This window comes from Gilliamella sp. CG22, from assembly GCF_046635725.1.
GTDB lineage: Bacteria > Pseudomonadota > Gammaproteobacteria > Enterobacterales > Orbaceae > Gilliamella > Gilliamella apicola_I.
In genome coordinates this window covers 226,286-283,956 of record NZ_JBIDFK010000002.1, presented here as the reverse complement: position 1 = coordinate 283,956, position 57,671 = coordinate 226,286, and the positions used below count along the sequence as shown (strand labels likewise).

The following is a 57,671-nucleotide window of genomic DNA, read 5'->3' as shown; positions in this document are numbered from 1 at the left end:
ATATGGAATGCTTCAGACGACCCAAATAATAGTAGCATCAAGTCAGATGTTTTAAATATAAGTGGAACAGCTAAAGGCACAACGACCATCGTTCCATTATCTGCTGATGGTACAGAACGCATTATTGATGGTGATATAAAGCAAATTGAAAAAAGTTTGAATAGTGTTTTAGTTGTCAATGTTGCTAATAGCGGATCAGAAGTTGCCTTTACGGGTAAAGCTCAAACGACCGGATTGACAGAAGTTCAGTTAGCTAAACGTACCGTCGATAATCGAGATGAATACTATTGGACAATGAAAGCAAGAACCAAATCACTTGTCGAAACCAATAAAACTATTTATGCCGATCCAATTGCGGCTTATGCACTTATGCCGAGTGTCAACTTTGAACAAGGATACACAACGTTAGCTAATTTAAGGGAACGTCGTGGAGATATCTATTGCTTGGACTGTGCTACTGACGATAGTCAAAATACTTGGGCTCGAATTTTTGGTAGACATCAAAAACAAGATGGTGAACATCGCCTTAATTTTGAAACCAATATCTATGGTTTCCAAATTGGGCACGACTTCGCCATCACATCGTTGGAAAATAATGGTCTGAATTTATTTGGTGGTTATCTGTCTTACAACAGAGCTAAAACTGATTTTTCTGATAAATATCGTACTAAAGACGGTATCCTCATCAGTAACAAAAAAACAGGGAAAGGCGAATCAGATAACTTTAGCTTGGGTATCACTAATACCTACTATACCGGTACTGGCACTTATGTTGACTTAGTGGGTCAATTATCTTATCTACGCAACAAATATAATGCTCGCACAGGTAAAAATCCATCCACTCAAGATGGTTGGGGTGTAGCGCTATCGGCTGAAGCAGGTCATTCAATTCCATTAAGTGGAACGAATTGGTCTATTGAACCTCAAGCACAACTGACATATCAGTATTTGAAACTTGACAGTTTTAATGATCATATTCGCCATGTCGATCAGAATAATCCTGATACATTACGTGGTCGTGTTGGTGTCATGTTTGCGTATAATGCAACAGATACAGAAGACCAAAAAACGTCAGTATATGGTATTGTAAATATCTTGCATGATTTCTTTAGCCCTGATGATGTAAAAATTGGACGTGATAAACTTAGCGAGAAGTTCAATAAAACTTGGGGAGAAATTGGTTTAGGTTTAAATATTCCAATTACTACCCAAAGTGAACTATATGGTGATGTCCGCTACGAACACAATTTTGGTGGCAGTAAACATCAAAGTTTTCGTGGTAACATCGGTTTAAAAATAAACTGGTAATTATCATCAATCTATTCTGCCACATGAAAGTAATGTTGAATTTATGTGGCAGAATATTCAACGCTTAATTTTCTAGAATTAATTGAACTAAGATTAGCCTTAAAAAATGGCTTATTGACGTCATCAAAATTGGTTAACAATGACCAATAATGACAGACAAAACGATGTAATATTAAAAATTGTCAATTTAACCTAAGTTATAGGCTATGCAATCGGTAAGAGTAATCTATTTATACTGTTGTTTAGGATATGAAGGATAGAAGACAAATTTAGCGGTGTTAAATCGTTTTAAATTTTACTTTACTGGATCGTACAACATTATAAAACCAATGATGTACGATCCTTTTTATTATTAATTATTAATCGTTAATATTCCATACTACCAACGGATCATCATTCCAACATTCCCTGATAGACCTTGACGATGAGTACTACCAAAGTTATGTTCATATCGAACATCACTATACAGATTCATGTTGGTCACTATAGGTAACTGCATACCGATACCCATTTCTCCCCAAGTTCGTGCAAACTTTTCGTTGATATGATTACGACCGATATTGGTTTTTTCTGGATTCACGAAATCATGCCATAAATTTCCAATAACATAAAAAGATTTGCGTTGACTAAATTGGTTATCATCATGATAGGATAACTTTAAGCCTAAACGACTACGTAAACCGTCTTGTCCATTTTGATCAACATGACGAATACCATCTTTAAAGTGACTTAAATTGATATGTTGGTAAATCAATTGTGCTTGTGGTTCTATTGACCAATTTTTATCAAACACTGAAATAGCGTGCCCAACTTCAGCAGAAACGGCAGCAGCCCAACCATGTTGACTATCTGGATTATGGCTATTTTTAGCATGATATTTGTTAGTTAAATAAGATAATTGACCTACTAAATCTAAGTAACTCCCACCTTGGGTATAGTAAGTGTTCGTTAAGCCAAAACTAAAGCTTTCTGATTTACCATTACCTGTTTTTTTATCATGTGTGATAACGCCATCTTTTGCATGATATTTATCTGAAAAATCAGTATTGGCATTACTATAGGCAAAATAAGCACCTAACATCATAACATCTTGACTATCTGTCTGTTTAACAAAAAAATCATGACCAATTTGTAAACCATAAATATTTGTATCAAGATTTAAACGTTGTTTACCATCTTGTTTATGATGTTTCCCAAAAAAACGTCCCCAAGAATGATTTCCATTAATTTCACTACAATCATAACAAGTTATGTCACCTCGACGTTCTCTGAAGCTGGCTATACTAGAATACCCTTGTTCTAAATTGACACGAGGCATCAATGTATAACCTGACACTGGATTTGCGTAAATTAACTTATCAAATTTAGCATTTTGAGCATCTTTGCCTGATTTCGAATTAGCTGCCATAGTCCAAAAGTATTCATCGCCACTCTCTGTTGTGCGTTTGGCTAACTGAAACTCAACAACGCCATTCGTTTTTGCTGTGCCACTAAAGGCTTTTTCGTTATTACTTTCGGCAACATAAATGACAGGCGTTGTATTTATCGCTTTAGTGATTGATTTTATATCACCATCAATAATATTCTCTTTACCATCATTAGAAACAGGAACAACAACGGTATGCCCTTTAGCTGAACCGGCAATTTTTATTGTATCAGATTGAATATTTTTATCGCTTTCATTATCAGCAGCTCCCCATACAGTACGCATTTTCACGATACCTTTTTTTCCAACATAATCACCCTTCACATCCATAATATGAAATTCAGTTGGCGATTTATGAGCAAATGAAATGAGACCTGAATTTATGACATTATTTAAATTTGAGTCGCCATTAATATACCATTGACCACTATTATCAAGATTTATAATACCTACATTAGCATCCATTGTTCCGCTAAGTTTACCTGCATTATTAATATTAATTGTACCTGGTGTGATATTTTTAAATAATGAACCTTTTTCAAAAGAAAGATCCCCATTATTGCTATTATTCACAATAAACGTTCCTGTTCCTTCATGAATAAACATATGTTCAATTGATGTCGAAGCGGGATCAGCTCTAAGTGTTCCATTATTGTTAAATGTTGTCGTATCATCACCCATGACAGCTGCATGGACTATTGATACATCATTATTTGAATTTAAGGTGATAATTCCATTATTCGTTAAGGTTCCGTACCATAAATGGATACCCTTTCCTGCAGTAGTAATTGTCGTATTTTTATTTAATGTTAGATTACCAGAATATTTTTCATTTCCATCTTTGTTGCCTAGGCTGATTCCAATACCACTGACTTGACTGTTATTAATGATTAAATCATTATTAAAGGTAATGTTTCCACCATTACGTATCGCATCTGCTCCATCAGTGTTAAACGTTGCAACACCATTGACCGTTACCACATTGTTATCTTTTACAACTTCCAGTGGTGCACCAGTAGGGGTTTTTTTAGTTATCGTTAAATCACCTTTAATTAAAAGGGTACCCTTATTGTACATATAAATACCACGAGAAACTTTATTACCGGTAATAATTTCCAAATCACCATTAAATATTGTTGTCCCGCCTTCTACTTGAGGTCCGCCATTACCGCCACCTATCGCTAGCGTGTGATTACTTGAATAAGAAGGGCTTATCATTTTTACCTTGTCAGCGGTAAATATTGCTGTTGTATTTTCACCTTCAATGCGTGATAAATTAGTTCCGTAGTAATCACCGTTTGAAAATTCACATGTTGAGTCTTGGTTAGCATACGCTTTGTTACCGGCATAACAATCAGCATAAGAAATATAGGGAGCGCCCATTAATGCTGTTAATACTAATATTTTTTTAAATTTTGATTTTCCATGTCGTAATACTTCCGAAGTCATAATCCAACGTTGTAGTGCAACATTCCACTTTAATCTATATTTTTGATCCATATTTAAAACAACTCTCATTTAATCCCATCAATTAATTTTGTGTAAAACACAAAATTTCCATCTTGCCTTAAGCTTATTTATATATCGGTCATAACACTTAAATTCTTTATGTTTTTTTTCAACTTACCTCTTAAAACTATAACCAACTGATTGATATTTATTTTTTACTTTGCACTGAATACTACATTACCTATTTTTATTTACATGATATTTTTAACTCAAATAAAAAAATTTTATTGATATTGAGAAAAATGAATCAGTAATGACAACTTAATATCCAAATTTTATATGCTATAAAAAAATATTTACTTTTTTTATAAATAGAATTTAATATCAAACCCTAATGATTGTAAATAATTATTTATTTATGTATAGATTATGTTAATTCATTAACAATTATTTAATTTAGATAATCACAATAATTCCCAAAAATCATTTTAGAAAAGATAAGTTGTTTATATTGACGCATGTCAAAATGAGGTTGCAATTGAGTTTATAATAAAAATTACAGTCATTTTTTTAACTAAATGATGAACGCAAAAAAAGGCATTTTTTAAAAGCATCAACTAAATTAACATGAATATTTTAACCTTTTAACTTTTAACTATTTCATCAATAACTGTTTTAAATTGACAGCGAATTTACCCCAGCATCCATCAATATACATTAGCAAATTTTTATTTAAATGCGTAATAGCTCATCCTGCTTGAGGCTTTAAATAAAACGTCTGGTTAAGTTCAAATATGTTTTCTTAATCCATGCAAAAACGATCATTTTATTACTCATAATAAAGCGAATAAACAATAAGGCTTCAGTTTTGGTTTTAGTTCGTTTTATACTTTCATAATAATTATTGTTATAATGACCTATTTTTACAATAATTTGAGAGTGACTTATGTTAAATCAGCTTAAAGCAATTATTCAGTATCTTCTTCCAAAACAGTTTTTAACAATTATCTTTGGATGGTTAGCCAAAAAACAGTTGGGAAAAGTCACAACATGGATGATTAAAGGCTTTTGTAAGTTATATCGAGTCGACTTAAGTGAAGCAAAGTTCACTAATGCCGCAGACTATAAAACATTTAATGACTTTTTTGCGCGGGAATTAAAAGAAGATGCTCGCGAAATTGATACGGCTGAAAATTCAATTATCATGCCCGCTGACGGCGTGTTAAGCCAATTTGGTACAATTCAAGATAGCCAATTATTACAAGCAAAAGGACATTTTTATTCACTCGAATCTTTGGTTGCTTGTCATCCAGATATGATTAAGTACTTCCAAAATGGATCTTATGCCACCACCTATCTATCGCCCAAAAATTACCACCGTTTCCATATGCCATGTGACGGTACATTACGCGAGATGATCTATGTGCCTGGTTCACTTTTTTCAGTCAGTAAAGCCACAACAGAAAGCATTCCGAATATTTTTGCGCGTAATGAACGTGTTATATGCCTTTTTGAAACAGAATTGGGGCCAATGGCACAAATATTAGTCGGGGCTACGATCGTCGGAAGTATTGAAGTAGATTGGGCTGGAATAATCACACCACCACGTGAAGGAATCATGAAACGTTGGACATATTCTGATGAAATTAAACTCAGCAAAGGTCAAGACATGGGATGTTTCAAATTAGGTTCAACCGTTATTACATTATTTGCTTCAAATGCGATTGAATTTTCAAACAATCTTAAAGTTGGGGATGTAACACGTGTAGGTCAAAAATTAGCTGAAAGGATTTAACAATATGTGGATGCGTGGATTGTTATGTTTTTTATTAATGGTTTTTTCTTCAACCCTATTCGCTGAAGAAAAAATAACGACTATTGATGATGTTCAACAACTTACTGAAATCGTTGATAAACTCAACGAGACTAATGAAGATCTTCGCCAAAATATGGAAAGCCAAAAGATTCATTTAACCAGTATAATTAACGAACAGACAAATATATCAACGCAAATCTCTCATGTTCAAAATACCCTAGCTACTCTCGATGAACAAGGAGAGTGGCTAAGCTTTTCAACGGCATTAGGTGAAACATTACGTCAACAATTATTACGTTTACCTGAAAAACCAAAATCTTTAGCGCTCGACGCAGAAATAGCCAAAGCCAAAGTTCAACAACTTAATTACAGTAATGTTCTTAAAAATTTGGATAATTATCCAAATTTATCTAATCAAATTAACGCTGGAAAACAAGGCTCGCAATATCGCCGTCTATTACGTGAACAAAGCGAGTTACTTAAGACGTTAATCGCAGGTACAGATACCACGATTTTAGAATTAACCAAATTAAAAATTGCCAATAAGCAATTAATTAATGCTATTGACGAAGTGAATGATGCTGCTCATCGATATTTCTTCTGGGTTGCTGATGTAAATCCCGTATCATTGAGTTTTCCGTTACAATTAGCTAAAGACGTCAATTATGTTATTTTTTCGATCGACTCGCTTTCACAATTATATAAAGCGGGAATCCAAATACTGACGACCCCGAAAACACTTTTTTTACTGATTTTATCGATATTATTTGTCGTTGTGCATTTTAAAATGCGTAAAAAATATTACGCATTTTTGAATAAATCTGCCTCCCGTGTGGGTAAAGTAACGCAAGATAACTTTTCATTAACTTTAGAAGTCGTCATATATTCTTTAATCATGGCTTTACCGATTCCTATTTTATGGGCAGTCTTTGGCTATGCATTACAACTCAACTGGGATTATCCTGTTGCCGTTGCGTTAGGATACGGTGTTAATGCTGCTGCTCCAATTTTATGGGTATTTATCATCACGGCACATCTGGCATCACAAAACGGCTTGTTTATTAGTCATTTTGGTTGGTCATCTAAAAAAGTCCGTGCAGCCATGAAATATTATCAATTATCGGTATGGCTTGTCATACCATTGGTTATGGTTGTCATGAGCTTTGATCAGTTCAGTAATCGTCAATTTGCCGCAACCATTGGGCGTATTGCGTTTATCATTCTTTGCTTTGCGTTAGTGTTTATGACTAACTCTATCCACCGAGCAGGCGTTCCACTTTATATTGATAAAAAAGGATCGGGCGAAAATTTATTAAGCCGTATCGTTTGGCTAATACTTCTTAGTGCGCCATGGCTTGCCATTATTGCTGCTTGTTTGGGTTATCTATCAACGGCACAAGTTTTATTAGGTCGTCTTGAAGCATCGGTCGTGATTTGGTGTGGACTTCTCGTTATCTATTTTATGATTCGTCGCTGGATGTGGATACAAAAACGGCGTATCGAATTTGAACGAACTAAACAACGCCGTCTTGAACGTCTGCAACGCGCTAAAACACCCGAAGAAGATCTGGCTGACAACGTCGATGAGCCTGTTATCGATTTAGATGTGATTAGTGCACAATCTTTACAACTTGTACGTTCTATCATCATGTTAATTGCTTTAATTAGTATGATTTTACTTTGGTCTGAATTACATTCAGCATTCGCATTTATGAATAATATCAAACTTTGGGGAACTACCACGATCATCAATGGTACCGAAGTTGAACAATATATTACTTTAGGCGCGGTATGTATTGCTATTTTGGTGATGACAATTACCGTCCAATTAGTTAAAAATCTACCTGCATTACTGGAATTGGGAATATTGCAACACTTAGATTTAGCACCGGGCACCAGTTATGCAATATCAACCTTATCAAAATATATCATTTTAATGATTGGCTCCATGATGGCCTTTTCATTTATTGGGATAGATTGGTCGAAAATACAATGGCTTATAGCGGCACTTGGTGTTGGTTTAGGTTTTGGTTTACAAGAAATATTTGCAAATTTCATTTCGGGATTAATCATTCTTTTCGAAAAACCAGTCCGAATAGGCGATACCGTAACAATCAGGGATCTGACTGGTAATATCACCAAAATTAACACTCGAGCCATCACTATTGTTGATTGGGATCGAAAAGAAATTGTGATGCCGAATAAAGCATTTATTACCGAACAACTCGTTAACTGGTCATTGTCAGATTCTATTACACGAATTGTACTCACTATCCCGGCTACAATTGATGCCAATAGTGATCTGGTTATTGAATTACTTCAAAAAGCCTCGGATAAATGTGAATATGTGCTTAAAGACCCTGAACCGCAAGTTTTTTTAGTGGATATTCAAGAAGGTATTCAATTATTTGAACTGCGTGTTTTTGCTGCTGAAATGGGACATCGCATGGTGTTACGAAGTGCAATCCATAAATTAATCCTAGAAGCCTACCGTGAAAACGGTCTGACACTCCCTTTTCCACCATTACAAACCAATTTAGAGGCACTGGGTCGCAAAAGTGGGCGTCGTAGTTATACTGTAGGAACCATTTAACCAAAAAGTGTCTCTAACCAAGGCACGCCAAAGGCGCCTGGCGCTAACAGAACAAATGCCCATATCGGTGCTGAGGTGATGTTAGCTAAATTAAACTTAGTTGTTGGCATATGCATTGCGCCAGCAACTAACGGCACTACGGCTCTTAACGGACCAAAAAAACGCCCGATAAAAACCCCTAACGCGCCATAACGTTGAAAAAATTGCTCTGCTCGAAAAACCAATTTAGGATACTTTTTAAGTGGCCAAGAATGGATAACTTGATGATGATAATGTTTACCTAACCAATATGAAATTAAATCACCCAAAATGGCTCCTAGCGAAGCAGCAATCAATACCGGTAAAAAAGAGAGTGTACCTGTTCCAATTAATGCACCTACACCTAATAATATAGCCGTTGCTGGAACCACTAAAGAAATAATGGCAAGCGATTCACCAAATGCTAATAAAAATATAATGGGCAAAGCCCAGATTTGATGATTTTCAATAAATTGCATTATGGTGTGTGTAATTTCATTTAATGACATAATTGCATCACAAATTTTCAATTGATTATGGTGACCTATTTTATCATAATAAGTAAGTATTAGCGTTAAGTTATAAGTGCATTATGAATTATCTTACAACTATTTTTAAGTATGCTAATACCCTATTTTCAACAAATCCAGATAGCGTATAATAGCTAATCACTTAGCCATAACGTTTTATAAAAGACAGATAGCCAGAGAAAGTCTATGACAATCGGTTTAGAACATATTACCGTTGAAAAATTTAACAGTAATCAACCCATCCATTCAGAACATGATGTTTTAGCTATAGAAACCCCTGTTGCATTGGTATATAACGGTATTTCACATGTTGTCATGATGGCAACCCCTAAAGACCTTGACTATTTTGCTATCGGCTTTTCATTAACAGAAGGAATTATTCAATCCCTAGATGACATCTACAGCATTGACATTATCAAAGTGACAAATGGTTTTGAAGTGCACATTGAGCTATCATCACGGCGATTTTTTGAGCTTAAACAAAAGCGCCGGAACTTAACAGGTCGAACAGGTTGCGGTATTTGTGGCACGGAACAGATTGAACAAGTCTGTAACATCTTACCTACCTTGTCATCCACTCATTTCATTGAGTTATCCTATTTTAATCAAGCATTGTCAGCATTAAAACGTGTTCAAACTGTTGGTGAACAAACGGGTTGTACGCATGCTGCAATATTACTTGATTTAGCAGGTAATTTTATTGCTGGTTTCGAAGATATAGGTCGACATGTCGCATTGGATAAATTGTTAGGCTTTCGAGCGACACAACTTAAAAAAAATCCGAATTTTCCTCAAGGTGTTATTGTTGTTTCAAGTCGAGCCAGTTATGAAATGGTACAAAAAACCATTCATTGTGGAATTGAAATATTGATGGCAGTATCCGCTGCAACCTCGATGGCAGTCGATATGGCCAAGAAAAGTAATCTTACCTTAATCGGTTTTTTCAAAAATGATAAAGGTGTGATTTATTCAGCTAGTCACCGAATACGTTAAAAGGTGAACAATGCGAGTTTAACGATAAATTTTTATGTGATCTTTTTCGCGTTTTAAAAAAAAGATGATTAATTATTTTTTTAGATATGACATACTACGGCGATTTTAAGAATGTGCCAAAAATAACAACGCCATCACACATTCTCAAAATGAATTTATTAATAATACATTAATCTTGAAAAGATGAATTAGCTTCATCAAAATTTATTCTTACAAACATCTACAGACAATTTAAGGATACATCCATGCATCAAACATCTGATATTCAACAAGCGGTCAGCTATATTCAACAAAAAACCAATAAAAAACCAACTATCGGTATTATATTAGGTTCAGGATTAGGCCCTTTTGCCGATACGCTTGAAGATGCAATCCATATTCCTTATGACACAATCCCTCATTTTGCAAAATCAGCTGCTGTGGGACATTCTAATGAGTTAGTTATTGGTCAAAGCGGCGATAAAACAGTAGTTGCCATGAAAGGACGTTTTCATTACTACGAAGGATTTTCGTTAGATCAAGTGACCTTTCCGGTGCGAGTCATGAAAATGCTGGGCGTTGAAAAACTGATTATTACCAATGCTTGTGGTGCAGTGAATACCAGTTTTAATCCTGGTGATTTGATGCTGATTACTGATCATATTAATTTGACGGCAAATAATCCTTTAATTGGTCCGAACAACGATGAACTAGGTGTACGTTTTTTAGATGTCAGTGAACTTTATAATAAACAATTACGTGCAACCGTTTTAGACGTTGCCAAAGAACTTAATATTACCTTACGCCAAGGCGTTTATGCTTGGTGGACAGGGCCAACTTATGAAACACCAGCAGAAATTAGAATGATTCGGGTATTAGGTGCAGATGCAGTCGGTATGTCCACTGTGCCTGAAGCCATTATTGCTCATCATTCGGGAATTAAAACGATAGGCATATCCTGTTTAACGAATATGGCTTGTGGTATTTTGGATCAACCATTAGGGCATGAAGAAGTGATTGAAACAGCAGAACGTGTAAAATCAACGTTTTTACAATTAATTACTAAAACGATAGCACGCTTTTAATTACTGTTTTATTGTGTTGATGTTGTATTAAGGGTTTACTTTGTAGGTATCTGTAATGAACATAAGCAATAGATTGAAAATAATGTTGTTTTTCCAATACTTTATTTGGGGAAGCTGGCTGGTTACCTTTGGCTCTTATATGAGTCATACTCTCCATTTTTCAGGGACTGAAATAGGATTAGTGTTTAGTTCAAAGGGACTTGCCGCATTAATCATGCCATGCATTATCGGCATTATTGCAGATAAATTTTTACAACCTAAATACCTTTTCATGCTATGTCATACAATCTGTGCCATTGCACTTTTTTATGCAGCATCAATCACTCAACCTAATCCATTATTTTGGGTAATGTTAGCGAATGCTTTAGCATTTATGCCCACTATCGCTTTATCGAATTCGATCAGTTATCACTGTTTAGACAACAATAATATTGATTCATTAAAAGCTTTTCCTAAAATAAGGGTTTTTGGTACCGTAGGCTTTATTATTGCAATGTGGATAATAAGCCTACTTAAATTAGAACAGAGTCATGCACAACTCTATGTAGCCAGTATCGCATCAATCATACTTGTCATTTACAGTTCGACACTACCTAAAATAACGATTCATAAAAAAATAAAACAGTCATGGCATTCTCGATTAGGATTAGACGCATTTGTACTTTTTAAAAAACCGACAATGGCGGTGTTTTTTTTATTTTCGGTATTAGTAGGCGCTATTTTGCAAATAACCAATACTTTTGGTACCACCTTTTTGCGTGATTTTAATAAGATTCCGCAATTTGAAAATAGTCTAATTACACAGTACCCGGCTATTTTATCTTCAGTTTCACAAATGGCAGAGGTTGCCTTTATCTTAACTATCCCATTTTTTCTCAAAAAATTGGGGATAAAAAAGGTCATAATGATAAGCTTAATCGCTTGGACTTTAAGATTCGGACTATTTGCATTTGGTGATCCAACACCATTTGGTTTTGTTTTACTCATGTTATCCATGATTGTTTATGGTTGTGCATTTGATTTCTTTAATATTTCCGGTTCAATTTTTCTTGAAAAAGAGGTTAATGCAAGTATACGAGCCAGCGCACAAGGTTTATTTATGACTATGGTAAACGGTGTCGGGGCTTATTTAGGTTCAATTATCAGTGGTTTAGTTGTCGATATGTGTACCCATAATAATGTAAAAGATTGGCAAGTTATATGGTTAATTTTTGCGTCTTATGCACTCATTTTAGCTATCGTGTTTTACTTTAGTTTTCATGATGACCATACAAGCAATAAACAGATTAAACAATAGGATAGTCAACTCATATAATGGATTATAACAACATGTTTATCTTCTAAATCGAATCAATTCGTATTCATTATCATCACTCATTTAATGAACTTGAATAAACGGCAGGGCTAATCCCCCTGTGATTATGTTTTACATCGAAAATTATCGATGAAGTTTTTTGTTACAAAAGTATTGAGATTCAAATATGAAAGAAAAATTTTTAGGCAGTTTTCTAGTTTTTTTAGGGGCATGTAGTTTTGGTGTCCTCTCTTCTATTGTAAAAACCGCTTATCAAGCTGGATATACATTAGGTGAAGTTACCGGTGTGCAATGTTTTTTGGGTATGCTGATACTATGGGGCAGTCACCTAATCGTTAAAAGCTTAAATAAACCCAAAGCAGCCCCTGTTAAACATTCTCCTTCTACCCCAAAATGGAAAGTGTGTGCTGTTGGAATTTTTCCCGGCTTAGTTGGTATCTGCTACTATCAGTGTGTTCAATTAGTTCCGGCATCAATAGCCATTATTCTACTGATGCAATATTTATGGATCAGTATCATTATTGATTTTGTCATATTTAAAAATAAACCCAGTAGCGTTCAACTTTTGACAGTAGGCATTATCATCATCGGTAGTTGCTTAGCAGCAGGCGTTCTTAATCAAGACATTCATTTAAATTTTTCAGGCTGTTTATTTGGATTTTTAGCCGCTTTAATGTATTCCCTTTTTATCACTACCAGTAGTAATGTGGGTAACGATTTACCAAAGCTTGAAAAAAGTGCCTTAATGATAACGGGTGCATGTATTATTACGTTTTTAATTTTTCCACCGTTATTCTTTTTTAAATACAGTATTTCAGACCCACTTTATGTATTAGGATTCTTATTGGCGTTATTAGGAACCGTTTTACCGCCCTTTTTATTTTCGGTTGGTATGCCAAAAATTGGCATTTCATTTAGTGCGATATTATCGGCAGCTGAGCTTCCGATAGCCGTGACCTGTTCTTATTTCTATTTGAAAGAATCTGTCTTGTTAACGCAATGGATCGGCGTCATCATTATTCTATCAGCCATTGCATTGTTAAATCTGAAAAACCTTAAGAAAGGCTCATAACGGTGTTATAATTTACGAATAAGACTAATTCGCTTTATATATACAAATTCTGACATCAAGGCTTAAACATAACGTTTAAGCCATTTAATAAAAATATCCGCTTTCGGATTATATTTGGTTTGTGGTCTTAAAATGTAATAACGCTGTTTACATAATAATTCCATATCAGGAAAAGGCATAACCAACTCTTTCGTTTCCAAATATTTACTAATTAACTGTTTTCGTCCCATGGCAATACCGGTATGGTTAATAGCCGCAATAATAGCTAAATCAGAACGATCAAAGATGATTTTGGGGATATCATTAAGTTCAAAAGGTAATGAAAAATTATTTGCCCATGACTTCCACTCTTCTAAGTTGGAGTCATGTCCCCAAGCTTGTCCGTCATGCAACAAAGTACAATTGGTCAATTTATCCACATTACCATATAAATCCTGTTTAAGCGCATAAGCGTGGCTACAGACTGGAATAATGGTTTCATTCATCAAATGGTCATAACGAACTTCTTCATAGCGTAGCGCATCAAAATAGATGGCAAGGTCAATATGATGACGATTAAAATTACTCACTTCATTACCGGACAAAATATTCAAGCTGATATACGGATACTGCCGAGTAAATTCAGCAAGTTTAGGGACTAACCAACATTGAGTAAATGACGGTTTTGCATAGACCGTTAATGTTCCAGCTGCCTCTTGATTCGTTATTTCCAGAATTTCTTGATTCAAATTACGAAGCGAATTTTTTACTGCACTAAAAAGATTTTTGCCATTATAAGTCAATTCAATACGACGATGAAAACGCTGAAATAACTTAAAACCTAGCTCATCTTCTAATTTATTGATTTGATGACTGACAGCACTTGGGCTAATACAAAGCTCTTCTGCGGCTAAAGCGAATGATAAATGGCGAGCTGCTGATTCAAAAGTATGTAGTTTAGCTAATTGATAACGATTAACGATACGGCTTTGTGCCAAATATTTATTTTCATCATACATCTGTAATTCTCCTGTACTTCGACGGTCAAACTTCAGTTAGCTGTTTTTCAACTTTCATCTTTACATTTACAAACAATAATATGTAGGACAAGTATTGAAAAGAAGGACTTGCTGGTTTTAAATTACTTTTTTAGATGAATCCAGTTCATGTTAAGTTGTTTATTTATCATTTGTCAAATATTAATCAAAAACATCTAATAATAACAGTATTTAACAGCTTAAAAAGACGGCATTTTTAATTCAAAATTTATAATTTTTACTAAATTAATCATTAGTATAACGTAGATTGAAGTTTTTGTCGTGAATTGTTATTCATTCATCTGGTCTGATTAGCCTATTTAGTGAGTTAAACCGGCTTAAAAGAATGGTGATCGATAAAATTGAGATGAATGTAATGAGTTTGTTGTAGTCAATATTGGTTAGACAACTTAGCCGTTAATTTAAGTTACTGCTATATAGTCATCCTAATATTTTAATAAGAATGTGAGAGTGAATAAGATCGAATAAATATTAAATTTAAATGCGTCTAGCAAAATGTCTTATCCATTTTTTATGTTTAATTTAAACATATTCCTCCACAATCTTTATTGCAATGAACAATTTCTATACTTTTGTAACCTTAATAGTTTGATTTGTTATACTTGTTTCTACATTTTTATTTTTTAAATCAATAAAATAATATAGAGGAATAGGATTATGATGTTTCAAGACCTTGAAAAACGTCTACTAAGCCACCATTTAGTGATTAGTCTTGTTAAATTGGCAATATTTTCTTGGTCTAAACGAAGAATAACCGTTTTAACTCAAAAATTATTTTTTCAAGTATTAACAAAAATAGGCGTAATGGAATGTGATCAACAACTAGTAAGAAGTACTTCTTATCACGAGAAATCATCTCCAAAAGCGGCTGTAACAAAAGGAATTATTAAGCCAAATAAAATTATCATATCGAACACAACATTATTTCCAGAAAAACACTATCATCTCGACAGTTTAAGTAATTATTTGCTTAACAATATAGTTATTTTCTTAGGAAAGCTTATACCTATGTCGATATTTTCTCATTATGGAGATCAAGCTAAATTTGATTTAAAGAGTGATATGAAAACGAGTTAGCCGAACAGAATTGGTAATTTTATTGGTATTTTTATTCGAAATTAGTGTTAAGTTCTTGGTTAATTTTTATCCATTATAAAGTGTATTAGTAATGACAGGAGGCATTAAATTTTAATTTTCGTCTTGTAAAAATAAAGTAAATAATAATTTTTTAACTTGATTTATTAATTGTTGAATAGCATTTAATCGACTTGTTATAAGGAAATTACAAAAAAACTGGAAGTTAGTTATTTTATACTGATGTAGCACCGTAACAAGAAGTATCTTAAGAAAACAAGTAACAATCGTTTTTTTCATTGTCCGACACATTGTTATATTATTGTCCTGAAATAGAAAGGAAGTTATAGAATGAAGACACATAAAAAACCATTATTTACCTTAGTACAAAACAGTGAATCAGTAACAAAACAAAATACTTTAAGCTATTTAGACTCTAAACTAAATTATCCGGATTGCGTAGATGAAATCATTGCATTACGTATTAAGGAGCTTAAATTACATCATACTGAGTATAAAGAAAAAGAGTACAACGAAAAAAATACTTTTCGTAAAAATAAAGAGTTTTCATTTATATTTGGGGAAATATTTGAATCCGAACACCATGAGAAACAAATCGGTATGTTAAAAGATGAGATAGCTTTGGCTAAAGAGTCCAATAAAGTAAAGGAATTACTTGGTACTCGATTGAAAGAGATGGCTAAAGTATACCCAGATGTTGAACTTGATCTAAGTGATGTTGATGTGATCCCAACACAAATAAAAGAACATTTGTTTGCTCCACCTTTAATCTTAACTGAAGATAATGCCATTATGCTTTGGGATGATTAAAAAATAGTTTTAACAATAATTAATACTAGGTCTAATAAATTACAGGGTATAAGCCCTGTAATTTATTTAATAGGTTTGTTAGAACAAATACTAATATTTATCAGTGCTAACTGTTAAAGGCACTTTCACCATGGCTGTTAATATCTAATCCTTCACGTTCATGCTCTTCTGATACACGTAATCCAACTGACAAATCGGCAATTTTATAACCAATCAATGCGATAATAGCTGTCCAAACAACACAGGTAATCACACTCAATAATTGGATACCTAATTGGCTTAGCATATTCATGCCTTGGGCATAACCAATGCCGCCTAACGATTCTGCTGTAAATATACCTGTTAGCAGACAACCTACAATACCACAGACGCCGTGTACTCCAAACACATCACAGGTGTCATCAATTTTTAACCTTTTTTTAAGAGAAGATACGCCCCAAACACCGGCAAAACCACAAATCAAACCAATTAACATTGCGCCACCAACGCCGACAAATCCAGCGGCTGGCGTTATGCCAACTAATCCAGCAATAACCCCTGAAGCAGCGCCTAAACATGATGGTTTACCTCGCAATACCCATTCGGCAATGGTCCACGCTAAAACGGCGGCTGCCGTTGCTGCGACCGTATTAATAAAAGCCAAGCTGGCAATCTCATCGGCTTGTGTTGCCGATCCCGCATTAAAACCAAACCAGCCAATATAAAGAATTGCTGACCCTAAGTACACATAAGGTAAATTGAAAGGTTTTAAGGGCTCACGATTATAACCGATACGGTTTTTAAGCAGATAGGCGCCAATTAATCCGGCAACGGAAGCATTAATATGAACCACCGTACCACCAGCAAAATCTAATGACCCTTCATCGCCTAATATACCCCCGCCCCAAACCATATGAGCCATCGGTATATAGGCGAATGTAAACCAAATTACCATAAAAATTAATACGGCTGAAAATCGAATACGTTCCGCAAAAGCCCCCAGTATTAAACAGCAGGTTATACAGGCAAAAGAGCCTTGAAAAGCGATCCAAATCAGCTCATAAATCGTTCCCGACAAGTCCGTTATCTTCACGCCAATTAATAAAAAATGGTCAAAGTTACCAAAAAACCAATTTCCTTGACCAAAGGATAAGGTATAGCCATACGTTATCCAAAGTACGGAGATTAATGAAAAAGTAACCAATACTTGTGACAACATGGATAACACGTTTTTAGAACGTAATAATCCACCATAAAAGAGTGCGATACCCGGTACAGACATAAATAGTACCAGTGCAGTACAAATCATCATGAAACCATTATCCGCTTTATTAGCAATAGGAACTTCATTTGCCAATACTGAACCAGAAACCAATAATCCAAACACTAAACTTAATTTTTTTAACATAATATTATCCCTATTTATAGTGCTAACTCATCGGTTTCACCCGTTCGGATCCGAACAACGTGCATCAATGGCGTAACAAAAATTTTTCCGTCGCCAATTTTGCCGGTATAAGCTGCCTGACAAATTGTGGTAATAGCTTCGTCGAGTTGATCGTCACTGATCGCTAACTCTATTTTTACTTTAGGTAAAAAATTAACAGTGTATTCTGCACCTCGATAAAGTTCGGCATGACCTTTTTGCCGCCCAAACCCTTTTACTTCTGTAACAGTTAATCCAGTGATACCAATATTTGAAAGTGATTCTCTGACCTCTTCTAATTTGAAAGGTTTAATCACAACAGTCACTAATTTCATCTATGTAACTCCTCATCTTTTACTATGGGTAATCAACATAATGCAAAGGTTATGCCAGCTTTGATTAAGATTAATTTGTTGTGATTTTAGATAAGCAATGATGAAGCGTTATCATGCAGGTATAAAACATGAATTGTATAACAAATGATTGAGCTGATAAGCTCTATTGGGTTATCAAGAAAATTTAACTCGATAGCGTTTGATGCACTAATCTGGTGCTATTGCGTTTTTGTAGTGCCTTTTAATCTATTCATTAATTTAATTAGAAGGTCACCATTAACTTGCGGTATTCATCAAAAGCAAAGTGATCAGTCATGCCGCTAATATAATCTTGCAACAAACGACAACGATAATAGAACTCCCAACTTTGAAAAGTCTCTTTCGTTTCATCTTTATTCTTAATAGCTTGTTGATAAGCATCCCGATGTTTAGCGGAAAGTTTATGATAAAGCCGTGTTTCAATCGGGTATTCTTTGTGATTATCGTCTTTTACTAATTTTAAAAAATCATGGGTTGGCATATCGAGTAAAGGACTATAAATATCTAATAATCCACTAATAATTCGGTGACCTTGTAATTCAATATTTTCAACAGATTCATGATTAAATACATATTTGATCCCAACCGTTTTAAAAATATTTAATAATTTATATTCAGCCCCTTTACCTTCCAAGAGCGCATTATTAAATGAACCATGGTATATCTCCTCGATATTTTCAATAAAGCGCTCAGCAGCATGAGAGACAAGCTTAGTTATCGTCTTGACCCGTAAATTTATAAAAAATTGCCCGATAGCTATCGCTCTAAATTGATTTTGTCCTAAATATTCATCGTATGAACGCTTAACAACTTTATCAAAAAGATCACCTGATTTGATTGGTCCCCAAGCATCTTCTAAATAGTTATAAAGTTGTTGTACAGAAAATAATTTTTTTTCAACAGCATCTTCAAGATCAGCAATACAGTAAGAGATATCATCTGCTGCTTCCATAATATAAGTGAGTGGATAACGGTGAAAAGGTTCAATATCAAGTTGTTCAGATAACTCTTTGATAAAAGGCTCTTCAGATAAGTAATATCCCGGTTTTTTCATCAAATAGGAGAATTTAACAGGAACTTCATGCAACCAATAGGCAGGTTTGGAATATTTTAATATTGACGCAATTTGCGAATAAGTAAGATTTAATCGCAAAATGGTATGAACTAATCGAATGGCTTGTGCATTACCTTCAAAATTGCATAAGTCTTGACGGATTTTGTTTTTCAATTCCTGAAGCTCGGTATTATCCGTTTCTTGTATTTCAAGCACGGGATAATAAGACGATGCATGAATTTTTAATCGTGAACCAAACCATTGATTAATCGCTTTTTCACCAAAATGCCCAAAAGGTGGATTACCAATATCATGCATTAAACAAGCCATTTCAACCAGACTTTCAATCGGCATAATAACTTGTTCTAATCCCAATTGTTCCAGTTTTCCGGCGTTGCTAAGACGATGAATGATCTCTTTAACAATATAACGCCCTACCTGTTGTACTTCCATGGAGTGGGTTAAGCGCGTTCTGACAACAGAATTACGCTCTAATGGAAAAACTTGCGTTTTTTGCTGTAAACGGCGAATCGCAGCAGAGTTAAGGATCCTTCCTCGATCGCTTTCAAAACAACCAATAATAGAGTAGGGATCGGTTATTTTTTCTTGTTTATTTCTTTCGTTACGTTGATAATTAATTTTTTTATTAAATTCGATCATGCTCAATCCCTTGTATTCATATTATTATAATTTCTGTTTCGCCCATTCAATAGCCGATTGATATTCCACCGGTAATAACGATATCAAACTAGCTAAAGATTGCTTTAATTTATCTGGATTATCATGTGTTAAATTGATATGCCCTACTTTACGCCCAACTCGAACTTCCTTTTCGTACCAATGCAGATGCACTAAATCAATCGATAACCATATTTTATTGAGTTCTGTACCGATTAAATTCACCATAATTGAAGGGGTAAAGACATCTGGCTTAGGTAGTGGCAATCCTAATAAAGCCCTTAAATGCAGTTCAAACTGACTAATTGAAGCACCATTTTGTGTCCAATGTCCACTATTATGCACACGAGGCGCCAGTTCGTTAATGAGCAAATCATTACCCATCACAAAACACTCCATCGCCATGACACCCACATAATTTAGTTTATCCATAATAGCCGATAACATGTGTTCAGCTTTTGACTGTAATGTTTTGTATTCATCGGGTAAGACAACACTCATTTTTAGAATACCGTCTTGATGTAAATTGTTAGTCAATGGATAAAAAACTTTTTCCCCATTAGCATTACGAGCCCCAATTAGTGAAACTTCTTTTTCAAATTTAATGGTTTGCTCAACGATCGCATGTCCATAAACTTCATCGGGTATATTGACGTTATTTTCATCGTTAATCCGCCATTGACCACGACCGTCATATCCGCCTGTTCGACGTTTGACAATCAAACGTTGTCCTAACTGAGCAAACAGATTTGACCACTGTTGTTGATGTTCAAGTGAATGCCATTTCGCTGTTGGTAGACCAAGTCCATCGAGTAACTGTTTTTGCGTTAAACGATCTGCAATAATAGGGAATACATGGCGATTAACAAATTGAGGATGGTTAGCTAAAAGCTTGGTAAAAGGCGTATCAGGCCAACGTTCAATTTCAGCAGTAATCACCGACTGTTGATAAGGAATTGAATCGGGTTCAACATCTATGCCAACAGGATAGACTTTTATCCCTAAAGGCTCCCCCGCTTGTCTTAACATTCGTCCTAATTGCCCGTTTCCAAGTACACATACCGTTTTCATTGTCATGTTAATCTTCAACTCGCGGATCGGGATGATTAAGGACATCATCCGTTTGGCTTAATCGCCAAAGGGATAATCGTTGGAAAATATCGGCATCATGCAGGGCAAGAATTTGCGCAGCAAGTAAAGCGGCATTTGCTGCCCCAGCTTTACCAATCGCTAGTGTACCAACAGGAATGCCTTTAGGCATTTGCACAATTGAATAAAGACTATCTACCCCACTTAAAGCCGCGGTTTGAATGGGTACACCCAGCACAGGGACAAGTGTTTTAGCCGCTAACATACCCGGTAAGTGAGCTGCACCGCCAGCACCAGCAATAATCACATCAATGCCTTTTTGCTTAGCGTCCTGAGCAAATTGAAACAGTTTATCTGGAGTACGATGAGCAGAAACGATTTCAACATGATAAGGAATAATGAGTGTATCAAGCACATCAGCAGCATGTTGCATCGTTGCCCAATCACTTTTGGAGCCCATAACAATAGCAATTTTAGGTTGAATACGCATAGAAAATTGTATGAATATTTAAAAAATTAAGTAGATAAAGTATACACTAAAATTTTATGAATGGGGATAAAAAGGATCGTTAAGGATATACACCATGCTACCATTGCCTACATAACAAAGGTAGCATGTGCATCAATTTGAATTTACGCTTTAACCGCAGCAATAACTTTTATTTCAACCAGATACGCTTCTACCATCAGCGCACAATGTACCGTACAACGAACGGGCGCACTACCTTTTGCTACCCATTCATCCCATGCTTTATTCATTGCGGTAAAATCACTTTTGTGGGCAAGAAAAATGGTGACATCTAAAAGCTGTGTTTTATCACTATTTGCTCTGGCTAACATATTATCTATTTCAGCCAGTGCACTTTTAGTTTGTGCATAAGCATCGTCGATTAAATTAGTCGGTACACTGGTATAATAAATTACATCATTGTGTATTACCGCTTCAGACCAACGTTCTGCTGGATCAATTCGTGTTATTGTCATCATTTATTCCTTATAAGATGATTAATTAAGAAACCTTAATAAAATCTGCACGTAATTTTTTTATTTCATCACGCAACACACCTGCTTTTTCAAATTCAAGATTTTGTGCTGCTTCATACATCATTGCTTCAAGCTCTTTCACTCTGGCTTGAACCTCTTTGACAGAGACATAATGATACGGTTTACCTGGTTCAAAAGCTTGGACTTTCGCCGTTGATTTTTTAGTGCTTAATCCTGCTTCTAAAATATCTTTAATCTCTTTACGTACTGATTTTGGTGTAATGCCATGTGCCGTATTAAAATCTTCCTGTTTTTTTCGACGTCGAGCGGTTTCATCAATGGTTTTTTGCATTGCTGGCGTAATTTTATCAGCGTACAAAATCGCTTTACCATTTACATTACGCGCTGCACGTCCAACTGTCTGAATTAAAGAACTTTCAGAACGTAAAAAACCCTCTCGGTCAGCATCTAAAATCGCAATAAGCGAGACTTCAGGAATATCTAATCCCTCACGTAATAAGTTAATTCCAACAAGCACATCTACCTTGCCTAACCGTAAATCCCGAATAATCTCCATGCGTTCAACCGTATTAATATCAGAATGCAAATACTTCACTTTCACATTATGCTCCGATAAATAATCGGTTAGATTTTCTGCCATTTTTTTGGTTAAGGTGGTAACTAATACCCGCTCTTCATTTTGCATGCGGATTTTAATTTCCGAAAGCAAGTCATCAACTTGCGTTGCCACCGGTCTTATTTCAATAATAGGATCTAGCAAGCCTGTTGGTCTAACCACTTGTTCGATGATTTCGCCACCCGATTTTTCGATTTCATATTTTGCCGGTGTTGCCGATACATAAATTGTTTGCGGCATAATATTTTCAAATTCAGAAAATTTCAATGGACGGTTGTCCAACGCTGACGGCAAACGAAAACCATATTCAACCAAATTAAGTTTACGTGAACGGTCGCCATTATACATTGCACCTAGTTGGGGAATAGCAACATGGGATTCATCAATAAACAATAATCCGTCAGCCGGTAGATAATCAAATAACGTTGCCGGCGGATCGCCCGGTTTGCGCTGTGATAAAAACCGTGAATAGTTTTCGATACCCGAGCAGTAGCCTAATTCGGTCATCATCTCAATATCAAATAACGTACGTTGCGTTAAACGTTGTTCTTCTAACAGTCGTTGATTATCAAGTAGTACTTTCTGACGCTCTTTAAGTTCGAGCTTAATTTGAGCAATCGCATTTTCCATAATGTTTCTTGGTGTAACATAGTGGGTTTTAGGATAGATAGTAATACGTGATACTTCATTAACGCTATTACCTGTCAATGGGTCGAATAATGTAATTCGATCGACTTCATCATCAAATAGTTCTACCCTTACCGCAAGTTCATCCGAATCAGCCGGAAAAATATCGATGACATCACCACGAACTCGGAAAGTACCACGACTAAATCCAAGGTCATTACGCGTATATTGTAATTCAGCCAAACGGGTTAATATCGAGCGCTGATCGGTAATCGTACCTTTAGTTAAATGCAAAATCATTGACATGTAAGTTTCTGGCGCACCTAAGCCATAAATCGCCGAAACCGAAGCGACAATGACGACATCACGGCGTTCCAATAAAGATTTTGTTGCCGAAAGTCGCATTTGTTCAATATGTTCATTAATCGATGCATCTTTTTCAATAAATGTATCGGTTGAAGGTACATAAGATTCTGGCTGGTAATAATCATAGTAAGAAACAAAGTACTCAACAGCATTTTCAGGAAAAAAAGCTTTCATCTCGCCATATAACTGTGCAGCAAGTGTTTTATTTGGCGCTAAAATAATCGTTGGGCGATTATGTTTAGCAATGACATTTGCCATCGTAAACGTTTTACCTGAGCCAGTCACGCCTAATAATGTTTGATGTGCTATTCCGTCATCAAGATTTTGATTAATCCTTTTAATCGCTTCTGGCTGGTCGCCGGCAGGTTTAAAATCGGAACACAATTTGAATTTTTTCATTACGTCGTAACCTAAAATTTTACCTATTAATAAAAATTATCCCCAAAAGGGCTTGACCTTTTAAAATGTTATATTTTTTGTTCAGTTAACATAAATTCAATTAATCGCCGCTTACTAATGACAACTTGATTTATGATAACTTATTGATATTATTAATTTCATTCCATTACGCTTACAATCTAAACAGTTCAATACAAAACCTTATAGAAACTGAGTTTTTTACTGTTTTGAATAAACTACTCACAGAGTTATCCACAGGGTTGGGGGATAACTCCATAAGTATAGTCTTTTTAAAATTTTTTCAAATTTCAACAAAAAATTTAGGGATTAAATCGCCTTTATTTAATTGTTTTTTTCTATTTTTAAATAGTTTTTAATAGCAAAAAACTAACAAACTAATTAATCTCTTCAATCTTATATTGATAGTTAACATCAGTTGTAGGTACAAAAGTTAATCGATGAGTGATGCATTTAGGGGCATCTTCAGCATGATGAGACACAAATAACAATTGTGTATGCCCATCAACAATTAAGCAATCTATCCAACGTTTGACTAATTCTCGATTTAAATAATCTAATCCTTGTAAGGGTTCATCCAATATTAATAATGTAGGATGTTTAACCAATGCTCTGGCAATCAAAACTAAGCGCTGTTGCCCCCAAGAAAGCGATTGAAACGGTTTATTAGCCTGAGAATATAAACCAAGTAGTTGTAGCCATTTATCCGCTAGCTTATTTTGTTTATCACTCGCTGTTCGATAAACCCCAACAGAATCAAAATAACCGGACAAAAGGACATTTTTAACGCTGGTACTCACTCGATAGTCTAAATGGAAGCTACTGCTGACATAGCCTATATGACGTTTTATGTCCCAAATGGTTTCACCAGAGCCACGTTTACGCCCAAAAAGTGTCAAATCATTGCTATAACCTTGAGGATGATCGCCTGTGATTAAACTTAATAGTGTCGATTTACCGGCACCATTAGGCCCGATAATTTGCCAATTTTGATGCGCTTTAACTTGCCAAGTTAATCCATTAATCACCGCTTTATCGTCATAATAAACATAGCCGTTATTTAAAATGATACGATCTAAGTGATCGGCAAGTTCAATAGGTGATTCATCCTCTTCTGGTAATGACATCTCAGGCAGATTTTCCAAATTAACCAGCTGCTGGATTGTTTCATCCTTTAATATTGTATCTTTTTTGCCCATTTTCAAGAGTTGACAATCGGCTAATAGTCCAATATTTTCAATGAATGGGGGAATATCATTAAATCGATTTAAAACCAATATGATAGTAATTCCTTGTTTGACCAACCCCTCAAGGATTTGAGATAAGTTTTCACGTGATTGCACATCTAATCCGTCAAAGGGTTCATCTAAAATCAATAAATCGGGTTTTACCATTAACGTTCGACAAATCAATGCTTTGCGGGTTTCACCAGTTGACAGATATTTAAATCGACGGCTTAAAAGTTCGCTAATACCAAATTGTTGCGCTAATTGCTGACACAAAGATTCATTTGCATGGGCTTGTTGAATAATTTGCGAAGTCGTTAATCCAGTATCGTGCTCACCTTCACTTAACATATCTGTATTATTTCGCTTCCATTCGTCATCAATCAATTTTTGCAGTTGCTCAAACGAGATATGGGCAATGGATTTAAATTGGTTATCAATTATACCAGATAATAGGAGTAACTCTCCAGCGATAGCTTTCACAAAAACCGATTTACCGCTGCCGTTACGACCAATACACGCTAAACTACTGCCTGAGTTGAACGTCAAAGATTCTATATCAAATACACGATAATCACTAATCTTATAAACCGCATTTTCAATTCGTAACATGGATACCTCCATTTATTCAATATTATATTAAGGTGGCGATAATAATGTGCTGTGGATCAATAGACAGCATAATCTTCTTGTCTTTAGTTATTGCCAATTTTTCTATTTCTTGGGTTAATTTGGTCGCATAAATGGCAAGCCCAGAGGGCAATAATAATTCAATTTCACTCCAATGTTTATCGCTTTTAATTTGCAGCACTTTTGCCGATAAACAGTTTTCATTGAGATGATTAAATTCAATGGCAGGGGCTTTAATGAGTAACATAACAGTTTTATTTGGACTCAATTTTAATCGTTGCACGCTTGATTGGGTAATATTAACTTTCAATTCAGTTTGATTATCGCTTAATAGAACGGTGATATAGCCAGCGACCTCATTGATCTCTAATTGCTTAATACTACCATATAACTGATTACGTGCACTGGTCTGCAAAGATAACTTTGCTGTCGTTTTTAAAATATCATCGAGTGGAACTTTATCATCACTCAATATATTAAAAGCATTTTGCTGTAATTGCGTTAGCAATTCATAAAGCTGAATAAATCTTACTGCATAAGGACTAAGCTTTGTTCCACCGCCCTTCTTGCCACCAATTGAGGTAATAAAAAAAGGAGTCGGGGCTAACGCATTCATTTCATTAATAGCATCCCATGCAGTTTTGTAACTCATGCCGACTTGTTTTGCAGCCTGACTTAATGAGCCTGTTTGCTCAATCGCTTTAAGTAAGGCTATTCGACGAGGATCGACAAACCGGTGTTGATTCAGATTTAATGTCAGTAAAATTTCAGGAGAAAACATGATTTCAGCCATTATTACGCTTATTTCAAAGCGACCATTCACCAAAAGATTTCTATTATTGTAAACGCTTTTTAGCCATCCACCAAAAAATGAATCGATCTTACTAATTGATTGATTAGCAATAAAATGACTTAGCAATTTCCCTATACCGTTAAACACGCTTTCGATTGTCGAATCAATCCTAAATATCAAAAAGTTTAATTGTACTTTATTAACGAATTTTGATAGCATCGCTATATAATATTTTATATAACGATTAGCTATCTGTTATGACAAGTTTAGTTAAACCAATATGATAGGTCATATTAAAACAACCTATATCGAGCGAGGAAGAGGATGAACAAATACATAAAAACATTGTTAGCCGTAACATTGTTAACAGCAACTACCCTATTTAGCGTTTCAGTTTCAGCCATTGAGAAGATAACTGTTTTTGCTGCGGCTTCACTGACGAACGTTATGCAAAATATTGCAAATGAATATCAAACCGATCATAAAAATGTTGAGATTGTGTTTTCATTTGCCTCATCATCGGTGTTAGCCAAACAGATTGAACAAGGTGCACCGGCTGATATTTTTATGTCTGCCGATCAAAAATGGATGACTTATTTGATTGATCATCATCTTGTTAACCATAAAGATAACTTACTCAAAAATGCTTTAGTACTTATTGCACCAAAACAGTCTTCGATTGATAAAGTTGAGATTAATTCTACAACCAATTGGAATGCTATTTTGCCTAAAAATGAAAAACTGGCTATTGGTGATCCCGATCATGTGCCAGCAGGACTTTATGCTAAAGAGTCATTAACAAATTTAGGGGTATATGATCAATTATCCCCTCAGTTTGCACCGGCAAGTAATGTTCGTGATGCTTTAATGTTAGTTGAACGCAACGAAGCCGTACTTGGGATTGTCTACAGCACAGATGCTAAAGTAAGTAATAAAGTGAAAATAGTAGGGACGTTTCCTGCCAATACATTTACCTCGATTGAGTACCCGATCGCTTTATTGAAACCTGAAGCACAAGATTTCTATCAATATTTGCAATCACCCAATGCTAAAATAATTTTTGAAAAATATGGATTTATCACGCAATAACACATTATCACTATGCTACTGACAGACTTTGAATGGCAAACCTTGTTGCTAAGTTTAAAAATTGCAGGCGTAGCCATTGCTTGCAGTTTACCCATCGGTATTTTCACCGCATGGATTTTGGCTCGATGCCAATTTTGGGGAAAATCTTGTTTGGATAGTTTTGTTCATCTTCCTTTAGTTTTGCCACCTGTAGTGTTGGGATATTTGCTACTGTTGACCATGGGCAAACAGGGAATAATCGGTAAATGGCTTTATCGTTATTTAGATATTAGTTTTAGTTTTAATTGGCAAGGTGCCGCGTTAGCTTCAGCCGTTGTTGCTTTTCCCTTAATGGTACGTTCAATTCGCTTGGCGATAGAATCGATTGATTACCGCCTTGAACAAGTTGCTCGCACGTTAGGTGCAAAACCGTTACGAGTGTTTATAACCATAACATTGCCATTAGCCTTTCCCGGTATTTTAATGGGCATAATTCTTGGTTTTGCTCGCTGTTTAGGTGAATTTGGTGCAACGATTACCTTTGTTTCAAATATACAGGGTGAAACCCGTACATTGCCTTTAGCCATGTATACTTTATTGCAAATACCAAATGGTGAATTCGCCGCTTTTCGACTTTGCATTATCTCCATTATCTTATCGCTAGTGGCGTTATTCTTATCTGAAATATTAAACCGCTGGCATAAAAAAAAGATAGCAGGCTGATAAATGATGTTAAATCTTGATGTAAAAAAACAACTTCTCCGTTTTTTATTTGAATTTAAACTTCAAATTCCTTGTCAAGGTGTGACTGCCGTATTAGGGGTATCGGGTGCGGGTAAATCGACACTGATTAATTTGATTAATGGTTTAATTAAACCTGACCATGGTTTTATCCAACTTAATGGCACAACCTTATATGATGAAGAACAAAAAATTTTTGTTTTGCCTGAAAAAAGAGATATTGGCACCGTATTTCAAGATCCTTTGCTCTTTCCCCACTACCGGGTCATAAAAAACTTAACCTATGGTGCCAAAAAAATCACAATGTCACGATTTGATGAAATCGTCGATGTACTCAATATTCGCCCTTTATTATTACGCTATCCAGCCATGTTGTCAGGCGGTGAAAAGCAACGAGTCGCTATTGGTCGAGCACTCTTAACTCATCCTAAACTATTATTAATGGATGAGCCTTTATCAGCGTTAGATATGCCGCGTAAAAAAGAGATGTTAAGCTACATCGAAAAATTGGTTAATGAACTAAACATCCCAATAATTTATGTCACTCATAACATAAACGAAGTCAAACGTATCGCTCACGATGTGGTCATTTTGGAACAAGGAAAATTATTAGATTATGGAAAAACCGATTCTATTTTGCAAAGCGCTTATTTACAAGAGTGGTTATAAAGAGTTAATTGAGCACTATCTTTTTCTTGTTTAATATACGAAACACCATCATGCCATGCACCCAGTACAAGCCTTTTTACAGGTTTATTGTCCACTAAAAAATCATGAACAGCAGGTTTATGTGTATGACCATGCACCATAATATCTGCATGATAGTGTTTCATCATACTGTCAACCGTTTGCTGATTAACATCCATAATATACGCTGATTTAACTTGATTACGTTCACGACTTTGTTGTCTTAATTTTGCAGCAATTTTCAAACGGATGAATAATGGCATCATTAAAAAGAGTTTTTGCAACCATCGGTTATGCATCACTTTACGAAACTTTTGATATTGAAGATCATCTGTACAAAGCAAATCACCATGTAAAAAAACAATTTTTCCGTTCTGTTTTGCTAAGCAATTTATATCTGGTAATAAAATCATATCACAAGAATCTGCGAATCTTTTACCTAATAAAAAATCACGATTACCATGAACAAAATATTTTTTAATATGACGTTGAGAAAGTAATTTTAATGCATCTGCAACTTGATTTTGTAATTTAGAATTAACATCATCACCCACCCAATAATCAAATAAATCACCTAAAATGTAAAGTTCACTGTATTCAGGTAATGTGTCAAGAAACGAGAAAAAGCCTGCGCTAATATTAAATGAATCAGCCACAGGCTCACTATCTGATAAATGGATATCAGCGATAAAATAACGGACAGGATTATTCAACCGTGACACTCGTAATAATCACGTCTTCAACTGGAACATCTGAATGCATACCATTACGCCCCGTTTTAACCGCTTTGATCTTATCAACGACATCAAGTCCATCAACCACTTCGGCAAAAACACAATAGCCAAAACCGTTAACATCTGCTGAACGATAATTTAAATAATCATTATCTACAACATTAATAAAAAATTGTGCTGTGGCTGAATGAGGATCTGATGTACGTGCCATCGCCAATGTACCACGATTGTTTTTTAATCCATTTGCGGCTTCATTTTGAATCGGTGCTTTCGTCTTTTTTTGTTTCATACTCGGTTCAAAACCACCACCTTGAATCATAAAATTATTAATAACACGATGAAAAATAGTGTTATTATAAAACCCCTCTTTACAATACTCGACAAAGTTTTTAACCGTTTCCGGTGCTTTATCATCAAAAGTATTAATTTTTATATCACCATATGTAGTGTGAAATACGATCATAAATGTTCCTTATTTTCATTTTTATTTAATGTAAATCTAACAAATAAACCTTAAATGAGTTTCGATTAATTGAACTCAATTACTTAATTTTTCACAAGCTTGAAGTGTATTGCTCATTAACATAGCGACCGTCATTGGCCCTACACCACCGGGAACAGGTGTTATCCAACCCGCGCGTTTTACGGCAGTATCAAATTCTACATCGCCAACAAGCTTACCGTCAGGTAAACGATTAATACCGACATCAATAACAATAGCGCCGGGTTTAATCCATTCGCCTTTCACATAATTGGCAATTCCGACCCCAGCGATAACAATATCAGCATTACTAACATGCTTTGCTAAATCGACCGTTCTACTATGTGTAATTGTCGTTGTGCAACCCAATAAAAGCAGTTCTAACGCCATGGGACGACCAACAATACTTGAAGCACCAACCACAGTGGCATTTAATCCAGATAAATTGATACCGGTCGATTCAAGCATTTTAACCACACCATAGGGTGTACATGGACGTAAAAGTGGATCACGCTGTAACAAATGACCAATATTATACGGATGAAAACCATCAACATCTTTATTCGGATCGATTCGTTCAAGCACTTTAGTTTTATCAATATTTTCAGGGAGAGGAAGTTGCACCAAAATACCATGCACATCAGATCGCTGATTTAATTCATCTATCAATGCTAATAATGCTTCAGTTGTTGATGTGGGAAAATCATAAGCAAATGAAGCAAAACCAACATCATCACAAGCTTTTTGCTTATTGTTTACGTATATTTTTGATGCAGGATCTGAACCGACTTGAATAACAGCAAGCCCAGGAATAGATAACCCATTTTCAACCCGAACTTTTACCTTATTAGCAATTTCGTTTCGTATTTGTTGTGCTAACGCTTTACCATTAATTATATGTGCAGTCATGAGCTTCTATACTTACTTATTTTAAACACTAAAGTCTTTATTTTCGCAAAAGTTGTTATTAATGTCTATTCACTTATCGTTTGCTTGACTAAGTTCAGATAATATCTGTTTATATTGTGTATCAACATTTGTAATTACCGAACAAATTTTACTATCAAAAGCTTTTAATTTTGGTTTTTGAGTTTTCCACTCATTTTTCGATATTTGTTTAATTCCCCCATAATTTTTGAACAGGCGAAAATGCAAAATACTATTACCGACAATATTATAAAAAATTCGTTGCCCAATCTGTTCACCATCTTTTTTTAAATTATTAAAATTTTTATAATAAAAATGGGTTTCATTATTTTCAGTGATAATCGATTGGTGTAATAAGTTTACTAATCGTTTATATAATTTTTTGAGTTGTTCATGTAATCCGCTATCATCATCCAATTTTGTAATAATGGCTTTTTTGAAGGTTGTATTAACTTCATCTAACAAGTTCAATGCTTGTTGTTCTAATTCTGGAAGTTGTTGACGTAAAGCACGCTGAAATTTTAATGCATTTTGCTTCAATTGAGGAGAAGGCGAAACCGACTGATTATTGAAAATAATCTTTCCTGTTGGTGAAATCAATAAATCATTTTTATCATTAAAAATATGGACATTCTGTTTACTTATTACAATGTCATAGCTGGGTTTTACTGCACATTCTTGGTTAGCAGCAAAAACAGTGAATGAATTAAACAATAATAAAAACAATAGCTTTTTTAACATATCAACTTTTATATATTAAGATTAGTTAAATTATAACCAGACTTTAAATAAAAAACATAACAAAATTTTTATTTGCCATAATAAAATGATCAATTACATGACATAAAAAAACGCCATTAACAAAACCATATTTAGCATAATAACAACGAAACTTATCTTTATAAACAATATTAGTTTAAAACTAGGTAAACACGTTTTTTAATAATTAACCGTTGTTAGAAATAATTAATTTAAAATCAGACGTATTCATTAATCTTAACAGCTAATAATAAATTATTAATAGGTTTAAACTATAAAATTAAATATTATTTAGTGCTTTTTTTTCTAGAAAAGTTAAGTATAGTAACTATTATTAAATAACATATAACCGAGGTGACCAATGTTTACTGTAATTTTTGGACGTTCAGGCTGTCCTTATTGTGTACGGGCAAAAGAATTAGCTGAAAAACTGTCTCAAGAGCGAGATGATTTTTCTTATCGTTATGTCGATATCAATGAAGAAGGTATCACTAAAGAAGATTTATCAAAAAGTGTTGGCAAACCTGTTGAAACAGTACCTCAAATCTTTATTGATGAAAAACCGATTGGCGGTTGTACTGATTTTGAAGCTTATGCTAAAGCACACTTAGGATTATTTAAAGAGTAGTTTAAACACTTTTCCTTGATTGGTTATTAATACTATGCCACCGTTTCAGTGGCATTTTTTTTAACGCCCTGGCAACTTCTTCCAAGTAACTTCGTTACGCAAATAAGTTGGTTCGACATCTTCAACATTCACTAACTCTTGTCTTTGCCATTTTTGGTTGGCAATAACAATCAAATCTTGTGCATGAGGTAACAAAAGATCGCTGCTTTTAATATCTGTTAACATTTCAGGATAAGTTTGCCAACCGGTACCTGCGCTATAATAGCCATCTGTACATTTTCGTTTGACTTTATCAGCGACCTTTTCAGGAGCAATCACGCATTCATCGATCATGGCTTGCCATTGCTCATTAACATATTGATATTGTCCTAAATAAACTTCGTTCATTCTGGCATCGATTGCGGCAATTACGTTTTTGGCTTGATTCAAACGTAAAGCGCCTTGGGCTAACGTCATCAATGTCGAGACACCAATCATCGGTCTGTCAATGCCTAACGCTAATCCTTGAGCAACGCCAATACCTATTCTTACACCCGTAAAACTACCAGGACCTTGTCCAAAAGCGATAGCATCAACTTGTGATAATAGGCAATCGGATTGTTTTAATATTTTATCCACCATAGGCAGTATCTGCTTGGTATGATCTCGAGCAGAAACAAGAAAATCATGCGTGATTTCATTTTGATATAATAGCGCAACTGAACACGCTTCAGTTGAGGTATCAATGGCTAAAATAGTACTCATTTTTTTTCCAAAATAGTCCGTTTTTAAAAGCTAGTGTTTGGCAAGCAAAAAATCAATAACTTTGTTCAGATCACGTGTTCGTGGCGACGGTGGCAAGCTATTAAGAAATATTGCGCCATAAGGTCTCATGACTAAACGATTATCACAAATAATGATTGCCCCTCGATCATCATGATGACGAATCAATCGCCCTACCCCTTGTTTTAGCGTGATCACTGCTTCGGGTAATTGCACATCATTAAAAGCATCGCCACCTTGTAATTGGCAATCTTCCATGCGAGCTTTAATCAAGGGATCATCCGGTGATGTAAAAGGTAATTTATCTATAATAACACAAGAAAGCGTATCCCCTCTAACATCAATTCCTTCCCAAAAACTACTGGTTGCAATCAATAGCGCATTGCCACTATTAATAAATTGTTCTAGAAGTTTAACTTTACTGGTTTCACCTTGAACTAATACTGGTAACGCTGTCAGTTCCCGAAACTGCTTGGCTAACGCATTCATCATCGCATAGGATGTACACAGAAAAAAACATCGCCCATTATTCGCCTCAATCACTGGTAACAGTAGCTCTACCAATTTTTCTGCAATGCCATGTTCATTGGGTGAAGGCATATAACGAGGAACGCACATTATCGTTTGGTGCAAATAATCAAACGGACTTTCTAATATTAACGAATCCGCATTTGTTAACCCTAAACGCTGGGTAAAATAGTCAAGTTGATTATTTACAGACAAGGTTGCTGACGTAAATATCCAGCTCCCTTTGCGTTCTGTTAGTAATTCCGTAAATTTATCCGAGACAGATAATGGCGTTAAAGCAAAGACAAAATGATGATGAGTGCTTTCATACCAATAACTAAAACCAGTCACATGGGTTTCAGTTAATCTATTAAGCAACATTTTATATTGATTAACACGCTCAAAACAATTATCTAAAGTTGATGATCGTCCGACCGCTAATAATAAAACCTCATGACAAAAATTCAACGTATCAAAAAGGTAAGCTATCTCTTTTTTGACTGCTTCTTGATTGAATAAAAACCGCAGATTTCCTTTAGGTGCTTGTTGATTAATCACAAGACGTAAATCTTGCGTGCATTTTTGCAATTTATCGGCACACTGCTGCAACTGTGACATATCTTTAACTTCAGTTCGATAGGTAAGATTAATCTCTTTAGCTAAATCAAAAAGCTGTCGACTGGTTAGTTGTTGCCCAAAATAGTGACAAGCAAGATCGGGTAATTGATGTGCTTCATCAAAGATCATTACCTCCGCTTTAGGGATTAACTCCCCAAAACCGGTATCTTTCACAACAACATCGGCTAAAAATAGATGATGATTCACAACGACAATATCAGCGTTCATGGCTCTTTTACGCGCTTTAACTACATAACAATCGTTGTAATGTTCACAATCACTCCCTAAACAACTATCATTAGTGCTGGTTAATATAGGCCATATCGCATTGTCTTCTGTTACCGTCGTACATTTACTAATATCACCATCTTTAGTTTTGATTGACCAATTTTTAACGCGAGCTAAATCAACCCGTAATGCTTTATCAAGGTCACCGGCTGCCGCGTATTGATGATATAATCGTTCCAAGCAAAGATAATTTGCTCGTCCTTTCAATAACGAAATTTTACCGGTGTAGTCTAATGCTTTTTTGATAATGGGCAGGTCTTTACTAAATAACTGTTCTTGAAGATTTTTCGAACCGGTTGAGATGATAACTTTTTTATCACTCCGTAGCGCAGGAACTAAATAAGCAAATGTTTTTCCGGTACCCGTTCCCGCCTCAACAACCAATGATTTTTGTTTTTTAATTGATTCAGAAACTTTACTTGCCATATTTCGTTGTGGCTCTCTTGCCACAAAGCCTTGAATAGTTTGAGCAAGCAAACCATTTTCAGAAAAATCATCAATCACTTAAATGCACCTAATTTAAAAAGATAATTTAGTTTATATGTAAACGCTAGAAAGTTTATTTAAGGAATAATTCAATATAAAGAAAACATAGTATTTTCATAAAAAAGGGATGAATTGATTGTATTAGAATTGAACAACCCGTAACTTAAATAACCAATATACTATACCAATTATTTACAGCCAGCACTAGATATTATTAAAAACTTGAGGAAAATTACTTTATCAACCCGTCCCTTAATGATATGACGATAAAACGGTTTATTAAGGGACGATGTTGTTAATATGATTAAAAATGCTATTGCCCAAAAAGCGTAAACTTTATTGGTTATTTAACCATTTCATGTATTCGGTCGTACCTTCGGTCACCGATTTGAATTGAATCGGACAACCTGAATTTCTAAATTTGGTTAAATCAGCTTGGGTAAAACGTTGATAACGTCCTTCTAAATGTTCCGGGAACGGTATATACTCAATTTCACCTTTTTTATGATAGTTAAGTACCGCATCAGCTACTGTTTGGAATGATTCAGCTTTACCAGTTCCACAGTTATAAATGCCTGATACTTTATTTTCCCAAAACCATAAATTAACATCAACCACATCTTCCACATAAATAAAATCACGTTTGAAAGTATCACTTCCGGCGAATAATTTAAGTTTTTCGCCTTTGTGAAGCTGTTCATTAAGATGATATGCAACGCTTGCCATACTACCTTTGTGTGTTTCACGAGGCCCATAAACATTAAAATAGCGAAAACCACATACTTGTGATTTAGCCGTTGGTAATACTTGTCTTACGTATTGATCAAATAAAAATTTTGAATACCCATATACATTCAACGGTTTTTCATAAGCTCTATCTTCGATAAAGTTGTCGCTACGACCACCATAAGTTGCAGCAGAAGAAGCATATAAAAATGGTATATCAAATTCTAAACAGTAGTGTAGTAGATCTTTAGAATATTGATAATTGTTTTCCATCATAAATTTGCCATCCCACTCAGTCGTTGAGGAACATGCACCTTGATGAAAAATGACATCGATATTTAAATTTTCGTTGGATAAAATGGCGACAATAAAATCATCTTTATCCATATAGTCAGCAATATCGAGATCAACAAGATTTGAAAATTTTGTCCCATCTTTTAAGTCATCAACAACAAGGATATCTTTAAATCCTTTTTTATTTAGACCTCTTACAATATTACTACCAATAAATCCTGCTCCACCGGTCACAACAATCATAATAATTACCTTTTTAATTAATGAATAAAGATATTATATTGTATAATATCGTTATTTTCGAGTGTTCTTATTCAATCAGATTTAAATATTCTTTATTTGTTTTTCATAATTTGAAAAACATTTTATCTTATTAATGGTTATGTTTTACTGATACAAATTTTGGTACAATAAAAAAATCAAGACAAAACGATTAGACCTAGCCGATGCTTAAAAAAATTATCAATACAATTAGCAAATTAAACAGAAAACGAAATTATTTATTCAAAAATGTAAAACTTTTTATTTTGTCCTTTAAGCTGAAACGGTCTCAATTAGATTTATCAAAAATAGATAAAGTCACCATTCAAGCATGTAAAAATGGACTTGGCGATGCTGTTATCATATCAGGACTGCCTAAAATTCTCGCCACTCACGGTTTTGAAGTGACAGTGCTGACAAAAAAATCCAATGCTTTTTTATTTGAATCTAATCCTTATGTCAGTCAAGTTATTTGTCTTGACAGACCATTAACCAAATCACAGATTCGTGTTTTAAAATCTTTAGAATGCGATCTATTTATTGATCCAAACAATAGAACCAGTTATTCCAATTGGATTTTTAAGATCATCAAGAAAATAAAACCTAAACATACTATTGGCTTTAACTATCCCAATTGTTACCGTGTATATGACTCAATCATCACCTATACGGATTTTAGTGCACATTTTAGTCAAAGATTTAGGTATATTTTAAATAGAATTAATATACAAACAAGCGAAAATGATTACAAATATGATCTTCATTATTCCGATGAATATGATTTACAAGTTGAAGGTCTTTTATCTAATTATCCATCTAAAAAGATCTGTATTTTTAATCCTTATGCATCCTCAGATCGCCGAAGTTTTTCAAGCAAACAGGCACAAGATATTATAGATCTTATGTCGAGTTACCCCAATATAGTAACCATTGTCGTTGGTTTGCCAGATAAAATCAGTAAATTACATCCATCACCAAATATAGTAATTAATCCACTCAATCATTTTTTTCATGCTGCGTCGTTAATTAAACATTGTGATTTTGTTATTTCGGTTGATACCTCTATTGTACATCTTGCCAATGCTTATAATAAACCTTTAATTAGTGTTTATAGTTCTGAGATTGATACTTTTGATCCCCGATATAAAAATAACGATGTGTATAAACCTAATTATGAAAATGCAATACAGATCATTGCACCCGAAAACTCAGCCCAAAATTTAGATATAATGAACTTAAAGCACTATATAGATCAGCTGACAATAAATCTTTAAATCAGATTTCACTTAAAAAATATTATTGTCATGAAGTTTATATAGCGTAAGCTTACTCAGTTATAATGAATTAAAAACATCGTTATAAGCCTGTTTTTCGAAAATATCCGTATCAAGAGCACTATCTAAAGACATATTTTTAACCTCTACTTTTAACGCTTTCATGACAGAACTTGCGTGCTCAAAAGCAGGGAGAATATTTTTTTCAAAATCAGATGCTAATTGTGAATAGGTGATATTGTCTGGCGTCTCATAAAATCGAGGTAAATGGAAATTATTTAAATCAACACCAGCTAAATAAAGTTGGTTAAAACCTAAGTAAACGGCTATTTGAAGCGCCCAATAAACAACAGTTTTAGCCGGAAATACGCCATTGACAATATTTGTCTCAAAGGCTAACGGCTCATGTTCCCGATGATCATTATGATAGAAGTAAATACTTTTATTTCGGGTAGGATCTTTTTCAATTTCAGACAATGTTTGGATCGGTTGATAAGTCAGTTTGAACGCATCTTCAATTAACGCTATTTTACAACAGATGGATTGGTTACCGAAAAGATTTATGATTTTCACTAAACCATCAACTTGCAAAAATAAGAGAAGATCTGGGTTAGCAATAATTTGTTCTACAATCTCAGGTCGTTGAGAAAAAAAGTGAATATCCGTGATAACGTAAAAATTAAAGTTTATTTTGTCCTTTAGACAATATGAGCCATTTACCCCTAAAGTTAATACCGAAGGAGAGTGTTTAAACGTTATTTGATTAATGGATGGCCCAGAAGCAACCATGACTAATTGACCGGTAAAGGCATGTTTTAATGACTTAAGATCGATGATAGGAATCGAGATCCCTTTATAAGCAAAATCGACTATTTGCCCACAATCCCCACGAGAGATTTTGACATGAGGCCAACGTTTACGGTTGTGTTTATAACGCTTAGAGTGCGTTAGTCGATAGATTACTTTAAACAATTCATCACTTAATTTCATTTTGATTAACTTTATTTTTTGTTTTTAAGTTTAATATACATAAATGCATATTTTAAGGCTTTTAATACATGACCACTTTTAAAGAATTTTTTTGCATAGACACGGCAATCAGTTGGTCTCATTTTATCTTGATAGCTGTCTAAACAACTATCTCGCCATGGCGTAAAATGTTTATAAAAAAGATACCAATTCTGGGCAGCACCCACATGCTCATGGTACCAAGGTTTTCTCGCTCCCGTAAAATGAATAAAGTAAGGTAAATTTTTTTCAGTTTCAAAAAACTTATCTTTATTTTTTTCGTTAATCCATGTGAATAAGTAGTTCCAACTAGGATCAACGATTAACACATCATTTTGTAATACCATGTTAAGCGCATCTTGATCAGGATAACGCAACTGACCTTTATGCGATAATAAAAGCGTATTTACTTTATCTTCGGTGTTAAAATCATTCCAATTTTTTACATTAATGTATAAAAAACCTGAATTAAAATAATGTGTAGTCGACAAGTTTAATCGTTGAATATTTTTAGAAACGTTTTCATTATTTAATGAATCAATACCGGCCGCACACACGACATTATCGATGTCGATATTATTTATTGCAGATATATCTTTGAAACAAAGGATATCAGCATCTAAATAGATTAATTTATCCACTTTTCCATTTAATAACCGCGGGACAAGTAGTCGAATAAACATGGAACGATTAAGATGCTTTATCGCATGTTCGTTATCATATTTGTCCAAACATGCTTTAGGTATAGGATAGACGATAATATCTGAGCTTAAACGACTCAATTGATCAATATCGTCTTGTTCGACATCATAAAGAAAAACATGAAATTTTAACGCATTGTTCAAATTGTTAAAATAGATTGATTGAATAGCTATCGCTACATATTTTAAGTAATTTTTATCTGAGCAAAAAGCGATGTTAATCGTATTATGTTTATTCATCTAAATTATTTCCATGATGCACCATTTACTACAAATAATATTTTTAAATTAAATATCTTGCAATTATTCTTTTTACCCTCAAAAATCCAATAGTAGCGACTTTTCCGGTTTGACTAATACAGCTTTTGATTATAGTTTGCGTTCACTTAATTTATTGGAATTGTTTACCTGTATATAAATTAAAGTATATTCCTTTTTTCTCTAATAAAGCTGCGTGATTACCTTGCTCGATAATATGGCCATCATCAATGACTAGAATCTCATCGGCATTTTCAATCGTTGAGAGTCGATGTGCAATCACTAAAGATGTTCGGCCTTTTTGTAATTCATCTAACGCTTTTTGAATGGCACGTTCAGATTCCGTATCTAATGCAGAAGTCGCTTCATCTAAGATTAAAATAGGGTTGTCACGCAATAATGCTCTTGCAATAGCGATTCGCTGGCGTTGACCTCCTGATAATAATACGCCACTTTCCCCAACTTTGGTGTCAAAGCCTTTTTCAAAATTCATAATAAAATCATAAGCGAAAGCCTTTTTAGCGGCTGCTTCTATTTCAGCTTGTGAATACTGATCAAGTCGACCATATGCAATATTATTGGCAATGGTATCATTAAACAGAAAAACATTTTGCGAAACTAATCCAATTTGGTTTCTTAAACAAAATAGAGTTAAGTCTTGAATGTTATGTCCGTCAATCAATATTTCACCTTCAGAAATATCATAAAAACGTGTCAGTAAATTTGTGATCGTCGTTTTCCCTGAACCCGAACGCCCAACAAAAGCCACGGTTTTTCCTGCCGAAACAGTAAAGCTAATATCTTGGATCGCAAGTTGTTGTCGGGTTTCATACCCAAAACTAACATGCTTAAATTCGATATCCCCTTTTACACGCTCAATGTTAAGTTTACCCATGTCTTTTTCGACAGGTTGCTCCAAAATGGAAAAGAGTGTTTGACATGCCGCCATACCTTTTTGAAAACTCGCATTCACACTGGTCAAACTTTTAATAGGTTGCATAAGCGCAACTAAGGAAGAAAAAACAACCGTAAACTCACCCGCTGTGATATTTAAATCTGGATTACTTGCCGTTAATAAGACAAAAGCAATTGCAAATGAAATAACTAACTGAACAATTGGGGTAGAGAGCGCTGAAATAGAGACAAGTCTCATACCGTCACGACGAAACTTATTACTTATTTTAACAAAATTGTTCGACTCTTCGTCTTGTGCACCAAATACGATGATCTCACGATGTCCTTTTAACATTTGTTCAACAGACATGGTGACATTACCCATTGAATTTTGCATGTTTTTAGCTAATCGTCGGAATTTCACAGAAATAAACGTAATTAAACCAATAACAATGGGAGTAATGATGATCAGTGACAATGATAATTGCCAACTGTTATAAAACATCGTATAAAATAATCCACAAATAAACGCTGATTCACGAATAATGATAATTAAAGCATCGGATGATGACGAGGCTACCTGATCGGTATCGTAAGTTATACGAGACAATAATCGACCATTCGAATTTTGATCGTAATAACTAACCGGCGCATCGACAAAATGGTTAAATAACCTTTGTCTAATCCGCATGACAATTTTTCCAGAGATAAATGCTAACGAAACCGAATAGCCGTAGTTAGCGATACCTCGTAATAAAACCAACCCAAAAATATAGATGGGAGCCATAAGTAAAAAACTTTTATCACCATCACTAAACCCTCTATCTAAAAGGGGTTTTAATATTGCAATGAGTGATGTATCGGCAAATGCACTTAAGAAAAGTAATAATACAGAGACAAATAAAATGAGTTTATGCTCAATAATATATGGCCACAATTTCAAAAACGTTTGCCATGTTGATGAATCTTTATCGAGATCATGCTTTTCTTGTTGATGTTTTTTAGTCATATTGTTCTTCATAAATAAATTAATGATATTACGCATTAAATTGCATTTTATGCATTTGAGAATAAATACCATTCAGCGCTAAAAGTGATTCATGATCGCCATCTTCAACGATTTTTCCCTCATCAATAACTAAAATTCGATCGGCTTTTTCAATGGTTGATAATCGATGAGCAATAATGATAGATGTACGATTTTTTTGCAAAATTTCAATCGCTTCCTGTACCAATCGTTCGGATTCATTATCTAATGCTGAAGTCGCTTCATCTAAAATTAAAATCGGGTTATTACGTAACAGAACTCTGGCAATTGCAATCCGTTGTCGCTGTCCTCCTGATAGCAATACGCCGTTATCACCAATTTCAGTATTAATACCTTGTTCTAATTTGTCAATAAACTCTAAAGCATTTGCTAATTTTGCAGCGTGCATAATGGCTTCTTGAGAATGTTTTCCTTTCTCTCCATAAGCAATATTATCGGCTATTGTTCCATTGAATAAATGCACGCGTTGCGATACATATCCAATCTGGCTTCGTAATGATTTTAATGTGTAATCTTTTATATTAATCGAATCTAACAGAATTTCGCCGTTTGTTACATCATAAAAACGAGGAATTAAACTGGCTATGGTGGATTTACCGGCTCCAGACCGTCCAACTAATGCAACCGTTTGCCCCGCTTTTATCGTAAAACTGATATCATTGAGTGAAGGTGTATTTCGAGTAGGATAAGTATAGGTAACATGTCTAAATTCTATATTACCATTAACTTTATCTTTCTCAATTTTACCTTCATCTTCTTCTAATGGTGAATTTAAGATCCCAAATAATGATTCACAAGCTACCGCACCTTTTTGTAATTCAACATGTAAACTGGTTAATTCACGCAGTGGGCGCATAACCGCAACCATAGCAGAAAATACAACGGTAAAAGATCCAGGCGTGATATCCAAACTTTCACTGGCAACCAGATACAAGATGCCCCCTAAACCTAAAGTTGCAATCAACTGGATGATTGGTGTTGACAATCTTGAAACAAATTCAATTTTTAATACGCCACGTCGCACAGTATCCGTTATCTGGCTAAAATTACGTTTTTCGTAATCCTTGGCATTAAATATTAATACCTCTTTATGACCGTTTAACATTTCATCGGCAGCGGTGGTAATTTCACCCATCCCTTTTTGCATCGATTTAATGGTTTCTCTAAATTTTTTGGCAATAAATTGTGCGATAAAAATGATTAAAGGAACAATGATAAATAGCACTAATGCTAATTTCCAACTACCATAAAACATGACACAACAAAGTCCAATGGCGTAGGTAATTTCTCGAACCAAGATAATTAATGCATCAGATGAAGCTTTGGATAAGAGTTGTGTATTGAATGTGATAACTGACACAAGGTCACCCACAGAACTCTTATCATGGAAGCTAACGGGGCTTTTAACAAGATGATTGAAGATTAACTGCCTAAATTTGGTGACAACTTTGCCCGACAACCACGATAGACAGTAGGTCGATGCGTAGTTTGACAATCCTCTTAACAGTATTAAACCAATGATCGAACCAGCAATGATCATCAATAACGAATAATTTTTTCCCATTAAACCATGATCCAATAACGGTTTTGTAAGAGAAATTAGCGTAGCATCAGTAGCGGCATTTAATAGCAATCCAAACACGGCCGCAATTAATGCTTTTTTGTATGGTGCAACAAAAGGCCAAAGCAGTCTAAGTGTTTTCCAAGAGGTATATTTGTCCGACATAAAGTTAATTAAAAATTATCAAAATAATAGGTATTATACTACAAATAACGATGTCTCGTTAGTTTAATAAATGCTTAAAAGAGTCTTAGTTAATTATTCCTACAATAAAACTTCGTTCATTTAAAATAGAATAGAATCTTCGCATCAAAAAAAATGCATATCTGCTCGATATGCATTTAGATCACCCAATCGTCGATTATTTTTTACATTTAGCGACTAACTGAGAGGTTGAATAACCTTCTATACGTTCAAGAATAATGGCCTCGCCACCATAACTGACTACTTTTTGCGCTTCAGGCCAATTATCAATGGTGTAGCCTTCTTTCGCAATCACATCAGGTCGAAGTTCTTCCACAATATGGCACGCATTATCTTCACTAAATACGATGACATAATCAACAAATTCGAGTGAAGCCAGTAACGTGGCTCGAGTGTTTTGATCTTGAATAGGTCTATCAGCACCTTTATATTTTTTTATCGAATCGTCTGAGTTCACTCCCACAATGAGAATATCACAAACATTTTTAGCTTGTTGCAAAGAACTTAAATGCCCTAAATGTAACAAATCAAAACAGCCATTTGTAAATCCAATTTTTTTACCTTGTTTTTTTAATTCATCAATAATTGGCTTAACATCGGATAAACTGATAATTTTATTTGTTCGAGTACACTTAATTTCACATTTTTTTGTCGTTAATTTTGCTTTTAACTCATTAAAAGAAACAGTGGCTGTGCCTAATTTTCCAACCACAATTCCAGATGCAATATTGGCTAATTGCATCGCTTCGGCAATTGGAGCTTTTGCACCTAAAGCAATACCTAATGTGGCTAAAGAGGTATCTCCCGCACCAGAAACATCGAAAACTTCTTTAGCTTCTGTTGGTATTTTGACAATGAAATTTTTATTTTCACATGAAATATAAGCCATTCCATATTCACTTAAGGTCACAATAATATTTTTAATACCATATTGTTTTAAGAAAATATCAGCACCTTGTTTCAATTCATCATCAAATTGTGGACTATCAGGATTGAGTTTAATACCTGTTGCATCAAAAAATTCTTTGATATTTGGCTTAATTAATGTCGCACCACGATACTTAGAATAATCATTACCTTTTGGATCAACAATAACTGGAATATTAAACTTATTACAAAGATTAATAATCATCTGAGTGGTTTCTTGATTAAAAATACCTTTATTGTAATCCGATAACAAAACAATATCGGTCATCTTAATGGCTTGCTTGACTAACTTAGAAAATTTAGGGAGTAATTCAGGTACAAACGGAAGTAGCTTTTCAGCATCAGCACGAAGTAAATGATTATGATTAGCGATGAATCGTGTTTTGATAATAGTTGGATGATTTTTCAATCGATAAAGATGACTATGGCTTCCTGCATTTTTTAAAAGTGAAGTAACAAGCTTACCGTTTGTGTCTAAACCAACAAATCCTAAAAAAGTAGGTTTACAGCCAAGAGACGCTAAATTTGCCGCCACATTACCTGCCCCACCTAACATTACCTCTTCATGATCCAATCTGAAAATGGGTACGGGTGCTTCAGGAGAAATCCGCTCTACCGTTCCATACAAAAAACGATCCAACATAATATCCCCAATGACCGTTACTTTAGTATTTCTAAATCTATCAAGGTAAGAATAAAATTGATTCATATTAATATTTCCAGTTTATGCTATTTCAATATTTTTTTAATTTCTTCGAAAATCGAATTTGGTTTGATACTTTTCATACAGATATGATTGTTGTTTTTATTGATACAATATGATGCCCATTTATTATTTATCCATTCGCATGTTAAAGGACACGCACTGGAAGAAATATTGACATTATCTGAATAACCATAAAAGTCTGCAGAAGTCGGACCAAAAATCACGACTGAAACACCACCTTCTAAAGACTTTCTTAAATGAACCATTCCACCTTCTCCGTCAATATGTAACATGGAATTTTTCAAAATAGCTTTCAACTGATTTAACGTCGTTTTTCCAACTAAGTTTAAATCCGTACCTTTAATTAACTGACATCTATCTGTCGATACACCTAATTGAACAATTTTGTATTCTGGAAACGCTGTTTTTATCAGCGTGACTAATTCATCATAGTATTCAAGCGGATATAATTTTGTGGATTCACTTTGAGGATTTGTCCCATCCACCCCACGATTAAGCGTAATAAACTTTGTATCGGCTAATTTTAGATCTTTTAAAACTTTTTCATCATCAGATAGTGCTGGTAAAAATTTATAATTATTGCGATCAATATTTAAAAAACCATAAATATCTGGTTGTTGCAATCTATTTTGATTATTGATTATAGAATACTGAATACTTAATGAGTCAATTTTAGGTGGATCGTACACAATTTTACCATTTATTCGATAAAATTCTTCATACAATTTAACCAATTTTTTTAATTTCAAATTTACATTTGACGGGAGTAAAACTAAATTATTTTTAACTATTAGTGGAAAACGATCTATTTTAAAATCAAGTAAGTAAGCTACTCGATCTTGATTCCACTCATCTTTATGATAGATATTAAAAACTGATTCCCCAATCAATTCTTTAACTAATTTGGTATTCTTTACGAAAATATCGATAGTTTTAATTTCATCTTTCAAATAATCTAAGAGATAACTACAGTAATTAAGATTAATTAAGATATCACCGATTCCCCCTGTAATGAAAAAAGATAAACGATCTAAGCGATATTCAATTTCATAGGGTTCATTAGTAATCGGATCAAATTTTTGCTTGTTTGATTTAAAGTCAAAAAGTTTACACAAATTCCACCACAACAATTTGATTGCAGCTTTTTTATACTTATTGGAATAAAGTGATTTATATTTGTTAACTTTTTGCTGTAATTTATCAAAATAGTTCATAATTGATTTCTTATTTACTCATATAGTTTCAATATTAAAATATATTTACATTAACCTAGCTTTTGGGCGGGGTATTATACCCTAAAATAAAGGAAAATTTTTAGAAAAATTTCTAATAATTAAAATTATTTTTATAGCAAAAAAACTGAATAAATAAGTAATTATATTTATAACTTGAGTAAACAATCGTGTTATTTAACTATGCTAGTTTAGTCTTTGACCTTTCCAATAAAGCGACTATTGATAATAATTAATTTATACTTTCATCATGCTTTAAAAATTTTTTGACTTGTTCAAAAACAAAATTTGTATCTATAGATTTCATGCAGATATGGTTGTTGAGACTATTGATGCAAGTTTTTGCCCATGTTTCATTTAACCATTCGCAACTAAATGGGCAAGCTTTAGAAGCAATATTAATATTGTCAGCATATCCATAAAAATCGGCAGAGGTAGGCCCAAAAATCACGACAGATACCCCACCATTTAAAGCCTTTCTTAAATGTACCATTCCCCCTTCACTATCAATATGTAGTACAGAATGCTTAAGTAATACTTTAAGGGCGTCTAATGAAGTTTCGCCAACCAAGTTTATATCAACATTATCAATCAGTTGACATCGATCGGTTGATGCGCCTAATTGAACAATTTTATAATTTGGATAATTGATTTTAATAAGATTCACTAAAGCATTATAATTGTGTAAGCTCCACAGTTTAGTGGACTCAATCACATTACCTTGATTATCAACACCCCTGTTGATAGTGATATATTTACCTGGCTTGAGCCTTAAATTGTTTAATATTCGGTTTTCGTGAAATATTTTAGGGGTATACTTAAAATTACGACTAATATTTAATAAATTAGCTATATCAGGTTGTTGTATTCTTTTATGTCCATTGATAAGCGAAAACTGATTAGTCATGCCGTCCATAAAAGGTAAGTAATCAAAAAAACGGGTATTTTTCTTGTAAAAATCTTTGTAAACGTCAATAAGTTTAAGCAATTTTTTATTTTTGGAATGCTTTGAATAAATGAGATTATTTTCTAAAATTTGTGGGTATCTAACTAATCCTATTTTCAACAGATATTTATCATTTATTGGCTCTAAAACGGGAAAAATATTAAATTCAGCCCCACCATCTAAAGATTTCACCATACCAGCATTATTAACAAAAATATCGATAATAATGTTGTTAGGCTTTAAATATTCTCGTAAATAACAAGCGTAATTAAAACCAATTAAAATATCACCAATACCCCCTGATAAAATTAGGGCTATTTTATTTAGATTTTTCTTAGATATTTTATCTTTACTGGTTTTTAAACTAATTATTTGAACAATGTTCCACCAAATTAATTTAAGCGCAATTTTCTTATCATTAACTTTGTATTTTGTTTTATATTTATTAACTTTTCTCTGTAACTCTTTAAGATAACTCATAATTAATATTACCCCATGTATTAATTTGAATTTTTCCAGCCATTACAATTCGTAATTTAATAAACGCTATCAATTAAATGGGTTGCTACATTACATGCTTACATTAGAACGTTAAAAGCATTGACAATTTACTGCTTTTCTAACTTTCTAATCACTATATTACGTACTATTTTGCAATTGGGTTGAAACATTCAATTATTCGTTTGGTAAAATTAGCTAATATTTTAGTTAAAGGTTTGATATATTTTAATCACGCAAAAAAAGGGATACAGATCATACAAGTGCCATTTATCACAAAGCTGATCCCATTTTTCTATACTGTATCGTGTAACATTATAATATAACGTTTAAAGTGAGCTTATCAATCATATGTCAAATAACATCAGTCATGATTAAACACCAAAATCAGTCTTCAAAGCACAACCAAACTTGGAATTTTCTAATGTTATTTAGTTTATAGCCAATTATTCAAAACAAAATGCCTTTATTTCAATTATAATTTTTAATTCAACATTCTGTATTTTTTTATGCCAATCAATAGAAATCACACTCTACTAAAGATTTTTAGATTATTTCACGACACAACGATTTTATTGACTCTTAATACTTAAATTTTATTACAGTGTTATATTTAATAATTGATAACTGGTCAACATTATTTTTATAAAAAAGTTAACTAATAATTCCAAACTCAATATTGGATGGCGGTAAGTTTATACTATTAGTCACTGAATTGGGAATGAAAGTTGGTAAATATTGATTTTTGAAGTTCGTTTGTATAAAAATTGATTCATTTACTTAACAATTTCAACCAACATGACCTAAATTTAAACGATTATCGATAGCGTAAATTATCCTACGCTTAAATTACACCAAAGGTCTGAAACTTTTTAATGTTTCTTTAATCTGTTCGATAATCAATTGGATATCTAATTCAGCAATCGGATCACCTGCCTTTGTAATCTTGTTTTGTTGTGTAAATAAAAGTTTAGCGTTCGTGCCGATAGGTGCCCATACTTTATTCAGATTAAAACCAGCATTAAAACGATTATTATAAACCGCTATCAATGGTTTATTATAAGTTGATGCAACATGCACAACTGATGTATCCACACTAATGACTAAATGACATAGCGAAACAAGCGCTGATGCCACAATAAAAGATGGATTTCTATTGAGATGAATATTCGGTAATTCATCAATAGCACAAATTTGCTTCTGTTCCCCCACAATAATGGTAGTACAATTTTTTTGTTGTGATAGAAAAGCGTTAATTCTTTTTATTTGTTCATGTGAAAAACTTTTCGTTTCAGACGATCCAAACGGATTAAAAACAATAATAAATTTATCCGATCCATTACACTCTTCGTCAATAAACTTTTTGGCTGTTAATAATTCATCATGATAAATATTGAGATGATATTGAACACAATTATAACTAATTTTCAGAAGATCTAGAATTTTACAGCTTCGTTGAGTGATATGAGCGTTCACCTCGTTAAAAACAATTGAAGTATCATATTGTAAGAATTTAGATTGATTAAACCCTATGGTATGCGTCGGGTCAAAAGATGAGATAAGTTCAACTCTTCTAAGACTATTATCACCTTCATCATAAAGATCAATGGCAAGATCTATCTTGATATTTTTTTCGGTTTTGCAAAATTTTTTTATCTCTTTTTTATTAAAAAAGTAAGCATTATCGACTTCAATAAAACCATTAAATAAAAAGCTTAACCGTTCATCCACAACAACATTCACTTGATAATTTTTCTGTCTTAATTCATTAATAAGAAAAGAAGCAACGATTGCATCACCAATACCAAAATCGCACATGACTATTAATAATGAGTGATATTTTTCAGCATCAAAAATGGTTTGATTTAATTTTCGTTTGTTAAGTTGATTTGTTTTAAGATTATTCTTAATCTTTTTAATTAGAAAATTTCTATATCGATTAAGGCGTTTGAAGCATTCAATCATTCTTTATTGTCTCGTCAGTTTTCCATAATAAATAGTTCAACAATTTTGTCTTATAAAACAAATCAATCGTTATTTTTCAATTGGATTTTTTTCAAAATTAATCATCGATTCATACCATAATCCCGTAATTTATTGGCGATTGCCGTATGTGATACGCCTAACCGTTTCGCCAGTTTACGGGAACTTGGATATTTATCGTATAACTGTAATAAAATCTCTTTTTCAAACTGTTTGGTCATTTCATCTAATGTTTTATTTTCGATATTATCAATGCTAGATATTCTTGATGAAGTTTGCACTGGTAACTCAATATCATTGACGGTCAATTTAGTTGATGTCAACTGAGATAGAGCGCAATACAGAATATTTTTTAGTTGTCTTACATTCCCTGGCCATGAGTAGCGGGCTAAATAGTCAAAAACTTCATTATCGACATAAGGAGCAGGTATGCCTTGTTTATCGGCAAATTCATTGACAAACATCATGGTTAGCGGAGCAATGTCTTCTTTGCGTTCGCGTAATGAAGGAAGATGTAATGAAAGCACATTGAGCCGATAATAGAGATCTTTTCTAAATTTTCCTTGTTCGACTAAATCGGCTAAATCAACTTTTGTGGCACAAATAATACGTACATCAACATACACCTCGTTATCATCACCAACCCGACGAAAATAGCCATCATTAATGAAACGTAATAACTTGGTCTGCATTTGAAAAGACATTTCATCAATACCATCAAGTAGAACCGATCCTCCATTAGCCTGTTCAAAAAAACCTTTTTTACTTTCTATTACCCCTGGGTAAGCCCCTGCAGCATGACCGTAAAGTTCGCTTTCAACCACTTCATCTGGCATTGCAGCACAATTTAACGCTAGAAAAGTTTGCTCCCCTCGAGGACTGTATTGATGACAGGCATAAGCAAGCAGATCTTTACCAGTACCTGTTTCTCCCGAGATTAATAACGGTTCACGTTGCATCGAAAACGCTTTAGCTTGGGCAATTAATTTTTGCATGGCATTACTTTGGGTCGCAAAAATGTCAAAAGCCTGACTTGCCACAACATGAATTTTGGATAATCTTTTTTTAAGATATTCTATAGGTTGGATAATAAAAATAGTTTTTGATGTTTCATTAACTTTTTGCAACAGATAATACTGTGCATTAAGTACAATAATAGTATCATCTAGCTCATCAACACCTTGCGTCTTATCCAGATGAAATATTGCCTGATAGTCAAAAGGTTGTTGTAACGTTAACAAAGTCGATGAAAGTAACGCTTTAGCCTTGTCATTATATGCTATCAGTCGTTTATTATGATCAATTTCAAGGATGGCTATTTGCATTATAATCCGCCCATTTTTCGTTTAGTTTCATCAAATTATTATATCGATTTTGCCAATCAGCTGTTTTGATTAAATCGTCATAGCTAATTTTGTTTTTTGTTAACAGCGATTGCGCTTTGGTTGATCTAAGGGAGTGTTGTTTATCTAAACTTTCCAATTGTTCTAAAATTGCAAAAGTTCCTTGACGGTTATTACACGCTAACAACAGATCACAACCTGCTGCTAATGCATTTTTTGCTCGCTCAGCATAATTTCCCATGACAGAAGCACCTTCCATCGATAAATCATCCGAGAAAATGACACCATCAAAATGTAATTGTTGACGAAGCACTGTTTTAAGCCAATAGTTTGAACCGCTCGCTGGTTTATCATCAAACGCTGGATAGATAACATGCGCAGGCATAATTGCATCAAGTTTTTTATCAGCAATTAATCTGGAAAATATCTGCATATCATGTTCAATTAATGATTGATTGCGATGATCAACTGGCGTTTCTTTATGAGAATCAGCAATAACATGACCATGCCCCGGAAAATGTTTACCGGTTGTTTTCATTCCAGCACTATGCATACCATCAATCATTGCTGATGCAATTTGGTATGCGATATCGACATCTTGATGAAACGAACGTGAGCCGATAGCCAAACATTCATGACCTAAATCCAATACGGGCGCATAACTCAAATCAATATCAAAGGCAATTAGTTCCATTGCTAACAACCAACCGGCATCAAAAGCTAAGGATTTTGCTTGTTCAATATCATTCAGCAACGCATACGATTGTGCAGGGGGAATTAATGTAAAACCTTGTCTAAAACGCTGAACTCGTCCCCCTTCATGATCCACTGAAATTAATAATCGTTCTGGGGATACTGAACGAATCTCTTTTATTAATTCTGATAATTGTTCTACATTCTGAAAATTACGGCTAAATAAAATGACGCCCGCAACTAAAGGATTTTGTAACAGCGTTTGATCTTCTTTGGTTAAGGTCGTCCCCTCAAAATCAATTAATAGCGGTCCCATTACTCATTTGCCTCAGTTTGATTATTATCAGTTTGCGTCTTTGGCTGAGCAAAATCTTTTGAAGCTACTCTCTCTAAAATTTCACCATTTTGGGTAGAAAGTAATTCTATTGAAAGATCAGCATCTGTGCCATTATCATCATTAGGTAATTGATAAAGTGTGGTAAACAATACATATTGCGCATTTATTGATTTAGCTAACCCAATCATTTTTCCTCGAGACACAAATTTATCATCTGAACCAATACCGATTGCTTGTTTAGCTTGATTAATTGATTGCTTATTAACAACTGAAAAAATGGGTTGCTTACTCATTAACTGGTGTAGCGCTTCATCAATTTGATTATTTGCGACAAATTCACCTGTGCGATTTTGTATATCACTAATTAATAATACTCTATTGCCTTCAGGGATTGATGAGGATTGTAGTATTTTAGTAATAAATGGCGATAAAATACTTCGCCAATCTGTTTTTTTAACAATTTGCGGCGGAGTTTCAATAATGCCTATTGGTGAATTGTCAATTGGAGGAGTATCGACTGTTTTTTTAGAATCAAGAAGATGACACCCGACCAATAAACTGACAAATGCAATAAATGCTAATAACCTTATAATTTTTATCATATTAAATTAACCTATTAATCGCCCCAAATTTTTTCCACCTAATAAATGCATATGAATATGAAAGACTTCTTGTCCCGCATCTTTATTACAATTCATGATTAATCGATAACCACTTTCATCAATTCCTTCTTGTTTAGCAATGTTAGCGGCCACAATCATCATATGTCCAAGTAACTGTTCATCTTGTTCAGTCACATGATTAACAGTTGGAATAAGTTTGTTTGGAATGATTAAAATGTGAGTGGGGGCTTGCGGTGAGATATCTCGAAAAGCGGTCACTTTATCATCTTGAAATACGATATCTGCAGGAATTTCATGTCGGATAATTTTACTAAAAATAGTTTCTTCTGCCATTATATTTTCCTTATATAAAACCCGATAAAAGTTAAATTAGAGAAAGCATAACATATTTTTATTATAAAAGTGTATAGATAACGTTACAATTTACAGAAACAAAAAATCTAAACTAAATTGTTTACCATTTCAAAAAAACAGAGTATAACGCTAAGAAATCATTAATTTTAATGCTAATACCAGTAAGAACATCCCAAACAACTTAATCAGTTTATCCACTGAAATTCTTTGTGCAATTAATACGCCCACTTTTGCCATAGGAATACTAGCTAGCATAATGGCTAATACAGCAGGAACATAAACAAAACCAACGCAATATTTTGGTAAAGGCATGACATGCCAACCAGAAATGATGTAACCTATCGTGCCAGCTATGGCAACCGGTAGCGTAAAAGCCGCTGATGTGCCGATTGCTTTACGCATACCAATACCGCATTTTTTTAGAAAAGGCACGACTAATACGCCTCCACCTACGCCAACTAAAGCGGCAAAAAGACCAATAACACCGCCCATTGCGATATAAATACTAGTATTCAACTTTACCACTTTAGTAGCGTGATTGTGCGCAACTTGACGGGTTTTAAAAACAAATTGACTACCAACATAAATCATGAAAATGACAAAAATCCATTTTAACAAAACACCCGGTATCAAAGGCGTAATGTAGGATCCTCCGATAGTACCAATAATACAACCTAAAACCATTCTTTTTAAAATAGACCACTCGATATTGTGGTTTTTATTATGCATCCAGCTTGAAGACAAACTCGTCCCAATGATTGTTGCTAAAGATGTGGCTATAGCGATATGGTTTGTCCAAACACTATTAACGGTAAAGTGGTTGAGTGTAAAAATTAGCGCTGGCACAATCAAAGCGCCCCCACCGATACCAAACATGCCGGCTAACAGACCTGCTGCCGCCCCAATGCAAAGAAACAGAATAAATTCTAGTATCATAAAGCATCCTTTTGTTTTAGTAGCTAACATTAAAATCGAGATCATAAATTCAGATTTTAAATAATATTTCAAATAATCATTTGGTTATACATCGAAATTGTACGGTTTTACAGGGTTAATATTTGACAGACCACCTAAGTTTAACATGACAATGTATTCGGTCATGATCAAATAGTGACAGATGACAAAAAATCGCTTATTTTAATAGAAAATCAATGAATAAAATAAATTTCTAAAAATTAAAATGGTAAGGAGTACATCATGAAAGATCGATTAAAATGGGTTGATGAATTTTGTTTTATGGGCGAAACAGCAAGCGGTCATGCCTTAATCATGGATGGCGGTATTGAACACGGCGGTCGCAATCGAGGTGCTCGTCCAATGGAACTATTACTGCATGGTGCTGCTGGTTGCATGGCTTATGATATTGTCGCTATTTTAAAAACAGCTAAAAAAGATATACGGGATCTGTGGATTGATATCGATAAAACTCAAGCTGATTCTTCCCCTAAAGTTTACACCTCGATTAACTTTCATATTGTCGTCACAGGTAAGAATATTGACAACGAAGCCGTCGAAAAAGCCATAAAACTTGCATCTGAAAAATATTGTAGTGCCTCAATTATGTTAGGTAAAACAGCCAAAATGAGTTACACCTATGAAATAAGAGAGCACCATTAATCGTATAGATCGAAAAGTTATATATAAATAACAAGTTGATCTTAGCTGTATAACCATTCATCCATTAACATATTGAATGTAGGCTTTGATTTTATATGAGAATGGTTATGCCGCAGTTAACAAAGAGTATGCGATTTCGAGATCTGGTCATTCTTGGATTGCTTTTTATTGGACCCGCAGCCCCAGTTGGATTATTTGGGGTATTAGATGCAACGAGTAATGGCGCCACTGCGTTAGTGTGTATAGTAGCGACATTAGTTATGGGGTTTACGGCATATTCTTATGCCAGAATGGCAAATGCGTTACCCCATGCTGGATCGGTGTATGCTTACTGTTCAGCGGGAATTCATCCTCATGCTGGTTTTTTAGTCGGTTGGTTATTATTGCTTGATTATTTGTTTATTCCAGCTGTAGCTTATTTATTTAGTGGAATATCCCTTAATGCCCTCATGCCTGATATTCCTGTTTGGCTATGGACAGGTTTAGCGGTTATTGTGACAACAGCACTCAATTTAATAGGGATTAAAAAATCGATTAATATCACTTTAGTTATATTAATTCTGGAAGTTTTAATTTTATTAGCGATTTTAACTGTAGGAATTTGGGTATTATTAACAAGTGATATTGAACGAGACTGGTTAAGACCATTTACAGGGGGACAATTATTTACTTGGGAAAAATTATTTACAGCGGTATCCATTGCCGTGTTATCGTATTTAGGTTTCGACGCCATCGCAACTTTTTCTGAAGAAAATCGAGGTGAACGCAATTTAGTCAGTCAAGCTATCCTAACTTGTTTATTCATAGCTGGGTTACTGTTTGTTATTCAAATTTATGTCGGTTCATTACTCAGTCCCTACTCTCCCGAATATCTGCAAACGCATACAGAATTACAAGGAAAAGCCTTTTACAATATTGTTAGCCAAGAGATAAGTCTATGGATTGGATGGGCGTTAGGTTTAATGAAAGCAATAGGTGCATCATTTGCTGCCATGGTCGGACAAGCTGCTTCAAGCCGTTTACTGTTTAGTATGGGTCGAGATAAACGCTTACCTGCAATGTTTGCAAAGGTCGGTAAGCAAAGCGGTGTACCTACTATCGCAATTTTATTTGCAGCAATTTTTAATTTAGCCTTGGCAGCGATTGCAGCAATCAGTCCAAAAGGATTGCCAACTTTAATTTCATTTGTTGATGTTGGTGCACTCACTGCATTTATTATGTTACATCTTTCAGTGATCGGCTATTTCAAGTTTAAAAAACAGAATTTCAACTATGGGATTTCATCTTTTATATTTGATATATGCTTGCCTATTATCGGTATCTTGGTCTTAATACCGGTATTACTGCATATTGATAATCAAGCCAAAATAGTGGGGATTATATGGTTAACGATAGGCATTGTTGTTTTGATTTTTAATCAAGGAAAATGCCAATTAACGGCATTCACTAAAGCGAATATATAACCTAATCAACTTTAATTTATATCAACGATGCTATAGTGTATTGAATAATAGAATGGAATATATCAAAATAACAATTAAATACATTTAAAGGATTATTACACTATGTTGGCGGAAATATTACGGGGAGCAATGATCTCCGGTAGTCTTATTATTGCTATAGGCGCACAAAATCTATTTGTACTAAAGCAAGGTTTATTAAAAAATCATATATTCTTTGTATCAGCTATCTGTTTTATATGTGATTTTACCTTAATGTCTATTGGCATCATGGGAGTCGGAACATTTATTAGTGCCAATCCTTTAATTACCAATATCCTTGCCATTTTAGGGGCACTTTTTTTAATATGGTATGGATTTAACGCATTAAAAAGTGCGATTAAAGGCACAAGTAGTATGCAAATTGAATCTCAAGATACAAAAAATAATAGTTTACTTAAAGTCATACTTACGACTTTGGCTGTGACGTTACTCAATCCACACGTTTATTTAGATACGGTTGTTATTGTTGGGGGAATTGCAGGCACGTTAACCAGTGAGCAGAAAATAGCATTTCTAATTGGTGCTGTTTGTGTTTCATTTATCTGGTTTTTTGGTATTGGCTACGGCGCCAGACTTTTAACCCCCCTATTCAAACAAAAAAGAATGTGGATCATTTTAGATTGCTTGGTCGGTTTGGTGATGTTTTATATCGCTTATCGATTAATTATGTATGTTTACCAAGGTATTTAATTGACTTAAACCATTAATATACCATTATTGACCAACAAGATCGTTTCAACACTTGTGATCACTATGATGATTGCAAGTTTAGTTGAAATATTTGTAAATCTCGTCAAATTTTATTAACCAACCTGATTAATCCAACCTTTTTAATCTATAGCATAGTGGTCTTTCATTTTAAACAATGACTATGTTTGTATTGAAAACCTGCACTTATGCGTTTTATTACCTAAATACCTGCAAAATTAAAATCTTTAGCTTATTTTGTTGTTTAGATTAGTGGATTGATAATAAATTCAAATGAAATTTACATATTATGCATGTCAAATTCGTTCCAGACGAATTTGTCGAACGCTTGCGTTCTCATCGCTTAGGTTTACTTAAATTTGTCTTGTTAATTATGTTGAAAAACGATGAAAGAAAGTGGTGGGTCGTGAGCTTGATTATTCGGCACTTCGTGTGCCTCACCCCTTCGGGGGCCAACACT

General features: G+C 34.2%; 47 protein-coding genes and 2 pseudogenes (1 of these 49 cut by a window edge). 17 read left to right on the top strand and 32 right to left on the bottom strand.

Going from position 1 to position 57,671, the window contains the following annotated elements:
- Positions 1-1,308: the final stretch of an autotransporter outer membrane beta-barrel domain-containing protein gene (locus ACGH46_RS03000; protein WP_411604082.1), read on the top strand. 2,151 nt of this gene lie to the left of the window's left edge; only the last 1,308 of its 3,459 coding nucleotides appear in the window; its start codon lies off the left edge, out of view; the stop codon is at positions 1,306-1,308.
- A gap of 379 nt (positions 1,309-1,687) precedes the next feature.
- Here the strand turns inward: ACGH46_RS03000 and ACGH46_RS02995 are convergent, their stop codons facing one another.
- Complete coding sequence (locus ACGH46_RS02995) at positions 1,688-4,234, bottom strand: autotransporter outer membrane beta-barrel domain-containing protein (RefSeq protein WP_411604079.1); 2,547 nt, start codon at positions 4,232-4,234, stop codon at positions 1,688-1,690.
- Positions 4,235-5,129: 895 nt separating this feature from the next.
- Between ACGH46_RS02995 and asd the strand changes: the two genes are divergently transcribed.
- Positions 5,130-5,978 carry an archaetidylserine decarboxylase gene (asd, locus tag ACGH46_RS02990; RefSeq protein ID WP_411604076.1) on the top strand — a complete coding sequence of 283 codons (849 nt, stop codon included), beginning with the start codon at positions 5,130-5,132 and terminating at the stop codon, positions 5,976-5,978.
- A 97-nt stretch (positions 5,979-6,075) separates the two neighbouring features.
- Positions 6,076-8,592: pseudogene (gene mscM, locus ACGH46_RS02985) on the top strand (miniconductance mechanosensitive channel MscM); the annotation flags it as partial.
- Here mscM and ACGH46_RS02980 read toward each other — a convergent pair.
- The gene (locus tag ACGH46_RS02980; protein ID WP_267361213.1) at positions 8,589-9,119 is read right to left on the bottom strand and encodes a DedA family protein; all 531 of its coding nucleotides are present in this window, start codon (positions 9,117-9,119) and stop codon (positions 8,589-8,591) included. The pseudogene mscM and the gene ACGH46_RS02980 overlap by 4 nt on opposite strands.
- A 207-nt stretch (positions 9,120-9,326) precedes the next feature.
- On the opposite strand from ACGH46_RS02980, the gene fdhD reads away from it, so the two are divergent.
- The 4 genes from fdhD to ACGH46_RS02960 all read left to right on the top strand — a co-directional run bounded on the left by fdhD (position 9,327) and on the right by ACGH46_RS02960 (position 13,584).
- Positions 9,327-10,133: a formate dehydrogenase accessory sulfurtransferase FdhD gene (fdhD, locus tag ACGH46_RS02975; RefSeq protein ID WP_267361211.1), complete on the top strand. Its 807-nt coding sequence runs from the start codon at positions 9,327-9,329 to the stop codon at positions 10,131-10,133.
- Positions 10,134-10,378: 245 nt separating this feature from the next.
- Entirely contained in the window at positions 10,379-11,197 is an 819-nt protein-coding gene (locus ACGH46_RS02970; protein WP_065559228.1) for a purine-nucleoside phosphorylase, read from the top strand.
- A gap of 55 nt (positions 11,198-11,252) precedes the next feature.
- Positions 11,253-12,494 carry a nucleoside permease gene (locus tag ACGH46_RS02965; RefSeq protein WP_411604073.1) on the top strand — a complete coding sequence of 414 codons (1,242 nt, stop codon included), beginning with the start codon at positions 11,253-11,255 and terminating at the stop codon, positions 12,492-12,494.
- Between the two features lie 184 nt (positions 12,495-12,678).
- Entirely contained in the window at positions 12,679-13,584 is a 906-nt protein-coding gene (locus ACGH46_RS02960) for an EamA family transporter (protein ID WP_411604070.1), read from the top strand.
- A 62-nt stretch (positions 13,585-13,646) separates the two neighbouring features.
- Here ACGH46_RS02960 and dsdC read toward each other — a convergent pair whose 3' ends face one another.
- Positions 13,647-14,582 (bottom strand): DNA-binding transcriptional regulator DsdC, encoded by a 936-nt coding sequence (gene dsdC / locus ACGH46_RS02955; protein WP_267361203.1) that lies wholly within the window; start codon positions 14,580-14,582, stop codon positions 13,647-13,649.
- Between the two features lie 696 nt (positions 14,583-15,278).
- On the opposite strand from dsdC, the gene ACGH46_RS02950 reads away from it, so the two are divergent.
- Together ACGH46_RS02950 and ACGH46_RS02945 are read left to right on the top strand one after the other, a co-directional pair.
- Complete coding sequence (locus ACGH46_RS02950) at positions 15,279-15,698, top strand: hypothetical protein (protein WP_411604067.1); 420 nt, start codon at positions 15,279-15,281, stop codon at positions 15,696-15,698.
- 348 nt (positions 15,699-16,046) lie between these two features.
- Positions 16,047-16,526, top strand: coding sequence for a hypothetical protein (locus ACGH46_RS02945; RefSeq protein WP_267351326.1), 480 nt, complete (start codon positions 16,047-16,049; stop codon positions 16,524-16,526).
- A gap of 106 nt (positions 16,527-16,632) precedes the next feature.
- Here ACGH46_RS02945 and amtB read toward each other — a convergent pair whose 3' ends face one another.
- From amtB to ACGH46_RS02900, 9 genes are all read right to left on the bottom strand, one after another.
- Positions 16,633-17,913 (bottom strand): ammonium transporter AmtB, encoded by a 1,281-nt coding sequence (amtB, locus tag ACGH46_RS02940; RefSeq protein ID WP_411604064.1) that lies wholly within the window; start codon positions 17,911-17,913, stop codon positions 16,633-16,635.
- 14 nt (positions 17,914-17,927) lie between these two features.
- Positions 17,928-18,266, bottom strand: a complete 339-nt coding sequence (glnK, locus tag ACGH46_RS02935) for a P-II family nitrogen regulator (RefSeq protein WP_220216771.1) — start codon at positions 18,264-18,266, stop codon at positions 17,928-17,930.
- Positions 18,267-18,528: 262 nt separating this feature from the next.
- On the bottom strand, positions 18,529-20,025 hold the full coding sequence (dgt, locus tag ACGH46_RS02930) for a dGTPase (protein ID WP_411604062.1): 1,497 nt from the start codon (positions 20,023-20,025) through the stop codon (positions 18,529-18,531).
- 18 nt (positions 20,026-20,043) lie between these two features.
- Positions 20,044-21,108 (bottom strand): 5-(carboxyamino)imidazole ribonucleotide synthase, encoded by a 1,065-nt coding sequence (gene purK, locus ACGH46_RS02925; RefSeq protein WP_411604153.1) that lies wholly within the window; start codon positions 21,106-21,108, stop codon positions 20,044-20,046.
- A gap of 7 nt (positions 21,109-21,115) precedes the next feature.
- Entirely contained in the window at positions 21,116-21,616 is a 501-nt protein-coding gene (gene purE / locus ACGH46_RS02920) for a 5-(carboxyamino)imidazole ribonucleotide mutase (RefSeq protein ID WP_411604059.1), read from the bottom strand.
- A 143-nt stretch (positions 21,617-21,759) separates the two neighbouring features.
- Positions 21,760-22,110 carry a RidA family protein gene (locus ACGH46_RS02915; protein ID WP_411604056.1) on the bottom strand — a complete coding sequence of 117 codons (351 nt, stop codon included), beginning with the start codon at positions 22,108-22,110 and terminating at the stop codon, positions 21,760-21,762.
- 25 nt (positions 22,111-22,135) lie between these two features.
- Positions 22,136-24,139, bottom strand: coding sequence for an excinuclease ABC subunit UvrB (uvrB, locus tag ACGH46_RS02910; protein WP_220216767.1), 2,004 nt, complete (start codon positions 24,137-24,139; stop codon positions 22,136-22,138).
- Between the two features lie 395 nt (positions 24,140-24,534).
- The gene (gene modF, locus ACGH46_RS02905; RefSeq protein ID WP_411604053.1) at positions 24,535-26,007 is read right to left on the bottom strand and encodes a molybdate ABC transporter ATP-binding protein ModF; all 1,473 of its coding nucleotides are present in this window, start codon (positions 26,005-26,007) and stop codon (positions 24,535-24,537) included.
- Positions 26,008-26,017: 10 nt separating this feature from the next.
- Positions 26,018-26,806, bottom strand: coding sequence for a TOBE domain-containing protein (locus tag ACGH46_RS02900; protein WP_267361187.1), 789 nt, complete (start codon positions 26,804-26,806; stop codon positions 26,018-26,020).
- 324 nt (positions 26,807-27,130) lie between these two features.
- On the opposite strand from ACGH46_RS02900, the gene modA reads away from it, so the two are divergent.
- From modA to modC, 3 genes are read left to right on the top strand one after another with little or no spacing between them, the layout of a single operon-like run.
- Positions 27,131-27,895 (top strand): molybdate ABC transporter substrate-binding protein, encoded by a 765-nt coding sequence (gene modA / locus ACGH46_RS02895; protein ID WP_411604050.1) that lies wholly within the window; start codon positions 27,131-27,133, stop codon positions 27,893-27,895.
- 12 nt (positions 27,896-27,907) lie between these two features.
- Positions 27,908-28,597 carry a molybdate ABC transporter permease subunit gene (gene modB / locus ACGH46_RS02890; RefSeq protein ID WP_267351309.1) on the top strand — a complete coding sequence of 230 codons (690 nt, stop codon included), beginning with the start codon at positions 27,908-27,910 and terminating at the stop codon, positions 28,595-28,597.
- 3 nt (positions 28,598-28,600) lie between these two features.
- Positions 28,601-29,284 carry a molybdenum ABC transporter ATP-binding protein gene (modC, locus tag ACGH46_RS02885; protein WP_411604048.1) on the top strand — a complete coding sequence of 228 codons (684 nt, stop codon included), beginning with the start codon at positions 28,601-28,603 and terminating at the stop codon, positions 29,282-29,284.
- Here the strand turns inward: modC and ACGH46_RS02880 are convergent.
- The 4 genes from ACGH46_RS02880 to ACGH46_RS02865 all read right to left on the bottom strand — a co-directional run bounded on the left by ACGH46_RS02880 (position 29,263) and on the right by ACGH46_RS02865 (position 32,185).
- Positions 29,263-30,015 (bottom strand): UDP-2,3-diacylglucosamine diphosphatase, encoded by a 753-nt coding sequence (locus tag ACGH46_RS02880; RefSeq protein ID WP_411604045.1) that lies wholly within the window; start codon positions 30,013-30,015, stop codon positions 29,263-29,265. The genes modC and ACGH46_RS02880 overlap by 22 nt on opposite strands.
- The gene (gene ppiB / locus ACGH46_RS02875; RefSeq protein ID WP_411604043.1) at positions 30,008-30,499 is read right to left on the bottom strand and encodes a peptidylprolyl isomerase B; all 492 of its coding nucleotides are present in this window, start codon (positions 30,497-30,499) and stop codon (positions 30,008-30,010) included. Before ppiB ends, ACGH46_RS02880 begins: the two co-directional genes overlap by 8 nt.
- Positions 30,500-30,574: 75 nt before the next feature.
- Positions 30,575-31,426: a bifunctional methylenetetrahydrofolate dehydrogenase/methenyltetrahydrofolate cyclohydrolase FolD gene (folD, locus tag ACGH46_RS02870; protein ID WP_267351302.1), complete on the bottom strand. Its 852-nt coding sequence runs from the start codon at positions 31,424-31,426 to the stop codon at positions 30,575-30,577.
- A 69-nt stretch (positions 31,427-31,495) separates the two neighbouring features.
- A complete protein-coding gene (locus tag ACGH46_RS02865; RefSeq protein WP_267361175.1) occupies positions 31,496-32,185 on the bottom strand; it encodes a DUF2884 family protein in 690 nt (229 codons plus the stop codon).
- A 379-nt stretch (positions 32,186-32,564) separates the two neighbouring features.
- Between ACGH46_RS02865 and ACGH46_RS02860 the strand changes: the two genes are divergently transcribed.
- The gene (locus ACGH46_RS02860; protein ID WP_220216757.1) at positions 32,565-32,831 is read left to right on the top strand and encodes a GrxA family glutaredoxin; all 267 of its coding nucleotides are present in this window, start codon (positions 32,565-32,567) and stop codon (positions 32,829-32,831) included.
- Positions 32,832-32,891: 60 nt separating this feature from the next.
- Here ACGH46_RS02860 and tsaB read toward each other — a convergent pair whose 3' ends face one another.
- The 3 genes from tsaB to rfaD all read right to left on the bottom strand — a co-directional run bounded on the left by tsaB (position 32,892) and on the right by rfaD (position 36,755).
- A complete protein-coding gene (tsaB, locus tag ACGH46_RS02855) occupies positions 32,892-33,575 on the bottom strand; it encodes a tRNA (adenosine(37)-N6)-threonylcarbamoyltransferase complex dimerization subunit type 1 TsaB (RefSeq protein ID WP_411598866.1) in 684 nt (227 codons plus the stop codon).
- A gap of 30 nt (positions 33,576-33,605) precedes the next feature.
- A complete protein-coding gene (locus tag ACGH46_RS02850; protein WP_411604040.1) occupies positions 33,606-35,510 on the bottom strand; it encodes an ATP-dependent DNA helicase in 1,905 nt (634 codons plus the stop codon).
- A 318-nt stretch (positions 35,511-35,828) separates the two neighbouring features.
- Positions 35,829-36,755, bottom strand: coding sequence for an ADP-glyceromanno-heptose 6-epimerase (gene rfaD, locus ACGH46_RS02845; protein ID WP_267351293.1), 927 nt, complete (start codon positions 36,753-36,755; stop codon positions 35,829-35,831).
- Positions 36,756-37,039: 284 nt separating this feature from the next.
- On the opposite strand from rfaD, the gene ACGH46_RS02840 reads away from it, so the two are divergent.
- Entirely contained in the window at positions 37,040-38,047 is a 1,008-nt protein-coding gene (locus ACGH46_RS02840) for a glycosyltransferase family 9 protein (RefSeq protein WP_267351291.1), read from the top strand.
- A 60-nt stretch (positions 38,048-38,107) separates the two neighbouring features.
- On the opposite strand, the gene ACGH46_RS02835 is transcribed toward ACGH46_RS02840, so the two are convergent.
- The 13 genes and pseudogenes from ACGH46_RS02835 to ACGH46_RS02775 form a co-directional block, all read right to left on the bottom strand.
- On the bottom strand, positions 38,108-39,037 hold the full coding sequence (locus ACGH46_RS02835) for a sugar glycosyltransferase (protein ID WP_411604037.1): 930 nt from the start codon (positions 39,035-39,037) through the stop codon (positions 38,108-38,110).
- Positions 39,038-39,048: 11 nt separating this feature from the next.
- Entirely contained in the window at positions 39,049-39,996 is a 948-nt protein-coding gene (locus tag ACGH46_RS02830) for a glycosyltransferase family 8 protein (RefSeq protein WP_411604036.1), read from the bottom strand.
- Between the two features lie 151 nt (positions 39,997-40,147).
- Complete coding sequence (msbA, locus tag ACGH46_RS02825) at positions 40,148-41,917, bottom strand: lipid A ABC transporter ATP-binding protein/permease MsbA (protein ID WP_411604033.1); 1,770 nt, start codon at positions 41,915-41,917, stop codon at positions 40,148-40,150.
- Between the two features lie 28 nt (positions 41,918-41,945).
- The gene (gene msbA / locus ACGH46_RS02820; protein ID WP_267361167.1) at positions 41,946-43,682 is read right to left on the bottom strand and encodes a lipid A export permease/ATP-binding protein MsbA; all 1,737 of its coding nucleotides are present in this window, start codon (positions 43,680-43,682) and stop codon (positions 41,946-41,948) included.
- A 196-nt stretch (positions 43,683-43,878) separates the two neighbouring features.
- The gene (gene rfaE1, locus ACGH46_RS02815; protein WP_411604031.1) at positions 43,879-45,357 is read right to left on the bottom strand and encodes a D-glycero-beta-D-manno-heptose-7-phosphate kinase; all 1,479 of its coding nucleotides are present in this window, start codon (positions 45,355-45,357) and stop codon (positions 43,879-43,881) included.
- A 20-nt stretch (positions 45,358-45,377) separates the two neighbouring features.
- A complete protein-coding gene (locus ACGH46_RS02810) occupies positions 45,378-46,589 on the bottom strand; it encodes a glycosyltransferase family 9 protein (RefSeq protein WP_411604028.1) in 1,212 nt (403 codons plus the stop codon).
- Between the two features lie 250 nt (positions 46,590-46,839).
- Entirely contained in the window at positions 46,840-48,033 is a 1,194-nt protein-coding gene (locus tag ACGH46_RS02805; protein WP_267351280.1) for a glycosyltransferase family 9 protein, read from the bottom strand.
- 867 nt (positions 48,034-48,900) lie between these two features.
- Positions 48,901-50,016 carry a glycosyltransferase family 9 protein gene (locus ACGH46_RS02800; RefSeq protein ID WP_411604026.1) on the bottom strand — a complete coding sequence of 372 codons (1,116 nt, stop codon included), beginning with the start codon at positions 50,014-50,016 and terminating at the stop codon, positions 48,901-48,903.
- Positions 50,017-50,117: 101 nt separating this feature from the next.
- Positions 50,118-51,020 (bottom strand): annotated as a pseudogene (locus ACGH46_RS02795) (sigma 54-interacting transcriptional regulator); the annotation flags it as partial.
- A 319-nt stretch (positions 51,021-51,339) separates the two neighbouring features.
- On the bottom strand, positions 51,340-52,386 hold the full coding sequence (gene nagZ / locus ACGH46_RS02790) for a beta-N-acetylhexosaminidase (RefSeq protein ID WP_411604023.1): 1,047 nt from the start codon (positions 52,384-52,386) through the stop codon (positions 51,340-51,342).
- Positions 52,386-53,009, bottom strand: coding sequence for a hypothetical protein (locus tag ACGH46_RS02785; RefSeq protein WP_411604020.1), 624 nt, complete (start codon positions 53,007-53,009; stop codon positions 52,386-52,388). The genes nagZ and ACGH46_RS02785 overlap by 1 nt, the downstream gene beginning before the upstream one ends.
- Before the next feature lie 6 nt (positions 53,010-53,015).
- Complete coding sequence (locus tag ACGH46_RS02780) at positions 53,016-53,363, bottom strand: HIT domain-containing protein (protein WP_267361157.1); 348 nt, start codon at positions 53,361-53,363, stop codon at positions 53,016-53,018.
- A 150-nt stretch (positions 53,364-53,513) separates the two neighbouring features.
- Positions 53,514-54,320, bottom strand: coding sequence for a sulfite exporter TauE/SafE family protein (locus tag ACGH46_RS02775; RefSeq protein WP_411604017.1), 807 nt, complete (start codon positions 54,318-54,320; stop codon positions 53,514-53,516).
- A gap of 261 nt (positions 54,321-54,581) precedes the next feature.
- Between ACGH46_RS02775 and ACGH46_RS02770 the strand changes: the two genes are divergently transcribed.
- The 3 genes from ACGH46_RS02770 to ACGH46_RS02760 all read left to right on the top strand — a co-directional run bounded on the left by ACGH46_RS02770 (position 54,582) and on the right by ACGH46_RS02760 (position 57,193).
- Positions 54,582-55,001: an OsmC family protein gene (locus ACGH46_RS02770; RefSeq protein ID WP_267361153.1), complete on the top strand. Its 420-nt coding sequence runs from the start codon at positions 54,582-54,584 to the stop codon at positions 54,999-55,001.
- Between the two features lie 107 nt (positions 55,002-55,108).
- Complete coding sequence (locus ACGH46_RS02765) at positions 55,109-56,464, top strand: APC family permease (RefSeq protein WP_411604014.1); 1,356 nt, start codon at positions 55,109-55,111, stop codon at positions 56,462-56,464.
- A 102-nt stretch (positions 56,465-56,566) separates the two neighbouring features.
- Entirely contained in the window at positions 56,567-57,193 is a 627-nt protein-coding gene (locus tag ACGH46_RS02760) for a LysE/ArgO family amino acid transporter (RefSeq protein WP_411604011.1), read from the top strand.
- Positions 57,194-57,671: the final 478 nt, after the last annotated feature.

What these genes read in the sequence shown, in the direction of transcription:
- ACGH46_RS02945 (WP_267351326.1), top strand. Translation starts at nt 16,047, where the DNA reads ATGAAGACACATAAAAAACCATTATTTACCTTAGTACAAAACAGTGAA.
- ACGH46_RS02995 (WP_411604079.1), bottom strand. Translation starts at nt 4,234, where the DNA reads ATGGATCAAAAATATAGATTAAAGTGGAATGTTGCACTACAACGTTGG.
- uvrB (WP_220216767.1), bottom strand. Translation starts at nt 24,139, where the DNA reads ATGAAAAAATTCAAATTGTGTTCCGATTTTAAACCTGCCGGCGACCAG.
- ACGH46_RS02775 (WP_411604017.1), bottom strand. Translation starts at nt 54,320, where the DNA reads ATGATACTAGAATTTATTCTGTTTCTTTGCATTGGGGCGGCAGCAGGT.
- asd (WP_411604076.1), top strand. Translation starts at nt 5,130, where the DNA reads ATGTTAAATCAGCTTAAAGCAATTATTCAGTATCTTCTTCCAAAACAG.
- fdhD (WP_267361211.1), top strand. Translation starts at nt 9,327, where the DNA reads ATGACAATCGGTTTAGAACATATTACCGTTGAAAAATTTAACAGTAAT.
- modA (WP_411604050.1), top strand. Translation starts at nt 27,131, where the DNA reads ATGAACAAATACATAAAAACATTGTTAGCCGTAACATTGTTAACAGCA.
- msbA (WP_267361167.1), bottom strand. Translation starts at nt 43,682, where the DNA reads ATGTCGGACAAATATACCTCTTGGAAAACACTTAGACTGCTTTGGCCT.
- dsdC (WP_267361203.1), bottom strand. Translation starts at nt 14,582, where the DNA reads ATGTATGATGAAAATAAATATTTGGCACAAAGCCGTATCGTTAATCGT.
- ACGH46_RS02860 (WP_220216757.1), top strand. Translation starts at nt 32,565, where the DNA reads ATGTTTACTGTAATTTTTGGACGTTCAGGCTGTCCTTATTGTGTACGG.
- ACGH46_RS02770 (WP_267361153.1), top strand. Translation starts at nt 54,582, where the DNA reads ATGAAAGATCGATTAAAATGGGTTGATGAATTTTGTTTTATGGGCGAA.
- amtB (WP_411604064.1), bottom strand. Translation starts at nt 17,913, where the DNA reads ATGTTAAAAAAATTAAGTTTAGTGTTTGGATTATTGGTTTCTGGTTCA.
- msbA (WP_411604033.1), bottom strand. Translation starts at nt 41,917, where the DNA reads ATGACTAAAAAACATCAACAAGAAAAGCATGATCTCGATAAAGATTCA.
- ppiB (WP_411604043.1), bottom strand. Translation starts at nt 30,499, where the DNA reads ATGATCGTATTTCACACTACATATGGTGATATAAAAATTAATACTTTT.
- ACGH46_RS02760 (WP_411604011.1), top strand. Translation starts at nt 56,567, where the DNA reads ATGTTGGCGGAAATATTACGGGGAGCAATGATCTCCGGTAGTCTTATT.
- modB (WP_267351309.1), top strand. Translation starts at nt 27,908, where the DNA reads ATGCTACTGACAGACTTTGAATGGCAAACCTTGTTGCTAAGTTTAAAA.
- rfaE1 (WP_411604031.1), bottom strand. Translation starts at nt 45,357, where the DNA reads ATGAATCAATTTTATTCTTACCTTGATAGATTTAGAAATACTAAAGTA.
- ACGH46_RS02800 (WP_411604026.1), bottom strand. Translation starts at nt 50,016, where the DNA reads ATGATTGAATGCTTCAAACGCCTTAATCGATATAGAAATTTTCTAATT.
- rfaD (WP_267351293.1), bottom strand. Translation starts at nt 36,755, where the DNA reads ATGATTGTTGTGACCGGTGGAGCAGGATTTATTGGTAGTAATATTGTA.
- ACGH46_RS02805 (WP_267351280.1), bottom strand. Translation starts at nt 48,033, where the DNA reads ATGAGTTATCTTAAAGAGTTACAGAGAAAAGTTAATAAATATAAAACA.
- purK (WP_411604153.1), bottom strand. Translation starts at nt 21,108, where the DNA reads ATGAAAACGGTATGTGTACTTGGAAACGGGCAATTAGGACGAATGTTA.
- ACGH46_RS02785 (WP_411604020.1), bottom strand. Translation starts at nt 53,009, where the DNA reads ATGATAAAAATTATAAGGTTATTAGCATTTATTGCATTTGTCAGTTTA.
- purE (WP_411604059.1), bottom strand. Translation starts at nt 21,616, where the DNA reads ATGCGTATTCAACCTAAAATTGCTATTGTTATGGGCTCCAAAAGTGAT.
- ACGH46_RS02950 (WP_411604067.1), top strand. Translation starts at nt 15,279, where the DNA reads ATGATGTTTCAAGACCTTGAAAAACGTCTACTAAGCCACCATTTAGTG.
- ACGH46_RS02765 (WP_411604014.1), top strand. Translation starts at nt 55,109, where the DNA reads ATGCCGCAGTTAACAAAGAGTATGCGATTTCGAGATCTGGTCATTCTT.
- ACGH46_RS02965 (WP_411604073.1), top strand. Translation starts at nt 11,253, where the DNA reads ATGAACATAAGCAATAGATTGAAAATAATGTTGTTTTTCCAATACTTT.
- modF (WP_411604053.1), bottom strand. Translation starts at nt 26,007, where the DNA reads ATGGAGGTATCCATGTTACGAATTGAAAATGCGGTTTATAAGATTAGT.
- ACGH46_RS02835 (WP_411604037.1), bottom strand. Translation starts at nt 39,037, where the DNA reads ATGAAATTAAGTGATGAATTGTTTAAAGTAATCTATCGACTAACGCAC.
- ACGH46_RS02780 (WP_267361157.1), bottom strand. Translation starts at nt 53,363, where the DNA reads ATGGCAGAAGAAACTATTTTTAGTAAAATTATCCGACATGAAATTCCT.
- ACGH46_RS02865 (WP_267361175.1), bottom strand. Translation starts at nt 32,185, where the DNA reads ATGTTAAAAAAGCTATTGTTTTTATTATTGTTTAATTCATTCACTGTT.
- ACGH46_RS02810 (WP_411604028.1), bottom strand. Translation starts at nt 46,589, where the DNA reads ATGAACTATTTTGATAAATTACAGCAAAAAGTTAACAAATATAAATCA.
- folD (WP_267351302.1), bottom strand. Translation starts at nt 31,426, where the DNA reads ATGACTGCACATATAATTAATGGTAAAGCGTTAGCACAACAAATACGA.
- glnK (WP_220216771.1), bottom strand. Translation starts at nt 18,266, where the DNA reads ATGAAATTAGTGACTGTTGTGATTAAACCTTTCAAATTAGAAGAGGTC.
- ACGH46_RS02980 (WP_267361213.1), bottom strand. Translation starts at nt 9,119, where the DNA reads ATGTCATTAAATGAAATTACACACACCATAATGCAATTTATTGAAAAT.
- nagZ (WP_411604023.1), bottom strand. Translation starts at nt 52,386, where the DNA reads ATGGGACCGCTATTAATTGATTTTGAGGGGACGACCTTAACCAAAGAA.
- ACGH46_RS02960 (WP_411604070.1), top strand. Translation starts at nt 12,679, where the DNA reads ATGAAAGAAAAATTTTTAGGCAGTTTTCTAGTTTTTTTAGGGGCATGT.
- ACGH46_RS02970 (WP_065559228.1), top strand. Translation starts at nt 10,379, where the DNA reads ATGCATCAAACATCTGATATTCAACAAGCGGTCAGCTATATTCAACAA.
- ACGH46_RS02830 (WP_411604036.1), bottom strand. Translation starts at nt 39,996, where the DNA reads ATGAATAAACATAATACGATTAACATCGCTTTTTGCTCAGATAAAAAT.
- tsaB (WP_411598866.1), bottom strand. Translation starts at nt 33,575, where the DNA reads ATGAGTACTATTTTAGCCATTGATACCTCAACTGAAGCGTGTTCAGTT.
- ACGH46_RS02915 (WP_411604056.1), bottom strand. Translation starts at nt 22,110, where the DNA reads ATGACAATAACACGAATTGATCCAGCAGAACGTTGGTCTGAAGCGGTA.
- ACGH46_RS02900 (WP_267361187.1), bottom strand. Translation starts at nt 26,806, where the DNA reads ATGGCTGAAATCATGTTTTCTCCTGAAATTTTACTGACATTAAATCTG.
- modC (WP_411604048.1), top strand. Translation starts at nt 28,601, where the DNA reads ATGATGTTAAATCTTGATGTAAAAAAACAACTTCTCCGTTTTTTATTT.